Source organism: Burkholderia sp. 22313, from assembly GCF_052045245.1.
Lineage (GTDB): Bacteria > Pseudomonadota > Gammaproteobacteria > Burkholderiales > Burkholderiaceae > Burkholderia.
Window position 1 is genome coordinate 57,672 of record NZ_JBQEON010000018.1, and the last position, 57,125, is coordinate 114,796.

Annotated in this window: 53 protein-coding genes and 2 pseudogenes (2 of these 55 cut by a window edge); 26 read left to right on the forward strand and 29 right to left on the reverse strand. The window is 64.9% G+C overall.

Annotated features, from left to right (window positions below):
- From scpB to ACTJKF_RS16600, 3 genes and pseudogenes are all read right to left on the reverse strand, one after another.
- Positions 1–378: the 5' portion of an SMC-Scp complex subunit ScpB gene (scpB, locus tag ACTJKF_RS16590; protein WP_440624593.1), read on the reverse strand. 636 nt of this gene lie to the left of the window's left edge; only the first 378 of its 1,014 coding nucleotides appear in the window; the start codon lies at positions 376–378; the stop codon falls past the left edge of the window.
- Positions 379–650: 272 nt separating this feature from the next.
- Positions 651–1,171, reverse strand: a pseudogene (locus ACTJKF_RS16595) (hypothetical protein).
- Between the two features lie 64 nt (positions 1,172–1,235).
- Positions 1,236–2,138, reverse strand: a complete 903-nt coding sequence (locus tag ACTJKF_RS16600) for a LysR substrate-binding domain-containing protein (protein ID WP_440624594.1) — start codon at positions 2,136–2,138, stop codon at positions 1,236–1,238.
- A 430-nt stretch (positions 2,139–2,568) separates the two neighbouring features.
- Here ACTJKF_RS16600 and ACTJKF_RS16605 point away from each other — a divergent pair.
- A pseudogene (locus tag ACTJKF_RS16605) lies at positions 2,569–2,964 on the forward strand (transposase); the annotation flags it as partial.
- Between the two features lie 198 nt (positions 2,965–3,162).
- Positions 3,163–3,414, forward strand: coding sequence for a hypothetical protein (locus ACTJKF_RS16610; protein ID WP_440624595.1), 252 nt, complete (start codon positions 3,163–3,165; stop codon positions 3,412–3,414).
- A 190-nt stretch (positions 3,415–3,604) separates the two neighbouring features.
- Here ACTJKF_RS16610 and ACTJKF_RS16615 read toward each other — a convergent pair whose 3' ends face one another.
- Positions 3,605–3,922, reverse strand: a complete 318-nt coding sequence (locus tag ACTJKF_RS16615) for a hypothetical protein (RefSeq protein ID WP_059510817.1) — start codon at positions 3,920–3,922, stop codon at positions 3,605–3,607.
- Between the two features lie 157 nt (positions 3,923–4,079).
- Here ACTJKF_RS16615 and ACTJKF_RS16620 point away from each other — a divergent pair, with 157 nt between their 5' ends.
- The 3 genes from ACTJKF_RS16620 (at position 4,080) to ACTJKF_RS16630 (ending at position 5,692) form a co-directional block, all read left to right on the forward strand.
- A complete protein-coding gene (locus ACTJKF_RS16620) occupies positions 4,080–4,796 on the forward strand; it encodes a YdcF family protein (RefSeq protein WP_440624596.1) in 717 nt (238 codons plus the stop codon).
- A 217-nt stretch (positions 4,797–5,013) separates the two neighbouring features.
- Positions 5,014–5,298, forward strand: a complete 285-nt coding sequence (locus ACTJKF_RS16625) for a hypothetical protein (RefSeq protein ID WP_440624597.1) — start codon at positions 5,014–5,016, stop codon at positions 5,296–5,298.
- 136 nt (positions 5,299–5,434) lie between these two features.
- Complete coding sequence (locus tag ACTJKF_RS16630) at positions 5,435–5,692, forward strand: hypothetical protein (protein WP_011884572.1); 258 nt, start codon at positions 5,435–5,437, stop codon at positions 5,690–5,692.
- A gap of 602 nt (positions 5,693–6,294) precedes the next feature.
- Here the strand turns inward: ACTJKF_RS16630 and bamC are convergent.
- The 5 genes from bamC to ACTJKF_RS16655 form a co-directional block, all read right to left on the reverse strand.
- Entirely contained in the window at positions 6,295–7,503 is a 1,209-nt protein-coding gene (gene bamC / locus ACTJKF_RS16635; protein WP_440624598.1) for an outer membrane protein assembly factor BamC, read from the reverse strand.
- 513 nt (positions 7,504–8,016) lie between these two features.
- Entirely contained in the window at positions 8,017–9,723 is a 1,707-nt protein-coding gene (locus tag ACTJKF_RS16640) for a hypothetical protein (protein ID WP_440624599.1), read from the reverse strand.
- Between the two features lie 154 nt (positions 9,724–9,877).
- On the reverse strand, positions 9,878–10,795 hold the full coding sequence (locus ACTJKF_RS16645; protein ID WP_440624600.1) for a type III effector protein: 918 nt from the start codon (positions 10,793–10,795) through the stop codon (positions 9,878–9,880).
- A gap of 781 nt (positions 10,796–11,576) precedes the next feature.
- Positions 11,577–15,125, reverse strand: a complete 3,549-nt coding sequence (locus ACTJKF_RS16650) for a hypothetical protein (RefSeq protein ID WP_440624601.1) — start codon at positions 15,123–15,125, stop codon at positions 11,577–11,579.
- 231 nt (positions 15,126–15,356) lie between these two features.
- Positions 15,357–18,518 carry a hypothetical protein gene (locus ACTJKF_RS16655; RefSeq protein ID WP_440624602.1) on the reverse strand — a complete coding sequence of 1,054 codons (3,162 nt, stop codon included), beginning with the start codon at positions 18,516–18,518 and terminating at the stop codon, positions 15,357–15,359.
- On the opposite strand from ACTJKF_RS16655, the gene ACTJKF_RS16660 reads away from it, so the two are divergent.
- On the forward strand, positions 18,496–20,088 hold the full coding sequence (locus ACTJKF_RS16660; RefSeq protein WP_440624603.1) for a hypothetical protein: 1,593 nt from the start codon (positions 18,496–18,498) through the stop codon (positions 20,086–20,088). The two genes, ACTJKF_RS16655 and ACTJKF_RS16660, sit on opposite strands and share 23 nt — an antisense overlap.
- A gap of 68 nt (positions 20,089–20,156) precedes the next feature.
- Positions 20,157–21,254, forward strand: coding sequence for a hypothetical protein (locus tag ACTJKF_RS16665; RefSeq protein WP_440624604.1), 1,098 nt, complete (start codon positions 20,157–20,159; stop codon positions 21,252–21,254).
- A 160-nt stretch (positions 21,255–21,414) separates the two neighbouring features.
- On the opposite strand, the gene sctC is transcribed toward ACTJKF_RS16665, so the two are convergent.
- The 10 genes from sctC to ACTJKF_RS16715 all read right to left on the reverse strand — a co-directional run bounded on the left by sctC (position 21,415) and on the right by ACTJKF_RS16715 (position 31,080).
- Positions 21,415–23,514 (reverse strand): type III secretion system outer membrane ring subunit SctC, encoded by a 2,100-nt coding sequence (gene sctC / locus ACTJKF_RS16670; protein WP_440624605.1) that lies wholly within the window; start codon positions 23,512–23,514, stop codon positions 21,415–21,417.
- Positions 23,515–23,523: 9 nt separating this feature from the next.
- Positions 23,524–24,972, reverse strand: coding sequence for a helix-turn-helix transcriptional regulator (locus ACTJKF_RS16675; protein ID WP_440624606.1), 1,449 nt, complete (start codon positions 24,970–24,972; stop codon positions 23,524–23,526).
- A gap of 162 nt (positions 24,973–25,134) precedes the next feature.
- Positions 25,135–25,965: a type III secretion system export apparatus subunit SctT gene (gene sctT / locus ACTJKF_RS16680; RefSeq protein ID WP_440624607.1), complete on the reverse strand. Its 831-nt coding sequence runs from the start codon at positions 25,963–25,965 to the stop codon at positions 25,135–25,137.
- A gap of 15 nt (positions 25,966–25,980) precedes the next feature.
- On the reverse strand, positions 25,981–26,472 hold the full coding sequence (locus ACTJKF_RS16685; RefSeq protein ID WP_440624608.1) for a hypothetical protein: 492 nt from the start codon (positions 26,470–26,472) through the stop codon (positions 25,981–25,983).
- Complete coding sequence (gene sctN / locus ACTJKF_RS16690) at positions 26,469–27,800, reverse strand: type III secretion system ATPase SctN (protein WP_440624609.1); 1,332 nt, start codon at positions 27,798–27,800, stop codon at positions 26,469–26,471. The genes ACTJKF_RS16685 and sctN overlap by 4 nt, the downstream gene beginning before the upstream one ends.
- Entirely contained in the window at positions 27,797–28,555 is a 759-nt protein-coding gene (sctL, locus tag ACTJKF_RS16695; protein WP_440624610.1) for a type III secretion system stator protein SctL, read from the reverse strand. Before sctL ends, sctN begins: the two co-directional genes overlap by 4 nt.
- Positions 28,556–28,659: 104 nt before the next feature.
- Positions 28,660–29,454, reverse strand: coding sequence for a hypothetical protein (locus tag ACTJKF_RS16700; RefSeq protein ID WP_440624611.1), 795 nt, complete (start codon positions 29,452–29,454; stop codon positions 28,660–28,662).
- The gene (gene sctJ, locus ACTJKF_RS16705) at positions 29,373–30,143 is read right to left on the reverse strand and encodes a type III secretion system inner membrane ring lipoprotein SctJ (RefSeq protein ID WP_440624612.1); all 771 of its coding nucleotides are present in this window, start codon (positions 30,141–30,143) and stop codon (positions 29,373–29,375) included. Before sctJ ends, ACTJKF_RS16700 begins: the two co-directional genes overlap by 82 nt.
- 28 nt (positions 30,144–30,171) lie before the next feature.
- Positions 30,172–30,603, reverse strand: coding sequence for a hypothetical protein (locus ACTJKF_RS16710; RefSeq protein WP_440624613.1), 432 nt, complete (start codon positions 30,601–30,603; stop codon positions 30,172–30,174).
- Positions 30,604–30,618: 15 nt separating this feature from the next.
- On the reverse strand, positions 30,619–31,080 hold the full coding sequence (locus ACTJKF_RS16715) for an HrpB1 family type III secretion system apparatus protein (RefSeq protein WP_440624614.1): 462 nt from the start codon (positions 31,078–31,080) through the stop codon (positions 30,619–30,621).
- A gap of 321 nt (positions 31,081–31,401) precedes the next feature.
- Here ACTJKF_RS16715 and sctU point away from each other — a divergent pair, with 321 nt between their 5' ends.
- The 12 genes from sctU to ACTJKF_RS16775 all read left to right on the forward strand — a co-directional run bounded on the left by sctU (position 31,402) and on the right by ACTJKF_RS16775 (position 40,719).
- Entirely contained in the window at positions 31,402–32,469 is a 1,068-nt protein-coding gene (gene sctU / locus ACTJKF_RS16720) for a type III secretion system export apparatus subunit SctU (protein WP_440624615.1), read from the forward strand.
- A gap of 17 nt (positions 32,470–32,486) precedes the next feature.
- Positions 32,487–34,412, forward strand: a complete 1,926-nt coding sequence (locus ACTJKF_RS16725; RefSeq protein WP_440624616.1) for an FHIPEP family type III secretion protein — start codon at positions 32,487–32,489, stop codon at positions 34,410–34,412.
- A 37-nt stretch (positions 34,413–34,449) separates the two neighbouring features.
- The gene (sctP, locus tag ACTJKF_RS16730; RefSeq protein WP_440624617.1) at positions 34,450–35,256 is read left to right on the forward strand and encodes a type III secretion system protein SctP; all 807 of its coding nucleotides are present in this window, start codon (positions 34,450–34,452) and stop codon (positions 35,254–35,256) included.
- 91 nt (positions 35,257–35,347) lie between these two features.
- On the forward strand, positions 35,348–36,400 hold the full coding sequence (gene sctQ / locus ACTJKF_RS16735; protein WP_440624618.1) for a type III secretion system cytoplasmic ring protein SctQ: 1,053 nt from the start codon (positions 35,348–35,350) through the stop codon (positions 36,398–36,400).
- The gene (gene sctR, locus ACTJKF_RS16740; RefSeq protein ID WP_440624619.1) at positions 36,384–37,031 is read left to right on the forward strand and encodes a type III secretion system export apparatus subunit SctR; all 648 of its coding nucleotides are present in this window, start codon (positions 36,384–36,386) and stop codon (positions 37,029–37,031) included. The genes sctQ and sctR overlap by 17 nt, the downstream gene beginning before the upstream one ends.
- Positions 37,032–37,035: 4 nt before the next feature.
- Positions 37,036–37,296, forward strand: a complete 261-nt coding sequence (gene sctS / locus ACTJKF_RS16745) for a type III secretion system export apparatus subunit SctS (protein WP_440624620.1) — start codon at positions 37,036–37,038, stop codon at positions 37,294–37,296.
- Entirely contained in the window at positions 37,236–38,267 is a 1,032-nt protein-coding gene (locus tag ACTJKF_RS16750; protein ID WP_440624621.1) for a hypothetical protein, read from the forward strand. The genes sctS and ACTJKF_RS16750 overlap by 61 nt, the downstream gene beginning before the upstream one ends.
- Positions 38,268–38,312: 45 nt before the next feature.
- Complete coding sequence (gene hrpD5 / locus ACTJKF_RS16755; protein ID WP_440624622.1) at positions 38,313–39,317, forward strand: HrpD5 family protein; 1,005 nt, start codon at positions 38,313–38,315, stop codon at positions 39,315–39,317.
- A gap of 11 nt (positions 39,318–39,328) precedes the next feature.
- Positions 39,329–39,562, forward strand: a complete 234-nt coding sequence (locus ACTJKF_RS16760; RefSeq protein WP_440624623.1) for a hypothetical protein — start codon at positions 39,329–39,331, stop codon at positions 39,560–39,562.
- A 148-nt stretch (positions 39,563–39,710) separates the two neighbouring features.
- Complete coding sequence (locus tag ACTJKF_RS16765) at positions 39,711–39,872, forward strand: hypothetical protein (RefSeq protein ID WP_440624624.1); 162 nt, start codon at positions 39,711–39,713, stop codon at positions 39,870–39,872.
- A 139-nt stretch (positions 39,873–40,011) separates the two neighbouring features.
- Positions 40,012–40,467: a CesT family type III secretion system chaperone gene (locus ACTJKF_RS16770; protein WP_440624625.1), complete on the forward strand. Its 456-nt coding sequence runs from the start codon at positions 40,012–40,014 to the stop codon at positions 40,465–40,467.
- A gap of 21 nt (positions 40,468–40,488) precedes the next feature.
- Positions 40,489–40,719, forward strand: coding sequence for a hypothetical protein (locus tag ACTJKF_RS16775; protein WP_440624626.1), 231 nt, complete (start codon positions 40,489–40,491; stop codon positions 40,717–40,719).
- 157 nt (positions 40,720–40,876) lie between these two features.
- Here the strand turns inward: ACTJKF_RS16775 and ACTJKF_RS16780 are convergent, their stop codons facing one another.
- Together ACTJKF_RS16780 and ACTJKF_RS16785 are read right to left on the reverse strand one after the other, a co-directional pair.
- A complete protein-coding gene (locus ACTJKF_RS16780) occupies positions 40,877–41,716 on the reverse strand; it encodes a response regulator transcription factor (RefSeq protein ID WP_440624627.1) in 840 nt (279 codons plus the stop codon).
- Positions 41,717–42,192: 476 nt separating this feature from the next.
- Complete coding sequence (locus ACTJKF_RS16785; RefSeq protein WP_440624628.1) at positions 42,193–44,445, reverse strand: type III effector protein; 2,253 nt, start codon at positions 44,443–44,445, stop codon at positions 42,193–42,195.
- A gap of 27 nt (positions 44,446–44,472) precedes the next feature.
- On the opposite strand from ACTJKF_RS16785, the gene ACTJKF_RS16790 reads away from it, so the two are divergent.
- Positions 44,473–44,937: a lytic transglycosylase domain-containing protein gene (locus tag ACTJKF_RS16790; protein ID WP_440624662.1), complete on the forward strand. Its 465-nt coding sequence runs from the start codon at positions 44,473–44,475 to the stop codon at positions 44,935–44,937.
- A gap of 444 nt (positions 44,938–45,381) precedes the next feature.
- Positions 45,382–46,743 carry a sigma-70 family RNA polymerase sigma factor gene (locus ACTJKF_RS16795; protein WP_440624629.1) on the forward strand — a complete coding sequence of 454 codons (1,362 nt, stop codon included), beginning with the start codon at positions 45,382–45,384 and terminating at the stop codon, positions 46,741–46,743.
- 142 nt (positions 46,744–46,885) lie between these two features.
- Here the strand turns inward: ACTJKF_RS16795 and ACTJKF_RS16800 are convergent, their stop codons facing one another.
- From ACTJKF_RS16800 to ACTJKF_RS16810, 3 genes are all read right to left on the reverse strand, one after another.
- On the reverse strand, positions 46,886–48,019 hold the full coding sequence (locus ACTJKF_RS16800; RefSeq protein ID WP_440624630.1) for a hypothetical protein: 1,134 nt from the start codon (positions 48,017–48,019) through the stop codon (positions 46,886–46,888).
- Between the two features lie 178 nt (positions 48,020–48,197).
- Complete coding sequence (locus ACTJKF_RS16805; RefSeq protein WP_440624631.1) at positions 48,198–49,607, reverse strand: S8 family peptidase; 1,410 nt, start codon at positions 49,605–49,607, stop codon at positions 48,198–48,200.
- 66 nt (positions 49,608–49,673) lie between these two features.
- The gene (locus ACTJKF_RS16810; RefSeq protein ID WP_440624632.1) at positions 49,674–50,444 is read right to left on the reverse strand and encodes a TorF family putative porin; all 771 of its coding nucleotides are present in this window, start codon (positions 50,442–50,444) and stop codon (positions 49,674–49,676) included.
- A gap of 36 nt (positions 50,445–50,480) precedes the next feature.
- Between ACTJKF_RS16810 and ACTJKF_RS16815 the strand changes: the two genes are divergently transcribed.
- Positions 50,481–50,660, forward strand: a complete 180-nt coding sequence (locus ACTJKF_RS16815; RefSeq protein ID WP_440624633.1) for a hypothetical protein — start codon at positions 50,481–50,483, stop codon at positions 50,658–50,660.
- Positions 50,661–51,242: 582 nt separating this feature from the next.
- Here ACTJKF_RS16815 and ACTJKF_RS16820 read toward each other — a convergent pair.
- Entirely contained in the window at positions 51,243–51,836 is a 594-nt protein-coding gene (locus ACTJKF_RS16820; protein ID WP_440624634.1) for an RNA polymerase sigma factor, read from the reverse strand.
- Positions 51,837–51,922: 86 nt separating this feature from the next.
- Positions 51,923–52,705: a hypothetical protein gene (locus ACTJKF_RS16825; RefSeq protein WP_440624635.1), complete on the reverse strand. Its 783-nt coding sequence runs from the start codon at positions 52,703–52,705 to the stop codon at positions 51,923–51,925.
- A gap of 787 nt (positions 52,706–53,492) precedes the next feature.
- On the opposite strand from ACTJKF_RS16825, the gene ACTJKF_RS16830 reads away from it, so the two are divergent.
- From ACTJKF_RS16830 to ACTJKF_RS16845, 4 genes are all read left to right on the forward strand, one after another.
- On the forward strand, positions 53,493–54,011 hold the full coding sequence (locus ACTJKF_RS16830; RefSeq protein ID WP_440624636.1) for an RrF2 family transcriptional regulator: 519 nt from the start codon (positions 53,493–53,495) through the stop codon (positions 54,009–54,011).
- A 162-nt stretch (positions 54,012–54,173) separates the two neighbouring features.
- On the forward strand, positions 54,174–55,061 hold the full coding sequence (locus ACTJKF_RS16835; RefSeq protein WP_440624637.1) for a helix-turn-helix domain-containing protein: 888 nt from the start codon (positions 54,174–54,176) through the stop codon (positions 55,059–55,061).
- Positions 55,061–55,453 carry a hypothetical protein gene (locus ACTJKF_RS16840; RefSeq protein ID WP_440624638.1) on the forward strand — a complete coding sequence of 131 codons (393 nt, stop codon included), beginning with the start codon at positions 55,061–55,063 and terminating at the stop codon, positions 55,451–55,453. The genes ACTJKF_RS16835 and ACTJKF_RS16840 overlap by 1 nt, the downstream gene beginning before the upstream one ends.
- Before the next feature lie 8 nt (positions 55,454–55,461).
- Entirely contained in the window at positions 55,462–55,644 is a 183-nt protein-coding gene (locus ACTJKF_RS16845) for a hypothetical protein (RefSeq protein ID WP_440624639.1), read from the forward strand.
- Between the two features lie 63 nt (positions 55,645–55,707).
- Here ACTJKF_RS16845 and ACTJKF_RS16850 read toward each other — a convergent pair whose 3' ends face one another.
- The 3 genes from ACTJKF_RS16850 to ACTJKF_RS16860 all read right to left on the reverse strand — a co-directional run.
- A complete protein-coding gene (locus ACTJKF_RS16850; protein ID WP_440624640.1) occupies positions 55,708–56,283 on the reverse strand; it encodes a hemerythrin domain-containing protein in 576 nt (191 codons plus the stop codon).
- A complete protein-coding gene (locus ACTJKF_RS16855) occupies positions 56,267–56,605 on the reverse strand; it encodes a carboxymuconolactone decarboxylase family protein (protein WP_440624641.1) in 339 nt (112 codons plus the stop codon). Before ACTJKF_RS16855 ends, ACTJKF_RS16850 begins: the two co-directional genes overlap by 17 nt.
- A gap of 318 nt (positions 56,606–56,923) precedes the next feature.
- A protein-coding gene (locus ACTJKF_RS16860; protein WP_440624642.1) for a succinate dehydrogenase iron-sulfur subunit crosses the window boundary here: on the reverse strand, positions 56,924–57,125 show its 3' end. Its footprint extends 506 nt past the window's final position; only the last 202 of its 708 coding nucleotides appear in the window; its start codon lies off the right edge, out of view; its stop codon occupies positions 56,924–56,926.

The following is a 57,125-nucleotide window of genomic DNA, read 5'->3' on the forward strand; positions in this document are numbered from 1 at the left end:
CTCGAGCTGCTTGACCACCTGCGTATTGACCGTGACGCCGCGAATCTCTTCGATGTCGCCGCGCGTGACCGGTTGCCGATACGCAATGATCGCGAGCGTTTCGAGCACCGCGCGCGAATACTTCGGCGGCTTCTCGGGATGCAGACGATCCAGAAAATGGCGCATCGCCGGCTTGCTCTGAAAGCGCCACCCGGTTGCCAGCGCCACCAGTTCGACGCCGCGGCCGGACCAATCCTGTTTCAGATCTTCGAGCAACGTGCGGACCGTGTCAGCCGACACGCCGTCGGCAAAGAGCTTGCGCAAATCGCCGAGTTTCAGCGGTTCCTGCGCGCAGATCAAAGCAGTCTCGAGGACGATCTTCGCCTCTTGGGTATTCATGCAGCTAGGCCAGACCCTGTGGTCAAACGAACCGGATCAACAAACAGACGAAAGGAACGGAAGACGCGCTCGCCCGATTCTGATCGGTCATATTGATGGGAGCACGAACCGGGGGCGGCGAACCAACTTCAAGCCAGGCCCAAACCGGACGGAACAGCACGGCTCAACGACGGAACCGCGTGACTGAGCGCCATATTACGCAAAATTGCCCGGTGCGTAAAGATGAGCCGAACGGCCCGCCGCGCACACGCCGCGACCGTTCCGCCCCCGCTTCAGCCCCGTGCCGCACCGCGCGCAAGGAACGCCGGCAAGCGCTCGACACCCGCATCAAGCCGCGCCGGATCGCATGCGTAGCACCAGCGCACGAACCCTTCCCCCTCCGGGCCGAACGCGCGCCCCGGCGCCAGTCCGAGCCCCGCCCCGCGCACCAGCGTCTTGCAGAACGCGAGACTGTCGCCCGCACCCGACAAGGTTCGCAACGCGGCGATCAGATCGTCTCGGCCACCGTCGCGCCGTGACGTGCACTCACGTAGGACGCGAGCGCGTCGCGCAGCGGTACCGTGCCGCGGTTGTGCGTATAGAAGGTTGCGCCGTCGTGCAGCGCTGCCGCGGCCGCGTCGCGAATGAACGCCGGTGTCACGCGGTCCGAGTCGCCGAACCAGAACGGCAGCACGTCGGGCACGCCGAAGCCGGCGTTCGCCACTTCCCGGATCAGCGACGGGCGCAGCGCATGCACCGCGCCGCGTGCCGCCGGCTCGCCCGTCGACGGGCCGGCATCTGCGGAATGCACCATCGAGAACCACCGCCGAGGAACACGATCCGCGTAGTGTACCGGCGTGCGGGCCGGATCCGTACCCTCAATCGAGGTCCTCCGCCCTCGCCGGCATCTGGCGCGCGAGCGCCCAGATCGCCTGCGCGGCGGGCGACAGCGACCGGTCGCGGCGGCGCACCAGTTCGACGGTACGCTCGGTGCGCGGCGTCAACGGCCGCGCGACCAGTGTCGATCCGGCCGGCAGCGGCAGCGACAGCCACGGCTGCACGCTCACGCCGACGCCGGCCTCGACGAGCCCGAATACCGTCGCCGAATGCCCGAGTTCCTGCATGACCGTCGCGCGGACCTCGTGAGCGGCCAGCGCGGCGTCGATCAGCGGCCGGCTTCCGGACGCATGATCGAGCAGCACGAGGCGCTCGCCGTCGAGTGCCGTCCACGGCACCTCGGCCCGCGCCGCGAGCGGATGATCGGCACGCGCGACCAGGCAGAACGAATCGGTCATCAACGGCTCGCACACCAGATCGGCGACGGCGAGCGGCCCGATGACAACACCGAAATCGACCTCGCTCGACCTCACCTTGCGCAGCACGTCGCTCTGCACGTCGTCGCGCAAGCCAAGCGTGACGAACGGGAACTGACGCTCGCAGGACGCAACGACGCGCGGCATCAGCCGGCACGCGATCGTCGGGCTCGCGGCGACGATCACGCGCCCGCGCCGCTGCTCGCCGATCTCGCGAATCTCGCGCAGCGTGTCGTCGAGATCGTCGATCAGGCGAGACACGCTCGCGATCAGGTTCGAGCCGACGTCGGTCAGTTGCACGTCGCGCGTCGTCCGGTCGATCAGCTTCAGCCCGAGTTCGGCTTCGAGCTCGCGCACGCAGCGGCTGACCGCGGACTGCGTGAGCCCGATCTCGTCGCCCGCGCGACTGAAGCTCCTGAGCCGCGCAACCTCGATGAATACGCGAAGCTGGCGCAGCGTAACGTTCATCCCTTCACCTCATCAATCGCCGATATCGATGCGCGATTTTAATGCCCGAACCGGCCGCGATGTGCGAGTCAGGTACCCGCCGGGCATGTTTCGCTGCGGTGCAATATCCGCGCAAACGCACGCGGCACGGGCCAATTGCACAAGATTGGTGATTGTCCTGATTTGCTGGCGGGTTATTTTGGCGTCTTATACGCCCCTAGCTGACTTAGCCGTTAGCCCGCTGCCAAGCGGCTCTCGAGGGAATCGCATCCGACGTGGCACGCTTCGTGCGTGACCTGGCGCACAGGGCGCAGGTTTCGTCGGACGGAAGGCAGAAACGCCGCTGCCGGCCAACCGGACGCCCCCACCCGGCACTCGAACGCTCGAGTGCTTGAAGAGTGCGCGGCGCAAGGCAGCGCACCGGAGTTAGCTTCGCTGAGGTGAGGACATGATGCTGTTCGACGATTTGAGAGATAACGAGTGGGCGCTGGTCGAGGGTCTGTTTTGCTCGGAGCCGGCCCGGAGCGAACGGCGCGGCCGTCCGCGCGTGGAGGCCCGTTCGGTGGTGAACGCCGTGCTGTGGGTCCTGTCGACGGGCGAAGGCTGGTCGAAGCTGCCGGGCCGCTATCCGTCGCCGCCGACCTGCCGCCGCCGCTTCGACGAATGGCAGGCTGACGGCACGCTCGCCGAAATCGTCAAGCGACTCGGCACGAGCGGTCGCCAGATCTCGCTGCGCGGACGCATCGGTGCGAGCGCGGCGAAACCGCCGGCACCGCCGAGCCGCGACCGGCTGCGCGGCGCCTTCTGGACCAATCCGGAATCCTGGCGCGCCCCTGTGAAGATGGCGTAACGCATGCTCGATCGGGCGGCTTCGGCCGCCCGGTTTGTTTCCGCGCCACGCCATTGCGCGGCGCCCGCCGCCATCGATGACCGCTGTCGCGCAGCGATACATCTATTTACTATTATTTACAGCAAGCCTGCACTCCCGCGCTTACCTTAGCGACATATCAACAAGCCGCGCCGGCGACTTGAAGGGAGCCCCGCCATGAAACCAATGTCACTGCTCGTCGCATGCGGCATTGTCATTTCGCTGGCGCTGACCGCCCCCGCTCACGCAGACGATCGCGCTAAGCCGCCTCATCGCCAGCAGGATCACCGGAACACCCTCCGCCAGCAATCGCCGGCCGCACAGGCCAACCGGCAGACGGTTCCGCGCGGCGATTTGCGCGGCGACATCGCAAGCAATGCACGCGCGCGTATCGGCTCGCAGCCGTCTGACTTGCCGCGTCATCCGTAGCCGACAATCACCAGGATTTCGCCAAAGAAAATTCCCCGATTCGGGAACTGCCCGGCATGGGACGAGTCACATCGTTGCCATGAGCACAGAGCGTGGCAACAGCAAAAGTATCCGGTATGCCCGTATCCTCGTGATACGGGCTTTTTTTTGGCGCCGCCGGCGGCGACGCGCGAGGACGGAAGTACGGCCGCTACAGGCGGCTTTCAAGAATCGCCACGGCGCTCGCTTCGCTCAATGCGTAGTCGTCCATACGGCGATCAGTCCAGGAAAGCAATTTCTCGTCGCGCTCGAGGCGCGCGCATTCGGCTCGACCGCTATCGGTCAGCACCGCGATGTCGACCGGTGCATGGAACCCCGGTGCGGGAGCAACGGTTTTCTGCCGGACCGTGTCCATCAGCCCAAGCGACCGAAGATACTCGAACACGCCCGGGCGGCGCGCCCACGGTACCTGGCGGTACTGCACTCGTCTCAATGCGTCGAGCACCGCTTCGTTGGAATACGTGGCCATCTCGATTCTTTCTTAAAGTGCAGCGACAATGCGAAGCGGCGCGCCGGGCAGGATCTCCACCCGCCGATACCGCCACCGATTCTGGGGGCCGACATTCGGCATCGCGTCAGGGCCGGATCGTCAGCCGTCCATAAAAAGACACCATACCCCAATCAAATTGATTCTGTTCGATTCATTTGTACTTCTCTTCATCTGTTTCATGCTCTGCCGCAAGCGGCGGCGACTCGTCGCAATTGCCGGCGCGGCGCTGTTCTGGCTGCTCGCGACAGGCTGGCTCGCCGCACCGCTCCTCGCATGGACCGAGGCCGGCGTCACACCGATCGAGCGCCCCGACATGCACGGGCAGACCACGCTGATCATCATCGGCGCCGGCACGCGACGCACCGACACCGGCCTGCAGCCACCGCTCGACGGGGAGGCACGCATCCGCAAGACCGCAGCGCTCTATCGCACGTGCCGCCAACGGGCCAGCCGCTGCACCGTGGTGATGTCGGGTGGCGACCCGCAACATCACGGCGATACCGAGGCGGCCGTCTACGGGCGCCGGCTGGTTGCGGAAGGTGTCGCTCCCGGCGACCTCATTCTCGAGCCGAACAGCCGCACAACCTACGAAAATGCGAAATTCACTGCGTCTATACTACGCCCACAACATGACGACTCGCGCATTCTCGTCACGTCGTCGTACCAGATGCGGCGCGCACTACTCGATTTCCGCCACTTCGGCGTCGATCCGCAGCCCGTATACGCGAATCGCCGGCGTGCGCAAACGGGCTGGCTGCCTCGCTGGCGCAACCTGGCGGATGCCAACCAGGCGCTGCACGAGCTGATCGGCATCGCGCAGTTCCATGTCTATCGGTGGCTCGGCTGGTTTTGATCGTGTCAGGCCGCAAGCGGAAACGGCAGATTCGCCCGGATGGCATGCGCGTGACGGAATGCGCGAAGTGTTGCGCGACTTCAACGGGGCCTTGCGCCGCGCCGCGATCCATTGCACATTGATCCGTCACTTTTGTTACACTCGACACGCACTCGATTGCAGTCGCCAGACAAAACGGCAACATTCGGGTTCATCACCACTTAGCGGAGGTAAAGCAATGAAGAAGACGTCCCTGGCTATTCTGGTCGCGATGTCGGCGCTGACTGGCGCAGCGTATGCGCAAGAGAGCACGCAAATCAAGACCATCACCGACCCGGCAAAGATCGCCGAGATCGAGCAACGCGCACAGGCGCTGCAACAGCAGCAAGCAGCCGAGGCTGCACAGCCGGCGATGCAGGAAGAGCACCATCACGCCAAGAAGGCTGCTCACCACAAGGCAGCAGCGAAGAAGGCCGGCAAGAAGGCCGCCAAGGCCGCTCCGGCAGAAGCTGCCAGCCAGTAAGTTCGGCGGCACCGCACAAGCGAAAAGCCGAATCCGGGCAACCGGGTTCGGCTTTTTTGGTTGCGGCGCCTGCGCGCTGTGCTAAAGTCGCGCACCGAAATTTTCCACCCGTGCGCACCCCGGTGCGGAGGACAGCATGAGCAATATTCAACTCGACATCGAGTGGACCGAAGCGGCCACTCGCCAGATCAAGCAACTGATGCCGCGCGGCTCGGCCGACGCCTTTCTCGCGCTGCCGCCGATCGAGTGCCTGCCGATGGAGGGCGACGTGCTTTTCCTCGGCCCGCAAGGCAAGCAGCAGCCGTTCATCGTCGCCGAACGCCAGTATCACCACGACGGCGACGCCGACTGGACCATCATCCTGATTCTCGACGTTCCCAGCGCGTCGCACTGACGCGCCGCCGCGGCCGGCCACGCGCCCGGCCGCACGACCCCGCTCACGCCCGCGTCGACAGCACGCGGATCCCGGCACGATCGCCCCGGTCCGCGGCCGCGTCGCGGCAAGCCAGCAGGTGCGCGGAACGCGCGGCCGCACCGGCACACCCTCGTCTCGCGGCTCCAAAAAAATTGCCCGCGCTTCAGAAGAAGCGCGGGCGAAACCGTCGCCCTACGAGGATAGGCGACGGGGCCATCGAGATCCGCGCACCGCGCGGATCATCATCGGTTGTGCCGGCGCTCGCCGCGCCGACATCTGAAGACGTCGATTCCGTTGGTCAGGCGCTTGCGACGCACGCCCGTATCTGACGCCATCCTTCCCGTCCCAACGATTCCATCTTATTAAGCAGTTTGCGTGCCAGGCACGATTTCCCAAACACGCCATTGATCTATAAGGACATTTCCCCCGGTCATGACGATGTAACACCCGCGCTGCTGCCGTAACGCGCGGATGTTACGTAACGTCGCGGGACGACGGAACCTCGCGCACGCGCTGGCGCGCGAACATGAAAAAAGCCCGCCAGATGGCGGGCTTTTTCGAGAACCGGAAGCAGGCTGCGATCAGCGCAGCTGATTCACCAGCAACCCCATGATCTGCCGTGCCGGCGACGACGTATCGATCGCACCGGAATCGTCGACGACCGCCACGCGGGTCTGGTCGGGGGTCAGCGCCTTCACGTTGACACGATACTGCTTCGCCTGCTTTTCCTTCTTGCCATGGAACAACTGGCTCCAGAAGCCCTGCTCGGCCGAGCTCAGATCCTTCGGATCGACGTAACGCACGAAATACACGCCCTTCGTGCGATCGCGATCGTCGACCGTGAAGTTCGCGCGATCGAGCGCGAGGCCGACATGCAGCCAGGATCGGTCGTACGGCTCGCCAAGCGTGACTTCCGACGGCACCGCGGCCGAATCGACGTCATTCGCTTGCGACGACGTACGCGCGACGTTCTGGGCCGCGATCGCCGCGGCGGCAGCCTTCGACGCGTCCGTATCCGCCTTCTTGTCCTTCGGCACCGCGTTGTCCTTGATGTTCGCGATCGGCGGTTCCCCGTTCTTCGCGCGCTGCTCGTTCTGCGCGAGCACCGCCATCAGCCGCTTCAGATATTCCGTCTCGAGCGCCGGATCGTTCGGCTTCGCTTCCCACTTGCTCGAATCGTTGTTCGCGCCGGTGAGCGCCTCACGCATGCCCTTCTGGCTGATGAACACGTAGGTGCCGCCATTCGGCGCCGAATCGAGACGCGTGCGGTACTTGTTGCGCTCGGCCGTCACGTACGAATTGCCCATCGCCTTCGAGATCACGCTACGGATCAGGCCGTCGTTGATCTGCGGGTGGGTTTCGTTCCAGTCGGTTTCCATCACGCCCTTGTCGCGCTGGTCGACGACGAGCAGGAAGCCCTGCTCCTGCCAGAAACGGCGCACCTGCGGCCAGATGTCGGCCGGCTTCCTGCCGTCGATCACGAGCCAGCTCTCGGTGCCGTCACGCTGGATATGCATGCCGGCCACGGCGGGCGCGACGGTGTCCGCCGGAGGCGCCGCATGCTGGACCTGCTGAAGCGCGGACAATGAAGTCGCGCCGCCCTGCGGCGGCAGCGAACGCTGATCGGCCGTCTCGTCGAGCATGTTGGGCGGCACTGCGAGCGACGCTTCCTTCGATTTCGAATCGCTCTTGTAGTCCACTTTCGTGGGCGACGACGTACCGCAACCGGCGACGAGCGCGCCGGTGGCGAGCACTGCAGCGAACCGCATGGTAAGACGAAGATCAGTCATGTTCGGGGAATCCTCTTCCGCTAAATCACGGCGCTTTCCGTGGATCAACCTTGCATTTTACCGGGGCCGCGCCGCGATGTGCAAAAAAGCGACGCTCCCGGACCGGTGGGGGCAAATGTGGGGGCAATTTTCCCCGGAGGTTGCAATGAGCACGCTCACCACGAGGGAATTACAAGGGCTAATTCCGGCTGACAATGGCCGTCGCCTGTCCGATGAGCACGGTGTCTTGGTGTGGTCCGTGCCGGGGTGAAGGGCATATCGGTTCAATTTTCATGCGCTATCGAGCAGGCGGCGGGGTACGGGAGATCCGTCTCGGTACGTTTCCGAAGGCAAGCCTGCGCCCAATCAGAGATGCCCGCGAGACGGGCGTGTGCGCAACACGGCGGGCAGTGCATCACGCGACTTAAAAACCAGCCTGCCAGGGAGGAGCGCTTCGTCCGTCCCCAATACAAGCGCCGTCGGACCGCAACGGCAAACTTGTACGGCCGATTTTGTTCCACGGGAATCGGGGGTTCACTTGCGGCTGGCACCAGACTTCCACAGCACGTCTTCATACCGCGCAAGCGCGAGCTTGAACGGCTCGAGCTTTGCAACGAGATCCTGCAGTTTCCCGTCGTTGCCCGTTTGAAGAACGTCATGAGCTGCTTTTTGGAGTTCGTCCATCGTTTGGCTCAGGCGCGGCGCCCAGGATGACTGGCTACGCGCGGAAATCGCCGTGCGCGCCTTTGTGAGCTTGGCCAACTGGGTCTCAAAGTACCGCCCCAAGTACCTCCAGCCAGCCGCATCCAGCGTCTCAGCCCGCGCTTCAATCGTTTGTGCGGCATTGCGGAGGCCAGCATAGGCCTCTTCGGCCCCACGCAATGCGTCGTACTTGGCGCTCGAGACGGGCCCTCGCTTCGCGGTCTTCAATGCGGGGTTGTGCCTTCCCGCACGTCCAAGTTCGTTGTCAGCGGCACGCGCCAGTTGCCCGTTCATCGTCACGTGCTGGGGCCGATACGGCGCGCCGCGAATTTCGAACAGGATGAGACCGTTACGCTCGTCGACCCCCATCGCGCCCATCCCGTAGTCGGTAGACAGGTCTCCACTATGCAACGGATACCCGACCGGCGGCGACAGCAAGTCCTTCTGCCAGGGTCCCTCCTGCCGCCCCTCTACGATCGACGTCAACCACGCCTTGATGGTCGGACCAGCTTGCCGGTGGTTAGGGTTTCGGTCGGCCAGGTTATAGGGCTTTGCGAACACCAGCTGATCCGGGTCGCTCATGTGCAGCGCTTCCATCATCATCGGAACTCGCGTGGACGCGTCCTTCGATGGCACAAGGAGGGTGCGCAAGGCCCCCTGCTCGTGAGGCGATAGCAGTTTGGAGAACGCGGCACAAAAGTCGCTGCGCGCCATCATGCGAAAGAAGATATGTACCGTGCCGTCCGCAGGGAGCTTCGCTTGCGCGCGCGCGAGGTACATGCTGATGAGCCGGATGAAGGAGCACGCTTTGGGCGGCAAGGGCTCACCGGTGCGGGCCGCGTAAAAGTCGGCAACCGCCCTCGTGTTCTCATGGATCCCCTCTGCCTGTTTCCTCGGTAGCAATTCATCGATGAGCATTCCGACATGATCCAGGCCGACGCCATACGTAGCCTGCAAGCGTCCAGGCATGTGCGGATCATTCAACTGCAAGACGGCGTCGACCTTGGCGTCGCTCACGATGTCTTTCAGCCGAACGGTCATATCGCCAGCGAGCGCCCGCGAGCGAATCGCTGCCGTTAGCGCAGTGATCTCTCGTACCGCCGCACGCACGTCGTCTTCGCTCGCAAGCGGATTCGTTACGAATTCCAGATCGTGCTTGCCGCCGCCGTTGTCATCGCACTCCAGTTTCCAATGAGGACGGTCCAGAAGAATGACGCCGCGGCGAAGCACGTCACCGCCTGCTGACACGTCGACGCTCGGAATCTCGATTTCCAGGCCGAATTTCGCTTCGAGCGACGGACTGAGTTGGGCGGGCGGCTCGCTCCGCCGCGCGCTTACTCCGGGCAACTGCACGCGCGGGCGATTGGCCTCCCCGTGCACGGTCTCCAGCTTGGGAGCACCGGCGCTCTCGAGCATCTGCAGGCTTCCCGACGCCAGCCGTCGCCGCTTCGGCGATGGAGGCGAAGCGCTACGCTGGCGGTGTGGCGGAGGCGAATCGTCGCCGGCCGGTTCGGTATAGCTGGGAATGGTCAGTTTCATCGCAGTGGTGGTTCGCGCCGGAGCGCGCCGTTCGTCGGAAAACATTCTTCAAGTGCGTCACGTGCAATGGAATCCTGCACGGCGAGCCCGTTCTCAAGCGCAACCACATGCTCGCCATCCCCACTGCTATAGCCCGGCGTGCTACCTCGGGCAATCAGCCCGCGTGCAGATCCGTCCGACGATAAGCCTCTCCGAAAACATGTCGAACGAGTTCCGGCGAATAGCGGTAATTCCACCGCAACTCCGTGCCCCCTTCGATCTCTTCGGTCGCAAAGAATGCGCGGATGGAAAAGCGCCGGCCGCAGCGAGACCTCGCATCGAACGATGCGGCCTCGAGGTTGTAGCCGTGCTCCGCCTGCGCGACGGGAATGCCGTCTGCATCGTAGGCGAGCGACGTGTTTGCCATCGCCAGCACGTTCTCTCCGTCGACAAAAGCAACCGAGTTGCCCGAGTTCGCGCAGATCACGAACGACTCATCCACGCATGTGAAGAACATCGCGGCGCTCATGAGCCGTCCGCCATACACGCCGACGCACTCGCCGCGATGGATGCGCCGCGCCGCAAATGCGCCGCGCTCGCCCACCAGCACGTGCTCGCGTGGATCGCGCAGGTCGTCGGGCTCGATCGTTCGGCACTGGATGATGTTTCGATACGCGTCGCCACGGCTCTGATCGCTCAACGCCGCATCGACGTAAGGCATCACGGCCTCGATGCGTGATGCTGCCCGCTCATCGGACGCCTGTGTCGGATCGCGCAGCTCGACGATAAGGACCGGTTTCAACGTCTCGTCTCGATACGGATAACGCGCATCGAGCCGCGGCGAATAAGGCAGACGCGCAATCGCGTGGGCCCGCTTGAACGCTTCGAACGCTTCGCGCAGGCACGCGGTGGCTTCCTGGGCGTCGGGGGCCCCGTCCGCGAACGCCCCGTCGATCCGTGCCTTCAGCGCGGGCACCACGTCGAAGATCGCCTCGTGCCGCGCGGCGAGTCCCGGCACGCGGGCGGCATCGGCCACGCGTTGCCTGATTGTGTCGAGAAGCGCCTGTGCGCTCGGTTCGTTCGCTAATGTCATCGGAACTCGCTTTACCGTGTCCGGCTGCAACCGGATCGCTGTGTCGATGACGCGACGTTATCCATTCGCGTCCTTGTCCGCGCGCGCACGCCGCGAAGCCGCGGCGACCGCAGCGAAGTCATCGCGAAGTTTCGTTACAGGCGTCCGGCAGGCAGCCCAGTCTTCTCGCCTCAGGGCTATGCAGCCTATACGCAGCCGGGACCCTGGCAACCGCCTTTGCCGGATTGGCTGACGCCTTCCTATCAAAGCCGGGTTGTCGGCGCGAACAGCCGGATCGGCTTTACGTACGGTTTCGGCGACGGCCCAACCGGCAAGCAGATGCACGTTGGTTTCCATTTCAACGGACGCTTTCACACGCTGCGCTTCGGTCTCTATCCGAGCGCGACGCGACCATTCTTTGTCCAGTCTCACCGCGGCTACATGCAGGCGGCGCCGGCATGGCCGCCCGCCGAGCCGTGGCACGGAAGCACGCACGCGTTCAATCTTTGGCGCGCCTTTCATGGCGACGTACGACGAGACATTCATGCGGGAAGAGGTGACGCATTCCATTTTCGACCGTCAGCAGCAATGTCTGCGGGCTCGACGAATCGCTCAGGTGCGATCGCCTCACCATCGGGTCGAGACGATCGCATGCCGCACCCGATAGCGTCGCGAAGTTCGGCACGAGCGCGGTATACGTCGACGTGCGTGTCCACATCAGATCCACGCGCTTCGCGATTTCCGCTGCGACGATGAATGCCGGCCACGTCCGTCATCCGATCGACACCAGATGCCCCGGCGCTCATGCTTTCGAGCGCATCAGCTCGCGCTGCGAGAGCACGCTTTCCGATGCGACACCGCCGATCGGCAAGCGCAAGCCCGGCGTGCTGCGCACACGCCCCGTCACTTCGCTCACGGCAATCCGTTCCGGCAACCACGACGCGCGCTCGCGCAACATCGCGTCGAGCGGACGCGACCAGTCTTCGCCCTTGCCGGGCGCGGCGTGGGCGGCGGCGTCATGCATGCGTTCGAGCGCGCGATAGACGTCGCCGCGCCGCGCCTGCGCCGGCTTCAGCCGGCGGCGCACGAGGAAGGTGTGATTGACGCGTTGATGGGTCTTCATCATCGTGAGGTCATGTTTGAGCTTCGCAGCCGCCTCGGGATAGTCGCAGCCGTGCGTGTGACAGTACATCTCGATCCATTCCTCGCGCGAACTCTCGACGGCCGCCGCAAACGCGTTGAACGACGCGAACTGCTGGTCCGCATAGCAGCCGCGATTCAGAATCCGCCCTTCGCGCTCCGGCAGCATCACGCGCGCGGCCACGAGCCGCTCGGGCCGTGCGCCGCCGACACCCAGCGGCGACGCACCCGGCAGGCCGCCCGTCAGTTCGCCCTTGTGCCAGCCCGGACTCGCGCCCGCCGTGCCCTGCACGGAGACGCGCATGCTCTGCGTCACGGCGCGACGGTCGTAGCGGATCGAACCGGTGTCTTCGTTGACGGCCGTTTCGTTGCGGCTGTTCAGATCCACCGTCACATTGCCGTCGAGGCCATAGGAGCCACGGACCGACGAACTCGGTGCGGTCACCGACGCGCCCGCCGACGCATGAATGCCCTGGCGCGTTGCCTTCGTCCGGCCGTCCTGCCAGCCGATCGAGATATCCGTGCGCTCGCCGATGCGTGCGGCAAGGCGCTCGAACAGGGGCGCTTCGCCCTCCTTGTCACGCACCGGCTGGCTCGCTTCCTCGAACAGGAAGTCGACCATGTCGAGTACGGTTTCGGTGGTGCGCGCATCGTCGTACTTCATCGCGACCCAGTCGAGACTCTCGTCGGTGAGACGCTCGCGGGCGACGCGGATCAGCACGCCGCGCGGCTCGCGCTGCTCGCGATCGAACGGTGTGAGGCGCAGCGAACCGCCCAGCCGCAAGCCGCCAAGCCAGCTCATGTGCTTGCTGTAGCCGATGCGCGCGCCAAGCCTCCCCACCGAGCGCTTGCCATGTTCGGTGCCGATGAAGATATCGAAGCCCACGTTGTTGCGCTGCAGGGTCACGACGGCCCTGCGAGTGCGGTAATGCGACAGCGTGAGTTCGCCCCCGACGGGCAGGTGCTGATGCGGCCCACGGTTGACCGACAGCGAAAGACCCCGCGTGCTGAAGCCGAAACGCCCGCCATCCGCGAAAGCCACCTGCGTCGACTGCTGCAGATCGGTGATCACCTGGCGCATCACACTTCTGATTTCCTCGCGGCCCAGGCGCTCGGGCTTGAGCGCCTTCGACTCGCCGACCTTGTCGACGTGTTCGAGCGCGGCCTTTACCGCTTCCCATCGATGCACATGAAAGCGCTTCGCACATTCGCGCAATGCACCGGCATCGAGCAGTGCCGGCGCGTCGTCGCGTTGCTCGACGCTCATCTTCGGCTCGCGATTTTCCAGCGCTGCCATCGTTGCTTCGTCCAGTTCGAGGTCGCCAATATGCGTCGCCGGCCGGGCGGCAATCGCCTCCAGTGCAGCGGCCGCGGCTTCGCGCGCGCGCGTCTCTTCTCCATCTGGCGCGCCTGTCGCGAGACGCGGGCTGCGCAGCGATGCCGCCAAGGTCGCGCTGGCCGTCTTGAGCGCATCCGCGTAACGGGCCGCCTCCTTCGTGTAGGACGCGAGCGCAGCGCCCGACGAACCGAGCATCAAGCCGCGCAACGCCGACTTCTTCTTGCCGAACATGCGCTGAAAGAACCAGTTGCCCTTGTCGAGCCGCAACATCCCGCGTGTCACGAAACGATGCAGCCGCGTTTGCGTCTGCTTCAACGGACTACCCGGCGCGTCGCTTCGAAAACCCTGGCGCCACGCGAACAGCGCAGCCGTGTCGCGCGGCTGCGCAGAGCCCGACACGGCGCGCAGCACGCGCGGAGCGAGATCGCCTTTGTCGTCGGTGGTGGCGTGCGCGGCGGCAAGCGCCGCATCGAGATCGGCGTGCCCCTCCGGCAACGCGCTCCACGCTTGCAGCACCGCGAGTGCGGTCGCACTGTCGGCCGTCGACGCAGCGCTGCCCGTGAGTTTCTTCAGCAGGTCGAAGCCCAGGTGCGTGTTCGCGAGCGCACGAGCAATGCGCCATGCATCCGCGTGCGCCTGGTTGACGGGAACGGAAGACGACGGGCGGCTGAGCTGGCCTGTCGCGCGAACGTTGCCGTCGAGCTCCGCCGTGATTTCAGCGACCGGCGATTCACTCCCGTTGCCTCCCTGAACGGGATCGCCATTCCGTTGCGGCTGCTCCGCGGTCGTTGTGACGGACGGACGCGCGGCATTCGGGTCGAACGTCGCGGCCCGCTGCACGATCCCTTCGATGTTCACGATCTCCGGCAACGCCTGCAATGCCGCTGCCGCGCGCGCCGGTTCGTGCGCGCCGAGCGCGGAGAGCACGGCATAGCCGAGCATCAGCGATGGCGCGAAGCGGTGCGTGCTGTCCACATCGGATGGATCAACCTGGGCAGAGGAGGATTCGCCCGCGACTCCGCGCACGGCATCCGTCGCCTGCGCCGCTTGCGCGAGCAGCGCGGATAGCACGACGACTTGATCCGCTGGCGACGTATGCCGGTTGGAGGTGAGCGCTGGATTTGCGTCGTTGTCGGTGCTTTCCGGCTCGCCGACAGGGCTTCCGCCGTCGCCTTCATTCACGTGCCCTGCCGCACTGGCGTCGTTGGCGTCGTTGGCCTCGCTTGCACCGCCCGCCCCGCTTCCGCCGTCCGCACTGAAATACTCCCGCACCCAGCTATCCAGCCCTTCGCGATGGCCCAGCCAATGCTCGAGTTCGGCCGCATCGCGCGGCCGTCTCGTTGTGCGCGTCGAGGCCGCATCCGACGATTCGCCCTTGCGCTTCGCCGTGAACTTGCCGACCGCTTTCGCCAGCATCCGGTGCGCCTTCGCCGCGCGATTCTGGGCCGACGCGCTCGAACCTGGCGCTGGACCGGTCTTGCCCGCCTCGCTCCAGTCACCGGGCGGATCGACAGGACGAGCCGGTGTCTGCGCGGCAATGCGCACGTCGCGCGCCGGAAACGGTCGGCCGAACTTGTTCGCGCGCGCAAACGGCAGGCGCCATTCGGTTTCCACCAGCGCCCGGCGATCGGCCGGCGCATCGCGCGTCGCATACGGCGGCCGGCTGAACCCGAGCATGCTTTTGAAACGCTCGCGCGTCGCCGCGAAGCCGGCCTTTGCGCCCGCGCGCGCGCCTGGAGACGATCGTTGCGATGGCTGCACGCCCGCTCCCGTCGATGCAGCGGGACTGGCCGCCGGCGCCACTGTCGTCGACGCGCGCGACGTGCCGCGCAACATCGATGCCGTATTCCTGATCATGTTGGTGAGCCGCATGTATCCTCCTCCGATGCCGTCGATTATCGGGACTGCGTATGACGTGACCAGCCAGTCGGCGAAACCGTGTCGACCACAGCGAAACTTCCGCACCTGCGCGGAATCATCCGCAGCCGCGATGAGTCCGCCGGCGCGCAGCGTGTTTCTCTGCGACGACAACGCAGCGGACGGACGACCTCGTGTCGTTCGACACCTGCGGATGCGCCGCGGGCGGACGCATCCGGATGCGTGTCAAGTGCGGTTGGCTTGCGGCTCTTTGGCAGCGGAAAGCGCTGCCATTTCGCGTACGCCGGCCACGCTCTGCGCGCTTTGCGCGTTGAGCAGGAACGACAGCCCGACTGTGCGTTGGGTACCGAGTGCTTCGAGAACGTACAGCGACTGCCTGCGCCAGCTATTCTCGTTGCCGAGCACTTTTCGAATGTCGGCGTCGATCCTCGCCAGCTCGCGCGCCTGAGCCGGCGTCGGCTTCGTCAGGCGTTCCAGGCGTTGCTTGCGATGCGTGAGGAAGTCGAGATTCCGTGCGGCCCCCTCGTGCATATCCATGCGCTCGCCCATGACGAGGTTGCCGGCCGTTGCACCTTCCTTGACTTGCGCCATCCACTTGTCGAGCTTCTCGCTTGCCTCGGCGTCGCCGCCGAGCGAGGTCATCCATTCGGCGCGGTGCGTGTCGACGTATTGCTTCAACTCGTCGAAGGTCCCGAACTCCGTATCCTTGTACGTGTGCTTGCCAACGGTACGGTCGCCTTCGCGGCCGATTCGAAGGGCCGCATTCGTATTGGTGGTGAGGAGCGTCGTTCCAACCCCGACGTAGGGCTGCGACGGGAACGATAGCGTGGCCAGGTGCCCGCTGTGATGCGGCATCGGCGCACCGGGAAGCCCTTCGACGAGCGCGGCCGAGACCGACACAGCCCGGCCACTGTTGTTCGTCGCGACGTTGACCGCATGAGTGCCCGCGATGTCCTTCGTCCTGCTGAGCGCCTTCGAGACCTTTCTCAGGCTCGCGCCGAGCGACGGCCCCCAACTCGTCGAAGGTGTGCCCGACGTGCCGATACGCGCAGCGACACCAGCGGTTGCCGTGGTCGCGTGCGTCTTGTTTCGGCTGTCGGTCCAGTTGATCGACACGGCAGGATCCTTCCAGAAGCGCTGGGTCAGCCCGCCCCACATTTCCTCGGCATTGCGCGGCGCTTCGTCGTTGGGCCCGGCGTGTCGCACCGTATTCAGCACATCGTGCATCGTGCTGCGCCATGCATCGGGGTGGCCCGCTTGTTCGTTATCCGAACGGCGCGTCCGAATCGTCACGCCGCGAGCGTCGCCCGTGTCGTAGCTACGCCGAAGGCCGAGCGAACCTCCGACGCTGAAGACGGGTTTGTGCTTTTTGCCGAACGACCATCCGGCGAAGCCTCCCACGCCGCCATACAGTGAATTGCGCGAGTCAGATCCGATGAAAACGTGGCCGAAGTGCGAATTCGAGCCGACATCGATGACCGCGTGGCGCCCACGGATGTAGCCCACGTCGGGCAGCACCGACGCGTGCGGCACGCCGAGATGGTGCGAAAACGCAGCCAGGGATTCCGACGGTATGCTCGCCAGACCATACATCCCGCCACTACTGAAACGGATGTCATAAGCGTCCGGCATTTGCCGGACGAGATCGTTGATGGCGTCGAGCTGGGTATTGGCTTCCCCCCGCTGCGGGCGAATGTCGCCACCTGCAACACGCGTCCGGAATACGTCGATTTTCTCCGTGACGGACGCCGGCACCTGCTCGGCGGCACCCCATGATTCCGCCGCCCAGGTCTCCAGTTGCGCAGGCGACATCTTGTCCAGCGCTTTCACTTCGGCACTGATCGCCGCGACGTTGCGATCACGATTGTGATTGAAGTCGAGCATGTGGCCCTCCAGGTTCGGCTGGGGCACGTCGTTTTCGCGATCTCGCGCGGGCTGACTGGGTAATGCAGCGCGGGCCCGCACCTCGATGGCCTTGCGATCGGACGACGAAAACTTGAACTTGCCGCGCAGCCCTTTCGTCGCCATGCGCTGTTCCCACTGATCGAGCGCGGCGAGCCGGACGGCGGAGCGGATTTTCGACTCATGCGACGCAGCCGGGCTTTTCAGTTGCTCGACCAGTCGTTCCTTGACGGGCGCGAGCGCGCCGGTAAAGTGGGCGAACTCCTGCTCCGGGTGGCCGAGCAGCATCCCCGCCGTGCCGAAGTTCTGCAGGGCTGACAGCGGGGACTTCTGCTTGCCCAGAAAGCCCGACACGGCGCGCTGCGCTACTCCGGTCCTGGCGGCCCGTTTCGCATACGTGAAAAGCTTGAAGAAACGTTGCTGCGTGTTGGCGAGATCCGTGCCCGGACCTTCCCGGTCGAATCCATTGCGCCATGCCATGTATGCGGCTGCCTGATGCGGCGGGCAGTTCGCGGCCGGGTCGGCTCGCAGCACGTTCGCCGCCTGCAACGCCTTGATCGCCAACGTATTGGCCGGGTTGGCGAGCCACGCGGGCGTGACCTCGGACGCCGCCGGCTCCGCCGCAATATGGCTCGTGCTGCCCGTTCGCACGCGCTCGGCGGCCGGTAGCACCTTGTCCGCCAGCGCCGCTAGTTCTTCGAGACTTGCCGGACCCGGCTCATCCACCGGTTTTTCTCGCAGCAATTGATCGGCGGCACGCAACCCGTGCCGGAATGCCTCACGGAGAATTTCCGACGCGTTCGCATCACCCGCTGCACCGTGATCGGGCAGGACATGCGGCGCAATGGCGAGCAATGTCTCCATGCCGATGCCCGTGGCACCGAGCGCGATTTGCAGCGCCAACACGTCAGCGCGTACGCGGGGGCTCTCGTGCTGCGTGTTGTCGAGTAGTGCCTCCAGGGCAGCATGCGCGCGGACCGGATCCCCGCCGGTAGCTTGCGCAAGCGCGTCCGAAACCAGGATCGCATGCGAGGCAGCCTGCTGGCCGCCATCGGCCGCGGCTCCGGCCGGCGTCTCGAGCTGACGGGCGCTTTGCGTGGCGACCACGTTGTCGATGGAAAGCAGACGCTCACTGATCATGCTGGCCAACCGGTCGATATCGGCCGCCGTGAATTGCCCATCGGTTTCGACCTGCCGCCATTGGGTGCCGATGTAACGCTTGGCACCTTCCGGCGTTCGCATGTCTTCGGGCAGACCAAACCGGACCTCCGCGCGTGCCGAGATCGACTTTGCCTGCGGCACGATCGCGTCGATATTGCGCTCGTGCTTGTGGCCGAGCGACGGCGGCGGGCCCATACGGCGCGGGCGCGGTGCCTCGGCCCGAACGACCTTGGACTCAGGTTTGGCTCGCGTCGGTGCCGTGGAAGTTTTCGTGTAGAACGGAAAGGCGACCGTCTTCGACGTGGCCCTCAGTGCTCGGTTCAAACCGCTCAACACGCCGCCGCTACCGCGACTGCGACTGCGTGTCGCGCTCGAGCCGGGCGCGCCCGTCGATGGCGGGGTGGCGTGCTCGGACTCGCTGCCGGGCGAAGCGGCGCTGCTCGATGCTACGGGGGACGACGTGATTTTGCCTGGCATTTTTTTCGCTCCGTGCTTTCAACGAAGAAAAGGCAGCCCAATCGACTTGACTGGGCTCGCGGGCAATCCGGACCGCCGTGGAAATGTGCAACAACGCGTCGCGACAACGCATTGCTTCGACGAAACAATGCGCTCCGCCCTTCTCAATCGTTTTCTTTTGTCTGGATTGCGATTTGCATTACCGAACGGCTTTCACAACAAAACGTTGCCTGCGTTCCGGGTGAATGTGCATGTCATTCTCGTGAATTCTTCAGCCGTGAAAGATGAATCCGGCGAAAGTGCGGCGACGAGAGCGAAAGGCGCCGCGTCGGAAGAAAACACCAGGCGGGCGCCATCGACGGACGAACCCGCGGCCGGACCGCGGCCCAATGACTTTCCGTGTCGATCGGGATCGGCTTTCGTTTCGTTCCATGAGCCGGCAAACTTCCGGAGTGCGAACTGGTTGCAGGCCTCGACGACGGATCACCGGCGCCCGGTCGAGCGCGCCACGCCGTCCGCTCATTCGCCGTTACACCAGCTGTTTCGTTTCCGGAGACAGGGCGGCCCGTCGGCTCTCTTACGCTTGATTCCGGGACGGTCGTCGCCAGGCGGCCGTCGCGCGGCCAACAGGATGGACATCGACACGCAGCGAGCCCGACGCCGCTGCGCATATCTCATCGCGTACGTTAAGAGGCTATTCATGAGCAAGATCAGCAACGACATCGGCAACACCGGCATCCAGGCCGAGATCCAGCAACTGGAATCGGATCTGAAGCACGGCGGCAAACTCGGCAACAACGACATCGAAAAACTGCTCGAAATGATTTTCGCGATCATCGAACAGAAGCTCGGCGGCAGTTCGCAGGGCGGCGGCGCGTTCGGCAACGGCGGCGGCGGCGGCTCGACACAAGCGCCGGGTTCCACGCAGGGCCCGGATTCGACCCAGGAGCCGTCGACGGACAACACCACCGACCCATCCGGCAATTCGAACGATCTGCAGAGCCAGATCGTGTCCCTGCTCCAACAGATTCTGAACACGCTGCAACAATCGTCACAAAGCGGCCAGGGTCTTGACAAGCAGACGGGGCAACTCATCGACGATCTGCTCAAGCTGCTCCAGCAGTTGGAAGGCGCGCAAGGCGGCAATCAGGCCGGCGGCGGTCAGGCGTCGCAGATCCAGGCACTGCTGTCCGACATCATCCAGCTTCTGCAGCAGCTTCGAGGCTCGCAGACCGACGGTTCGAACGATACGGGCAACGATCCGAGCAACAACCCCGGCAACACGGACGGCACGGATGGTTCGAAAAGCACCAACGGATCGAATAACGCGAACGGCTCGACCGATCCGAATACGCTCACGAACGACGTGCTGAAACTGCTTTCGCAATTGCTGACCATGTTCAACAAGCCGTCGAGCGAGCACACGACGAAAGCCTGAAGCACGCCATCAACATCGCCGCACACCCGGCCTCGCGACCGTCGAAATGGCGCGGCGCGTGGCGGATCGTGCGCACCGAGGAGCACATCATGAGTATATTTTCGAAGATCAAGCATGCGTTCCAGAGTATCGGTCACGACCTCGAGAAAGCCGCCAAAGCCGTCGTGCACGGCGTCGAGCACGTCGCCCATACGCTGGAAAAAGACCTGAAGAAGGTGCTGCAGGACGCACTGACCATGACCGAGGCACTGATGCAGGGCAATATGAAGCTGGCCATGCAGGACCTGCTGAAGACGGCCGACGATGTTGGCAAGACTGCGACGGATGCGGCCACCGCGAGCGCGAATGCCGCGCTCGAAGGCTTGCAGAACATGCATCTCGGCAAGGGTTTCGACAAGGTGTTGAACAAGGTCGAAAAGGGAATCGAGACCGTCAAGAACGACGTCAACAAGGGCGTCGATGCGGCCGCCCAGGACCTCGTGTCGTCGGTCGAAGGCGTGGTCTCGGGCTCGGTCAATGCCATCAAGGATCTTGCCCACGGCAACTTCAAGGGAATGGTGAACGACCTGGCGACGGTCGGGGAGGACGCGCTCGAAGTCGCCGCCGATCTCACGCCGGAAGGCCTCACCGCGACCGTGGCGGCATCGACGCTCGCGGCCGCGCATATCGGCAGCGAGGCGCTGGACAACACGATCGCCGCCGCAATGCATGGTGGCATCGGCAAGGTCGTCAAGTCGGTCGCGGAGATGGAAGCCGGCCAGGGCGCGCAGAAGTTGGCCGGCAAGGTCCTTGGCGGCGCTGGCGCCGGGGGCGGTGCCGACACGGTGACGACGGCAGGCGGCGACGCACTGATGCTGGCATCGCTTGCACCTGCCGGCACGGGACGCCGTAGCGGCCGCCATGGCGGCGAAGGGCTGCATGAAACGCGTTCGATGGAAACCGTCACGACGAAGAACGCGGGCCCCGACGGATACAGGCACGGCGCCGGGAAGACCGACGGGGATGGCAGCAAGGCGGACGGCTCGAAAGAGAAGGAGGCCAAGTCGAAAGACAAGCAAGACGAGAACGGCCAGGACGGAAAGACCCGCCAGCCGGGGCCGCCGCCCAGCGTGCTCGATACGCTGCTTCTCAGCTACCTCGCCGACAATCACCGGCGCGTTGCCTGAGGCGCCGGCGCAAGCAGCCCATCGCCGTCGCGTCACCTTTGGCTTCGCTTGCGCCTTCGGCTTTCGTTTGGCTCATGAACATACGGCCCGCACATCGTGCGGGCCGTATTTCGTCGTGCAGGCAGTGGCATGCGGGCGCAGGCTATGCGCCTGCATGATTTCAGGGTTTGTCGTCGATCGCCGAGGCCATCGGTTGCCGTGGCGGGCGCGGCGGCATCGGCAAGGTCGCGATCTGCGCGACACGCGTCATCGTGGGCACGCCCGGCAGGTTCATTGCGTCGGGCGGCAGCGCCGCGGGGCCCGTGCCATCGCCCATGCCGGTACCCGGAACGGCCCTTGTCCCGTTCATGCCGCGACTGGCACCACCGCCGATATCGCCATTCGCCTCCCCCGTCGCCCCGCCACCCGCAGCCGCCGACAGCACACGCGGCGTGAGCAGGAACAGACGCTGAAACCGCTGCCCCTGATGCTTGCGATACTTGAACAGCCCGCCGATCAGCGGAATCTTCGACAACAGAGGCACCGCGGTCTGCGTATGGTCATCCTGATCGACCGAATAGCCCGCGATCAGCAGACTGTCGCCCTCATTGATCAGCGCCTGCGTGTCAATCGTGCTGTTGCTGACCACGGGCAACTGCCCGACCTGCTGGTCGGTCAACTTGCCGTCCTCGATATGCACGTCCATGCGGATCTGGTCGCCGCCGGGCGAGCTCACGATGGACGGCAGCACCCGCAGCGACACGCCCGCCGACACGCTGTAAAGATCCGCCGACTGATAACCCGCCACCTGCACGTAGAACGTCTGCTTGTTGTCCATCAGCGCTTCAACGTTATCCAGCGTCTCGACCTTCGGGCTCGCCGTGATGCGTGCCTGATCGGTCTGCTGCATCGCGCTGATACGCGTGAGCAGATAGCGCCCCGCTCCGCCGATCACCGCCGTCAGCACGCCGCCCGCCGGTGTGGCGAGCACGCCCGCGCTGGCGGCGTCGAATGGATTGCCGAAGCCTTGCGGATTGAGCGAGCCCGGATTGCTCGTCTGAGACTGCTGGCCATTGCCCGTCTGGACATCGACGTGGCCCGAATGCAGCCGCCAGTCGACGCCGAGTTCCTGCAATGCGTTATCGGTGATCTCGATGATGCTGGCGTCGATCTCGAGAATGCCTGGACGCGTGTCCAGCGATTCGATCAGGGAGCCGAACGCGGCCATGTTCTCCGCGCGGTCCCGCACGAGGATCGAATTGCTGCGCGAATCGGCTTCGATCGTCGGCGCCCCCGGTGCCGCATGCTGTCTCGCGTGTCCCGCCGCAGGCGCAGCGCCGCCGTCACGGGCCGGATTCGCATCCATGCTTGCGTTCATCATGCCGCCCGACGGCGGCGGCGCCATGCCGTCGTCGCCAGCGCCGTACGACGAGCCGGCGCCGAAGCCCGGCAGCGTCGGCAACGGCGGCGGATGGCCGCCGGCGGAGCGGGTGGCGCCCGTCGTCATGCCGTCTTCCTGCATCTCGCGCACGCTCGGCACGCGGTAGGCATCGCGGCGTGCCGGCGGCGCATCGCCCGCTGCATCGCCGCCGGCGGCCGGCACGCCCTGGCCATACAGTGAACGCAACAGCGACGCGACACCGCGCACGTTGATGCTGCGGCCATTGATCGCGATGCTGCGGTCGGTCGCCCATGCGTAGTGCAACGGAAAACGTTGCACGACCACCTTCGCACCGGGAACCGATTCGTGATCGATCAGATGCGCGACGTCCGTCACGAGATCGACGAAGCGCGGCGGACCGGAGACGACCGCCGTGCGCGATACGCTGTCGTAGCGCACCGGGAAACGCGGGTCGTCGATCTGGAGGCGACCGAGCGCGCGCCGCAGGTCGTCGGTGCTCGCATGGGTCAGGCCGAGTGTCGCGCCGCGGGCTTCGTTCGCCCCATAGATGCGCAGCACCGACCCGTCGAAATACCACAGCACGCCGAACGATCCCGCCATCTGGTCGAGAAAGCGCTGCGGCGCGGCGTCGAAGCGCCCCGTCACCGTGCCCTCGACATGCGGCGAGATCCACGTCATGACATGCTGGCTGGCGCCGAAATCGCGCAGCACGTCCTTCAGGTCCTTATGATCCGCGACGTATTCGAAGCGGGTGCCCTGCCATGTGACGGCTTCGGCATGGGCCGGCGCTGCGGCGAACGCGCCGGCTGCGACGAGAGCCGCGCACAGCGTGCGCGCCCGGAAAGCCGCGCCACGGCGGCCGCAAACGATTGCATTCATGGCAAGCCCTTAGCGTTGGATCGTCTCGGACGGCGACTCATTGAACTCGCGTCGATAGCCCTTGGCCAGCGCGGAGCGGCTCTTCAGGCCCCAGCGGCTCGCGGTATCGAAAATCGAGCCTTGCATGCGGTCGTCGTTGAGCAGGTCGTTGCGGATGCTTTCGAGCCGCAGCTTGCGGATCAGCGCATGCGGCGACATGCCGATCGAACGCTTGAACGCCAGTTGCAGCGCGCGCTCCGTCACGTCGATCTGCGACGCGATTTCGCGCGTATTCAGATCGGCGCGCTCGAGATTCTCGACAATGTAGCGATACGCGCGGCGATACTTCACCGTGAGGCGTGACGAAATGTCGTCGGCCGGCAGCGCGCGGCTCGCGGCGGATTGCGTCGCCCCGAGCCCATGCGTCTCGCAGCGCAGGCAACGCAGCGCCTCGGACGCGTAGTTCGCATAGAGCCTGAGCGCCTCGGCCGGATTGCCCCGCCGCACCGCGAGCTTCGATACGCAGTACAGGTAGTCGAAATTGCAGCGGCGCGTGCCCGTATCGGCTTCCGCGCGGCTGACTTTTTCGAGCACCGTGTCGGCAACGTCGTCGAGTCCGCCTGCCAGGCTCGCCAGCACGATGTCGATTTTGGCGAGAAACGCCTGGCCCGCGCCGCGAAAGTGCTTTGGATGACTGATCAGCTCGACGAGCGGCGCCACGGCAATGCGTTCGCCGCGCGCGAGCATCGCAAGGCGCTCCAGATACTCGTGCCGCTGCGCGAGAAGCGCCGGCATCGGCGACATCCACACCTTCGTTTCGGTGAGCTTGCGCGTCACATCGGCGCGATCGCCTGCGCTCTGCGCGCGCGCCAGATGCGCGGAACTCCAGAAAGCATGGTCGCTCAGCGTGGTCGCCGTGCGGATGCCCAACTGCACGTCGAACTCGCGGGCGAGCAGCGCGATCACGAGGCGCCAGCCTGGTTCTTCTTGCGTGTCGGCGAGTTCAGCCGCGCGAAGCAGCGCGTCGTCGGCATCGCGCTGACGTCCCACCTGATGATGCACGAGCGCCGCAGCGATCAACGCTTCGACGACTTCGACCGGCGACGCGGCGGCGTCGTCGACGATGCGCGCAAAACATTTGGCGGTCGCGCCGTAGCGGTCACGCATCATCAGCTGCCAGCCCGCGTTGCGGCACGACAGCACGCGCAGGCGATTGTCGTCGCCGACGTTCATCTTCTGCGCGCGGCGGTACATGTCTTCCGCGTCCTGCTCGTAGCCGAGCAGAAGCGATGCGTCGGCGACCGCAACCAGCCGCGCGTCGTCCGCTTCGACCAGCTTGTGCGCCGGCCGTTCGAGCACATCGTCGACCAGGCAGTAAGCGCGTTCGGATGCGCCGTCGAGCATCGACGTCGCGTACGCGGGCAAGCGGCTCTTCTGGGCAAGACCTGAAAGCAAAGCAAAATAGATCGTCGAGAACATGATGGTTCCACCTCAGGATGTGTCCGATGCGGCGAACCGTGCGATTCGCCCTGCGAGACCTGCGTTCCCGACGGATTGCCGGGCACGGAAACCATGGTAGAGACATCACGCTCATGAAAACTCAACAATCGGCACGACACTTCACAACAATATTCAGCGTCTTCAATGTGCTGGATTGGACAGCATTCCTTTCGCCAATGCAGCAGACAGATCGCCGAGCCGCACGTCGGAGACGACCTGTGAAGCGAATACCGCGACGAGTGCGATCAGCATCAGCACGCCGATCACACCGCGCAGCGGCTGGCTGAGCGAAGTCGGTTCGAGCCGGTCCGCGGCGCGCGCGACGATGCCAAGGCCGAGATCGACCAGCACGAGCACCAGCATCACGGGCGTGCCGAGTTTCGCGAGCGCGGTCCAGACCGAGTCGGTACGCTGGATCAGAAATGTCAGCGCGGTGTCGGAAAGCGACGGATGGAGCACATACGGCGGCCACCATTTGAACGACTCGAACAGCGCGCCGAGCACGAACAGCATGCCTCCGCCGACATAGAACAGCGTCACGACGAGTTGCAGCAGCAGCGTCGACACCGGCGTGCTCTGATCGCCGCGCAGCGGATTGGTCATCTGCACGTTGTTGAACCCCGCGAGGTCGTCGACCAGCGTGCCGAGCGACTGCGCAATCCAGAACACCGTCGCCGCGCTATAACCGAATGCCAGGCCGAGAAATGCCTCCTTGCAGGCGAGCACCAGCAGCATCGCACTGCTGAGCGACCCGAACGCCTGTGGGGCCTGCCCCGCGGCGACGAACAGGGTCAGCACGTAGACGACGCCGTTGCGTGCGGTGCCAGGCAACACGGTGTCGCTCGTCGCGGGCAGCAGGAGGAACGTCACCATGATGCGAATGCCCGTGAGCACCATGATGACGATGAAGTCGTGATATGCCTCGAACCAGCCGAGCAATGCCTCGGCCCACGTGTGAAAGTCATGCGTCATGGCGATCTCTCATGGCTACCGCGCATGGCGGCGGGCCAGCAGGTTTTCGGCGGCTTCCTCGTCGGCAGCGAGTTCGGCGGCCACGGCCGCCGCCCGCAGCAACGTGCCGAGCTTGCGGCGGCATTCATCGAGCGAGCCTTCGGCCCTGGACAATGCGGCCTGCCGTTCGGCCACCTGCGCCTGCTGACGCTCGAGCGCGGTGCGCTTCTTGCGCTCGGCCGTGCGCGCCTCGTCGAGCGCGTCCTTCAGCGGCCCGCGCCACGCGTCGTGGAGCAGATAGTGGGACGTGGGCAGACGCGTTGCGCCATCGAGCAGGGACACGATCCGGGCCTCGTGCTCCGCCTGATCGTTCCGTGCCGCGGTGCGTGCCTGCACGGCTTCATCGAGCAACGTCTGACACTCCGCGAGCGCTTGCCGCTCACGCGCGAGATCGGCCTCGAGGCGCTCGCATCGCCGTGCCTTCGCGGCGACGATGGTGCGCCACTTGCGAATCACGGGCGCCGTCATGCGTCGCCCGAGCGGGCGAATTCGGCAACGAACGCGTGCGTCGCGTCGCCGTCGGCCCATTCGTCGGTACGTTGGCCGAGGAACGCATCGATCGCCTCGTGCTGCGCCACGGCGTCGTCGGCAAGCGGGTCCGCGCCCTGCTGATATTCGCCCATCTGCAGCAGCAGCTCGACATCGTCATACTTCGCGATCAGCTTGCGCATGCGCGCCGCACCGTCGCAATGCCCAGGGCTCGCGACGAGCGTCATCACGCGGCTCAGGCTATGCAACACGTCGATCGCCGGATAACGGTTACGCGCCGCGATCGAACGCGACAGCACGAGGTGTCCGTCGAGAATCCCGCGTACTTCCTCGCTGACCGGATCGTTGCCCTCCTCGTCTTCGGCGAGCACGGTGTAGAACGCGGTGATGGAACCTTGCTCGCCCATCCCGGCGCGCTCGAGCAGGCGCGGCAGCTCGGCGAAAATCGAGGGCGGAAAGCCGCGCCGCGTGGGCGGCTCGCCAGCGGACAAACCGATTTCGCGCTGCGCGCGCGCGAAACGCGTCAACGAGTCCATCATCAGCAGCACGCGCAGGCCGCAATCGCGGAAATACTCGGCAATCGCGGTGCCGACATAAGCCGCCTTCGCGCGTTCGATCGACGATCGGTCGGACGTCGCGCACACCACCACGCTGCGCGCCATGCCGTCTTCGCCGAGTATCAACTCGATGAACTCGCGCACCTCGCGGCCGCGCTCGCCGATGAGCACGATCACGTTGACGTCGCACTGCGCACCACGCGCAAGCATGCCGAGCAAGGTGCTCTTGCCGACGCCCGCGGGCGCGAAGATGCCAACGCGCTGGCCTTCACCCACCGTCATGAGGCCGTCGATCACGCGAACGCCGGTGTGCAGCGGCGTATCGACCATGCGCCGCGTCAGCGGATCCGGCGCCGCGGACATCACGGGACGCGCCGCGTCGCAATGGAGGGGACCGGCGCCGTCGATCGGCTCGCCGAGGCCGTCGAGCACGCGTCCGAGCAGCGCTTCGCCGACCGGCACCGACAGCGGACGTCCGAGTCCCGTCACGCGGGTAGTGCGCGACAGGCCCGCCACGCTGCCGAACGGCGCAAGCAACGCGAACTGGCGCGTGAAACCCACCACTTCCGCGCGTTGCAGCAGCATGCCTTGCGCGTCGCGCAGTTCGCACTGCTCGCCCAGCGTCGCGTCGAGTCCGCCGACCTTCAGCAGAGTGCCGACAGCCTCGATGACCTTGCCCTGCCGCGTGGTACCGTCGGCAGCCAGAAGCGCCTCGCTCAGCGCATCGATGAAAGCGGTAACGTCGGTCATCGCGGGGCGCCTGCGGGACGGGACGGGTCGTCGTGCAGCTCGGTTGGCCAGTCGGGTTCGGCATCCGGCCGCATGTCGTCCGGTGGGTCGCACGGGAAGTCGGCAAGCACATCGCCGCTCGCGTCGGGCATCGCGGATTCCGCAAACGACGGCGCATCCACCATGCCCCGGTTACCCTCGACGTCCGTGCCCTCGACGTCCGTGCGCGCGACGCGCCGGATCGCACCGGCAAGCGCGCGCAGTTGCGAAGGCAAGCCGGCTTCGATCAGGCCATGGTCCCACTCGCACACGCAGCTGCCGGGTTCCACGGCGCCGTCGCTCACTACGTCCGGATTGACCGGCCAGCGGTGTTCCTCGGTCGCGCGTCGAAATGCGCGCGTCGCGTGCTCGACATCGCATGCGGCGACGCGCACCGTCAGAAACGACGTATCGTCAAGGCTGCGCGAGATACCCGCGGCAATCTGAGCGAACAGCGCGTCGCGGTCCGCTTCGCCGAGCACGCGCGTGATCGTGCGCATCACGACATCGGCGATGCGCTCACGCAAGGCCATCAGAAGATCGCGCTCGGCGGCCGCGCCGCGCAACATCGCCTCGTGTGCTTCGCGCAACGCGCGGCGGCGCCCCGCCTCGTAACCGAGCCGCGCAGCGTTATCGTATTTCGTCTGCGCCGCTTGCAACATGCGCTCGCCCTCGTCGGCCGCCGCCTGCCGGATCGCGTCGGCATCGCGTTGCGCGTTCGCGAGCAGTTCATCCACGCGGCGCTCGAAATGCGCGGATGCGCGATCGAGTTCGACCAGTTGCGCGAGTTCCGGCGCGCGCAGCACATCGCGGTCGATGCCAATGCCGCCTTGCGGCCCTCTCAGCCAAATAACCATGTCAACTCCGGGAACAGCGCGTTACACGCGAGCAGAAAGTCCGCCGACTCGTCAGGATCGATCGATGCGTCTGCGGATGCGCGTTCGTCGCCGGCGGCGTGGCCCAGCGCGACGCCGATCAATGTCCGCGCGGGCGCAAGCGTCAACGCGCCGTCGCGTTCAAGGAGCGCGTGACCGGCGCGCGCGAGTGCATCGACCGCGAGATCGGCGGGAAGCGCGGCACCGGCCGAAGGGAAGTTCAGGCCCAGTTGCATGAGCACGGCCAACGCGTGTTCGCCCAATGCGTCGCACAGCGCGCGGCGTCTCGCGCCCGAGACGATCCGGCGCAACAGCCCACGTGCCGGCCAGATCGCCCGTCCGGCGAGCACCCGGTGCGACCACGCGCCGTCGAGCAATGCAAGCCGGTTCGCACGCGCCGCGAACGCACTGACGGGCACGGCCGGTCCGAGCCAAATGTCCCGCGCGACATACCATGCGCGGCTCGCATCGTCCGTAAACGGTACGTTCAGGCGCCTGCGCTGCTCTTCGCCGGAACGCGACGCGGCTTCCGCGACGCGCGCTTCGTAAGCAGCGAGCCATTGAAGCAGGCGCGATGCGTCGGGTATCGCGGCATCCGCGAACGCGCGTTCTTCTGCTTCCGCCCGGGCCGGCATATGCTCATCGGCCCCGAACGCATCGGCTCCCGCTGTCGCGTCGCTCATGGAGCGGCCCCGTCGGCCGACCGGCGAAAGCGCGTGCCCACGCGCATCAATCCCGAACCGAACCGGCGCACGAGCCACACAAGCAGGGCGGCGAGCAGGCCCGCTGCGACGATTGCGCCCGCCCACAGCCACTCCGGCGGCACGCGCGGCGCAACGGGAGCCGGCGCCTCGGGCGCGGCCGATCCCGGCACCATCGTCACGCTGACGTTGTCGTAAGTGAGGCCCTCGACCGCGTGCACGACGAGGTTCTTCAGATTCGGCGTGAGCGTCGAGACGTCCGTGCCCGGCAAATACTTGATGAACACCGCGGCCGATGACGGCTTGACCGTCGCGGCGAGCGGATCGTTGTTCGGCAGCACGATCTGAACGTTCGCATAGGCCACTCCATCGATTCGCGACAGCACTTCGGACAGTTGCTGCGAAACGCCGTAGATGAAGCGCACACGCTCCTCGGTCGGCGTGGAGATCAGCCCGTCCTTCTTGAACATGTCGCCCAGATTCTGGAAGCGCTGATGCGGCAACCCATGCGCGCGCAGCACGTCCATCGCGCGGGCGAACTGCTCGCTCTGCACCGCCACGCTCCAGGTCTTGCCGCCGTCGTCCGTTTGCTTGCTCGCATCCACGCGCGCGTCGAGCAGCACCGCCAGCATGTCGTTCGCGTCGCTCTCGGACAGTTGCGCAAAGAGCTGCTTGCTGCAACCGGTCATCAGCACCGCGACGAAACACAGCAGCACGGCCCTGCGTGCCAGCTTGAGGTAGGAAGCCATCTTGGTCCGTCCTGTCGTTCGGATTCGGCTACTGGTTCTTCATCAACGTCTGCACGGACCCCTTGGTACCCTGCGCGACGGCTTCGCCGACGTAGAGCTTGCCGACCATCTCCGACACCTGCATCTGCACCTTGATGGACTGCGCCACGGCCTCCTGCGGCGTCATCGACAGAGCCTCGCCGGCAAAACGGTCGACGTCGCCGCGCAGGCTCGCGACTGCGTGGTCCTGCTCGGTAACGACTTCCGTCAGCGCCGAAGGACCCTGCGCGCGCGAAGCGCTCGGCGGCGCGAGGCGCGCGGCATCGAGCTTGCTGCGAAACAGATCGACGAGTGCCGGCCCGGGCTCGGACAACGCGTTTGCACCCGCGGCGGCGCCTGCCGCGGGCCGGCTCACGGCTTCCTCGCGCGTGACGGCGGACGTGGCCTCGAGCGGCGGCAACGGTGGAATCATGGGGTTCATCGCGATTCTCCAGGCCTATGCGCGCAGATGGCGGCGCTGCATCAACTGCTGCAACGCGCCGCGATCGATCTGCACCTCGGCCGCCGGCGCGGCCTTGTACTTGCCCATCAGCGTCATCACCAGCTCGACGGAATCCGGATCTTCATTCTTGTCCGCCACTTCGTTCGCATAGATGCGCCACGCCGGGTCGTCGAGTCCGCACAGCGACACCGCCAGCAGCGCCCCCACGTAAGGGCCGAAGGAGCCGCGCAGCGGGCGCTGCTCGAGCGTGCGCAACAGGCGCACGGCTTCCGCGAAGTCGCGCCTGCGAATCATCAGCCATGCGTCGTACGCGTACAGCTCGACGAACTCGGGACGCAAGACGTGCAGCGCGGCCAGCAGCCGCTCGGACTGTTCGATATGGCCGTGCTTCGCACCAAACATCAGCGCCTCGATCAATGCCGACACGAGCCGGTTGTTGCATTTCGTCAGGGACATGGAGCACTCCTTGTGAGATCAAACGCCTGTGCCTGCGTGCCTGCCGACGTGGCAAACGGCTGCGCGGTGGCCGGCGCTGGGATGAACCTTAGCGGACACATTCCGCGGCGGCGGCCCGTTGCGACGAAGCGCGGGCGCGCTGAACGAAAGCCCGGGTTCGTCAGCGCCTGGCGTCGGTCCGCGCCGAACGGGCGCCCGCCCGGGCTCGCCGGAGTTCGTGGTCGGCTTCGGTGCCGGACTCAACGATTCGCCGTGCACGCGAGTCGCGGCCGCCCAGGCCGCCGACAATCGGCTGCAATTCCCCACCCCGTAGGCTTCGCGATGGCTGACGAGAAAACTGAAGAGCCAACCGACAAGAAGCTGCGCGATGCGCGCCGTGACGGCGAGACCGTGAAGAGCACGGACCTGCCGTTCGCCGCGATCCTGCTCGTGGCGTCGGTCGGCTTTACCGTTGCCGGACCGCACATGGCCGAACAGTTGCACGTGCTGATGCGCCGCAGCCTCGACGTCGGCAGAATGGAGGCGCCCGGCGTGAAGTTGCACGACCTGCTCGTCGAGGCCGGCACGTGCGCGTTGATGCTGGTGCTCCCTGTCGCGCTCGCCACGTCGATCACGGGCATGGCCGCGCTCGCGGCGCAGGTAGGCCTGCAGATCTCGACCAAGCCACTCGAGCCGAAGTTCGATGCGATCAACCCCGCGTCGGGTCTCAAGCGCATCTTCTCGCTGCGCTCGCTGATCGACCTTGCGAAGACCGTGATCAAGGCGGTCGTGATTTCCGCGGTTCTGTGGAAGGCGATCGTCCTCCTGATGCCGCTGATGATCGGTGTCGTATACGAGCCGCTCGACAGCATCGACGGCATCGCGTGGGGCACGCTGTGCAAGCTGCTCGGCATTGCAGGCGCGCTCTATCTGGTGATCGGTGCCGCCGACTACGGTGTGCAGCGTTGGCTCTTCATTCGCGATCACCGGATGAGCAAGGACGAAGTGAAGCGCGAGAACAAGAATTCGGAAGGCGATCCACATATCAAGAGCGAACGCCGCAAGCTCGCGCGGGAATCCGCGTCGTCGGCGCCGCAACAACCCGTGAAGCACGCCAACGTGGTGGTCGTGAATCCGACCCACTACGCGGTCGCGCTGCGCTACGTCCCCGCCGAATGCGGACTGCCGCGTGTGATCGCGAAGGGCGTCGACGCGGAGGCACGCGTGATCCGCGAAGAGGCGGCACGGCGCGGCATTCCGGTCATCGGCAATCCCCCGCTCGCGCGGGCGCTCTATCGCGTCACGCTGGACGACCCCATTCCCGAACCGCTGTTCGATGCGGTCGCCGCCGTGCTCGCGTGGGTCGAAAACATCGGCGGACGGCGCAGCGACGCCGGGGCCACTACCTGACACTCCCGGAGAAGCTCATGTTCAAGACAGTCCGCCTCAACGAGTTCGGCGGCGAAGTCGCGATCGCGTCGCTGATCGTCGCGGTGATCTCGCTGATGATCCTGCCGCTGCCGCCATTTCTGATCGATGCGCTGCTCGGCCTGAACATCACGATCAGCGTGCTGCTGCTGATGGTCACGATGTACATACCGAACGCGAGCTCGCTGTATTCGTTTCCGTCGCTGCTGCTTTTCACGACGCTGTTCCGTCTGTCGTTGAACATCGCGTCCACCAAGTCGATCCTGCTGCACGCGGAGGCGGGCCACATCATCGAGAGCTTCGGCGAACTGGTGGTAGGCGGCAACCTCGTGGTCGGGCTCGTCGTGTTCCTGATCATCGCGACCGTGCAGTTCATCGTGATTGCGAAGGGATCCGAACGGGTCGCCGAAGTCGGCGCGCGCTTCACACTCGACGCGATGCCCGGCAAGCAGATGAGTATCGACGCCGACGTACGCGCCGGCAACATCACGGCCGAAGACGCACAGCGCCGCCGCGGCATGCTGGCAATCGAAAGCCAGCTGCACGGCGGCATGGACGGCGCGATGAAGTTCGTCAAGGGCGACGCCATCGCAGGTCTGGTGATCACGCTCGTGAACATTCTCGCAGGCATCGTGATCGGCGTGAGCTACCACGGGATGACGGCGGGCGAAGCCGCGAACCGTTTTTCCGTACTGTCGATCGGCGACGCAATGGTCTCGCAGATTCCGTCACTGCTGATCTCGGTCGCGGCGGGCATCCTCATCACGCGCGTCGCCGACGAACACAGCAAACCCAGTTCGCTCGGCACCGAGATCGTGCGTCAGCTCTCGACCAGTTCGCGCGCGCTCTATGGCGCCGCCGTGCTGCTGGGCGGCTTCGCACTCGTGCCGGGCTTTCCGTCGGCGCTTTTCGTGCTGCTGGCCGCCGCGCTGTTCGGCGGCGGCCATGTGCTGCGCAAGCAGACGAAAAGCAAGGAGCCGAATGCGGGCCCGGAACTGTCGTCGCTGCGCACCGACGGCTACAAGGGCCAGCCGCCGACCATCGCCGCGCATCCGCCCGCCTTCGCCGCCCCGCTCTCGGTATGTCTCGCGCCGCAGCTTGCGGCGCAATTCGACACGGCCGCGTTGAATCGCGCATTCGACACGACGCGCAGGGCGCTCGTCAACGATCTCGGATTGCCGTTTCCGCGCACCGCCGTGTGGACCAGCGCCGCCGTTCCGAACCCGTCGTATCAGATCCTGTTGCACGACGTGCCGCACCCCCCCGTCGAACTGCCTGCGGCGAAGGCTGGCCGTGAACAGGCGCTTGCCGATGCGGTCGGCGACGTCGTGCGCCAGCACGCGCATCTCTTTCTCGGCCTGCAGGAAACGCAATGGATACTGGAACGCGTCGGCGTCGAGTATCCCGGGCTCGTCGCCGAAGTGCAGAAGGTCGTGCCCGTGCTGCGTATCGCCGAAGTGCTCAAACGGCTGCTCGAGGAACACGTGCCGATCCGCAACCTGCGCGCAATCTTCGAGAGCCTCGTGAACTGGGGCGCGAAGGAGAAAGATCTGCTGCTGCTTACCGAATACGTGCGCGGCGATCTCGGCCGCTACATCGCGCACCGGGCGACGGGCGGCACCAGGCGGTTGGCCGCGATCGTACTCGACATCGAGGTCGAACAGACCATCCGCCAGTCGATCAAGCAGACGCCGGCCGGGAACTTCCTGACGCTGGAACCGCAGCAGGTCGAGCAGTTGCTCGAAGCCGTCGAAGAGCTCGTGGGCCCGCAGCCCCCGGAGGGGCTCGCGGTCGTCACGTCGATGGACATCCGCCGCTACTTCCGGCGCATGATCGAGCAACGGCTGAAGGGGCTGGAAGTGTATTCGTTCCAGGAGCTGGGCGAAGACGTCGACCTGCAGCCGGTCGGCCGTGTCGCGTTCTGAACGGCGCCCTGCCGGCGATTTGACGGAATAGCACGCAATGACACGCATTCGATCCACCCGAGAGATACGCATCACGCCGCCCGTGCCACCCCACACCGACACCGCACCACATATGGCGGACAGGTCCGTCCGGTCATCCGTCTCAAGCGCAGCCGATTCCGACGTTCAACGCTTCGGTCTACTTTACGACGCCGCACGTCAACGAAGCGGCAACGGCGAGGACACCCAGACGTCGGATCAGCGTTCGCCGGACGACAACGCGCGTGACGAAGGTTTCCGTCAAGACGCTCCGGCCGACACATCATCGCCGAATCTCTCGGCGGCGCTGGATACGCCACCCTCGCCTCTCCCCGCGATGCCGCCGCTGCCGCCGTTGCACCCGCTTTCGGGCGCACTCACGGCGGTGCGCAAAGGCCGCCGCGCATCGGCGGCGGATTCAGGCGACAGCGCGAACGCATCCGGCCGCCGGAAGACGAAGGAATCCCCACGCGATTCACACGACGCGGGCCCCGACGAACTATTCGGCATGCAGATGGTTCGCCGCTGCGCCCAGGCGGCCGAAGGCGATCTGCTCGCCCAGCATCTCGCGGAACAGGTAGCCGGACTTTGCACGAGCCCCGCCGTCAGGCGCACGGGACAGTGGGAGATCGCCGTCGAACTGGATCCCGCCATTCTCCCGCGCACGCGACTGCATCTGAGCCTTTCGGGCTCGGCTCTAACGCTTCGTTTCGATAGCCGCGACCCGCGCGCCCGGCAACTAATCTGTGACAACGGAAGCGAGTTGAAAACCCGCCTCCAGGCCCGTCTCGACAGCCAGATCACAGTGGACGTCACGGTACTCTAAGGGAATCCGAATCATGTCATCGCCCCAGGGCTGCACCCCCATCGCGACCCGGCTGCGCCACTACACGCCGGCGCTCGCCGGTGTGTCGCGCATGCTGTTCGATGCGCGCAGCCGGTTTGCCGGCCTTGCCTTCCGGTCAGCGGCGGAATCTGCCGTGGGCGCGCAGACGCGCAGTGCTGCGGGTGCCGCTCATGCCGTGCGTCTGCGCATCGGCAGCCCCCAAGGCGAGCTATGCGTGCGCGTCGACGTGAGCCGGCATGCGGCGCTGCAAGCGATCGTGCTGGAACCGGATGCCGAGCGCCGCACCGCGCTTGCCAACCTCTGGCTCGCCGGGTCGCTCGGCATGCTGGCCACGCACGGTGTCGCACTGCCGTCCGTGCAGGACGTTTCATTTGATGTCGAACCGCACGGCAACGCGCGCGGCGGCGGCGCACTGCCTATCGCGTATGAGCATGCGGGCGTCGCCCACACGGTCACCCTGCTCGAAGCACCCGTCGCGCTCGCTGCGGCACTGGAGCGCCAACTGACGTCCAACGCACCGACTCGAACACCCGACATCGCGCTACCCGATGCGCTCGCCGGCCTCGCGGTGCCGACCCGCGTCCGGCTGCGCAGTCGCCGTTGCGGCGCGGCGCTGCTGGCGTCGCTGCGCATCGGCGACGTGCTGCTCGGCTGGCCGCGTGCGCGCGATTATGCGCATGGCGCGCCACTCGAGCACGCGATCCTGCTATGGGGCGCGGCGACTGGCCGCGCCGCGTGTGCGCGCGCCCGCATCGACGGACGCAACCTCATTCTTGACACGATTCCACAGATGATGAGCCACGACCACGACCTTTCCCTCGAACGTTTGTCCGCCTCCTCTTCCGAGCCTTCCGGCGACACCGCGACCGGCGGCGACCCCGTCGATCTGAGCGATGTCGAGCTGCCGGTTCATATCGAGGTGGTGACCGTCAATCTCACGTTCGCACAGATCGCCGCCTTGCAACCGGGTTACATCCTGACCTTGCCGCTTGCGCTTGCCGACGCGGAGATCCGTCTCGTCGCGCATGGGCAGACGCTCGCGCTCGGTGAACTCGTCGCGGTCGGGGACAACCTCGGCATCCAGATCCAGCACATTGCGAACTCCGATGAACGGCACACCTGAAATCGCGTCCCTGCTCGTCGCCGCGCTCGCGCTCGCCGTCCTGCCGTTCGCCGCGATGGTCGTCACGTCCTACACGAAGATCGTGGTCGTGCTCGGGCTGCTGCGCAACGCGCTCGGTCTGCAACAGGTGCCACCTACCTCGGTCCTGAACGGCGTGGCGATCATGGTGTCGTGCTTCATCATGGCGCCCGTCGGCATGGAGGCGATGCACCGCGCCCAGCTTTCCAGCGAGGCGGGATCCGGCATGCAGGTGATGCCGCTCCTCGACGCCGCGCGCGAACCGTTTCGTGTGTTCCTGAAGCGACATGCGTCCGAGCGGGAAAAGGCCTTCTTTCTGCGGTCGGCCCGCGAGATATGGCCGCCCGAGCGCGCCGCCGAACTCAAGCCCGACGACCTTGTCGTGCTTGCGCCCGCCTTCACGCTGAGCGAGCTGACTGCGGCGTTCAAGATGGGCTTCCTGCTGTACCTCGCCTTCATCGTGATCGACCTCGTGATCGCCAACGTGCTGATGGCGCTCGGACTCTCGCAGGTCAATCCGACCAACGTCGCGATTCCGTTCAAGCTGCTGCTGTTCGTTTCACTGGACGGCTGGTCGACGCTGATCCACGGACTCATCTCCACTTACAGGTGACGCCTTGGAATACGACGCGATAACCCATCTCACCACGCAGGCGCTCACGCTGTGCCTGATGGTGTCGTTGCCGCCGGTGGCGGTGGCCGCGGCGACCGGCCTGTTGATTGCCTTTTTTCAGGCGGTTACGTCGCTGCAGGACTCCAGCATTTCGCAGAGCGTGAAGCTCGTCGTCGTCACGGTCGTCATCGTGATTGCCGCGCCGTGGGGCGCGGCCGCGATCCAGAACTTCGCTCGAACACTCATGCAGGTGATGTTTCCATGAGCATCCCACGTATCGGCACCGGCTACACGCCGCCCGACCTCTTCACCGAAGCCGAGGCAGACGCGGCGCAACAGCAGGCCGTGCCGGCCACGCAGCCGCATCGCCGCCATGCGCTCTCACGCGCGAAACGGCAATCGCTGAAGAAGCGGCGCAGCGCCGAGAGCCCTGACGCGAACGATCCTGCCGCCGAAAGCGAAGAACTGCTGATGATGCTCGATCAGCATCTGCGAAAGGATCAAACCGGTGTGTTCAAGGTCGACGCGCGCGATTCGCGCGGCAGCCAGCACGGCTTCGATCATGACGATCATCGCGCCAGCCCGGAGACGGCAGGCCAGCGCTCGACTCACGACGACCGTCGGAACCTGCCCGCGCGCGAGTTGCCGATGCGTCTCGTGATGCGCGATGCACGCGATGAATCGGTCCTGTCGAAGCACTGGCGCACAAACGCGAACGATGGCGGCAACGGCTCGGCGTTCACGTCGGGCGCACGCGCCGAAGCGGCGCTGCTCCGCATGCGTGCGGCGCGGACCGGGCGAACCGGAAGGATGACAGCCAGGCCGGCAGCGACCGCGAACGTGTCCCCGCTGCGAACCGCATCGACGCAAAGGACGCCGGCGCATGCGAATGCGCCGGATCATGCCGATCCGGAAACCATGCGTGACAGTTCGACCTATCAGGTGCTCGCGATCGTCCGGGAGTTTATGCGGATGCCCGACGACTCACGAACGTCGCGGGCGACGCTGGCCCAGGTGCGCGAGCGCCTCGTCGCCGCAGCCACGCGAAGCGGGCGCGACACGCAGGCGACGAATGTCCTCGGCGCGGCGCGGCGACCGCTTTCGCCGGCGGAGGAGTCGATGAACCTGCTGTTGCCTATCGCGCTGCTCAACCTCGGTCGCAGCCGCACGCGCGCCGGCCGCGCGATGGGCATGTCCGCGCTTGCTGCCCTGATCCGCCGCGGCCGCGGATGGTGACGGCGGGCGCCATCCCGTCAATCTCACAGACAAGGGGTTTCGTTCATGTCCAAAGAAATTCGCGTACTCACCGGCTTCCATGCCGGTGCCCAGATAGAGTTGAGTACAACAACGATGTCGATCGGAGCACAGGCCGATGCGGATATCGTGATCAACGACTGGAGCGAAGGCACCATGCAACTGGCAACCGATGCTAAGGATAACATGACGATCGGCATACCCGGCGATCCGTCGTCCGCAACCGCGATGGAAGACTTCGTGGCGCGGCGTTTCGGCGATGTGGTGCTGTGCGCGGGTCCGCTCGACGCGCCCTGGCCGTCCGACCTGCAATTGATGGAGCGGATGCTCACCCCGCATCACGAAGGCCGCAAGTACGACGGCGAGCAGAGCGATGGCGTGTTTCCCGCCGCCCCGCCCTCGCCCGTCGTGATGATGCGCCGGCGCCGCGCGCCGTGGGTCCGTGCGAGTGTCGCCGCCCTGCTGGTCGGCTCGATGGGCGCGGCGGCCGTGGTCCTGCCCGCCGGCAGGACCTCACAGGCAGCGGGCCGGTCTCAAGCGAGGGCTACGCTCGCCGACGTTCAGCAGGCGCTCGCGCAGTTGCATCAGCCGGACCTGACGGTGGCGCAGCAGGCCGACGGCTTCGTCGTGACGGGCATCGCATCGAATGCGGCGGACGCTCGCACCGCCCTTCAGGCACTTGCGGGCAAGCGCGTCAGCTGGAACGTGAAGCCCGGCGACGAGATTGCGGGTGCACTCGCGGAATCGCTGCACGAGCCGAACGTGCAGGTACGCTACGTCGGCGCGCGGCACTTCGAGGTCAGCGGCACGGCACGCCGGCCCGCCACGGTGCGCGACGTGGTCGAGCGCTTTCGCGCCGACATCGGTCCGCTAGTCGCGGGCATCGACGTGAACGTGACGCGCACCGACGATCTGGGCGTGGCAGGCGACGTGGACTCGGCGCTCTCGGCGGACGGCGTGAAATACGTTGAATCCAGCGACGGTACGAAGAACTTCGTTGCCGACATGCCCGGCAACGCCACCATTCATTGAGGATGACGAACATGTACGATGCGATGACCGACAAACTGATCGACGTGCTGGCTGACCTGCCGCAAGCAGCGACGCAGCGCCATCGCCACGGCGAAGTGCGCGAGGTGGCGGAGGCGCTGGACACAGTGGCCGGCACCGTGGCCTCGCAATCGACCGACACGGCAAGCGCCGAAGCACAGGCAGGACGTGTCGCTGCCGACGGATTTCGCGCTGCGGCTGAACTGTGCCGCATCGCAACGGAGTAGTACCACCTGCGTCGCTGCTCACGCAGCCGGTGTGCATCGACGCAGGCGAACCGTGCGCAACCCGAAAAGGACCGCACACTTTCCAGTGGTCCGCATGACGCGGAACACGTCCACGCAGCACCACGTTCTATCTTTCAGGAGATTCAACATGCCCGGTAAAATCACCCCGCCGACCGATGCAGCCGCAACTGGCAACTCGATCTCGGAGATCTATAAGGCAATGGCCGAAGAAAATGCGATCAACAAGGCCAACACGACCGCGAAGCTGGCGACGATGGGCCTGAAGGCCGCGAAGGATATCGTCGGCTAAGCGCTCCGGCGCGCCATCCGGCCGCGCATGGTGCGCCGGTTGGAAGCCGTTCGCGGTTTCCAACCGGTTTCTTTTTTTAACGCCTGCGTGGGCCACCCGTGTGGCGGACAGACGCTCGTGAAACGATCCGGCCATAGCAATGAGCATCGAACGACGTGATGAACTGATCCGTGAAATCTGCGCGCTTCGCGACGTGCCCGCTCCGGACGCCGTTCTCGAACGCGGCGTACTGGAGATCGACGGCTTCGACGCCGCGATCGATCACTTCGAGGAAGACCAGGACGCACTGTATGTCACGTTCCAGTTTGGCATCGTCACGGCGGGGCGCACGTTGCGCGTGTTTCGCCTGCTGCTCGAGGCGAACCTCGCTGTCTATGCGCAGGACCAGGCGCAACTCGGCCTGGAGACCGACACCGGTGGCATCGTGCTGATCGCGCGCGTGGCGTTGAACGACGAGATCACGGGCCAATGGATGCTGGAGCTGATCGAGCACTATGTCGAGCACGGCCGCTACTGGCGCGACAACATCTTCGTGGCACGCGACGATCTTTTCGAGAACCTCGCGCGCGGCGACTATGTGTGGATTCGCGCCTGAACCCCTTATTTGGAGAATCAGATGACATCACGCGTCGGCAATCACGGCAGTACGACGGATCATCCGTCGACTCACGAGGCAGGAACCACCAGCAAGGACAAGAGCAAGGGCACGAACGGGGACCCGGGCGGGAGTCAGGCCGATCTGGATGCGGCGATCCAGGCGTTCGGCAGCCAGGTCATGATGCAAATCTTTCAGGACCAGCAGGAACGTCGCGCGGAAGAACGAGAGGAAGATCCGGACAGCGCGTGAGCGACGCGAACGCGATCGGCTGGCCGCATGCGTCGGCCACGCAGCCGATGCATGCGGCTCGCCGGGCGAACGTTGTCCCGGCGAGCCGCAGTTGTCATGCTCCGTCCGACGCGCTGTTTCATGCCGCTGACCTACCCCGCTCTATCAGGCCGCTCCGTTACGCCATCGTGGGTGCGAGCGTCATCCGCGTGGCGCCGCGCGGATAGTCCGCTTCACGCCTGCCGCTCCGGTCGGGCGAGTCCGGCAGCGTGGCGAAGCTCGGCCCGGCGCCAGCATCGAATTCCGCTTGCGCCGCCTGAGCGACATCGAGCTTGTAGCCGAGCGCATACACGGTTTTCAGACTCAGCTCCGAGGTGCGCGACAGGTCCAGCTTCTTGCGCAACTTGTAGATGTGCTGCTCGAGCGTGCGCGCGGCAATCTGCTCGGTGGCGCCCCAGATGCTCGCCGCAATCTGCGCGCGACTGAAGAATTTGCCGGGATTCGAGAAGAATAGCCAGGCGATCGCGAACTCGCGCGCGGTCAGCGCGATTTCGACACCGTCGATCGTCGCGCGGCCGGTGTCCTTTTGCAGCAGATAGCGCCCAATCTGGATCTCATGTGTCGTGGTGTTGCAGATGCTCCGTTGCAACGCAAGGTGCGTGCGAAAACGGATCTGCTCCATGTCGTAGCGATTGGCGACGTCGGTCGCGCCGGTGTCGATCCAGCGCAACAGGCTCGTCCAGCTCGACTGGTTCGTCAGCACGATGAGCGGCGTGCAGATGTCGGCATTGCAACTGCGCCACGACAGCAAGGCGCTCGTCGCTGTCGGCTCGGTCTTCGAATCGATCAACACCAGGTCGTAGCGATTCGCGCGCATCGCGCGCAACAGGTCGAGCTCACATGAGAACGACTCGACAACGATGCCATCTCCGGCGAATGATTCTTCAAGATTGTGTCGAAGCACCCGATCGTCGGTCGCGATTGCAAAGAGCAGGTCATTATTCACGGCGGTTCGCATCCAGATAAGTGATAATCCTTTCCATTACTGGCCGGCCCCCCTCCTGCGAAGCCGGCGACTATCCCCGATACAGCTTGTTGTCCTCTCACTCGCGATATGTTGTCCGTCGTGCTGCGGCGGATCGCGGCAGCAGCGCACCGAAAGGCGCGCTTCGTTGCGCGATCGTCGTTGACGTTATCGAATGAGATCTCTCTGTCCGTTAGTGCATCGGGAGGGCACGATGGATGCGCGTCGCATATTTATTTTGTTGCGCAGTGCACAATCGATGTTGCGCGAGGCAGCGCTTCTTCTTTCAATTTTCAGCTATCGAATGCCATCGGGCGACAAACGTCGATGAACCACGCGACGTGGCAGCGTGCACGTGGCAAACTGCCCTGCGCGGCATGTGAAGGATTCGTGTCGGACTTTTGACGATCAGCTTACGGATGCGGGCGCGTGAGCCCACGCATGCATGACGCGTCGTGGGCGCGATCGCATTAACGCATGTCGACGCGACGGGTGAAGCGGTTGATCGCCGCGAGATACAGATCCGGGTCGGCGTGATAACCCATGCCGGGCGGGCCGCTCGGCTGCGGAGGCGCCGTTTCGATGTCGCCGGCCGCCGAGCGCCTCGTGCCGTCGTAGTCGCTCAACGCGAGCTTGAGTCGCACGAGGCCCGGCGACTTGAAACCGATCCCCTTCATGCGCCCCATCAGCCCCTTGCGCGGATTCGCCGGATAGTCGAGCGTAACGGCGACGCCTCGCAACTTCGCGTAGTCGTATTCGAGCGTGCCGCCCTTGACTGCATGCCGCAACTGCGCGGTGTTGGGCAATTTCGGATCGAGCAACACGAGCGGCGGCTGCTTCTGCAACCTCACGCGGCTTTGTAGCGCCGCGGCGAAGAGTTGTGCAGTCGCGCCCCCCATTGACGCACCCGCAATGTGTTCGAACTCGACCCGATAACCTTCGCGTTGGGCGTGATCGATCTTTTGCGCGATGATCTCCGCCGCGTCGCGCGCTGCGCCGAACACCTTGCCGACGCCGCCTGTCCCGGTGACAAGCGCCTGCCTCACGTCGCGCCAGTTCTCCACGCCGCCGAAAAACACGCGCAGCTTCACGCAGCGCGTGCCGTCCGCCGCAGTGAAGCGCCGTTCCTCGAACTGGAGATGCGTGACGTTCGCCGCATCCACGAGTTTCTCCTTCTGCTCGGCCGTGAGTGCCGTGAACAGCCACGCGTTGCGGATGTTGGTCTCATTGAAGTGCGCGGAGACCAGTTCGATGCGCGGCGGACTCACCTGCGTGTGCTTTGCGAAGTGCTCGGCGAATACCTGTGAACTGCCGCCCTCCGTCATCCTTGCCGCGACGGATTCGATTGAAAAGCGCTGTCCGTCCTCACGATGCCCGGGCGCCGTGAGTTCGGCCATCAGTTCGGCGAGCGCTTCCACGGCCTTGTAATTGGCCGAATCCGGCTGCGACGCAAGGGGCTCGGCGCCATAGTCCACGGAGGGCTTGAAGTGCAACTGCAACAGGTTCTGCGTCTCGCCGTTCCTGCCTCGCTGCCGACGCTCGGTCATGAAGCAGCCGGCCCGATTGGCGGCGGCGACAAGTTGCGCCCGACGTCCGGGCGGCAAGCCGCTGCCGAACTGCAGCTGTCCGATCGAAGCGGCGTCGGGCATGGGTGGTCCCTGATAGACCGCGCCGCGCAGAATGCGCGCAACGGCGCCCCGTTGCATATTGCGCATATATTCGTCCGAATGCGCGGGCCCGAGGCCGAGTGCTTCGGTGATGGACGAGAGCTGCTCGTCGCCGAGGTTGTAGGTCGACATCAGCACGTTGTCCATACCATCGATCTTCGGCCCCGACGGCAACGCGCGAACGGATCCCGGCTTCGCTGCACGCACCTGGGCGGTGGCGGATTCGCTCGTGGATCGCGGCGTCTCGTCGGCGGCGGCGCCGGGCGATGCCGCGCGCGTCGATGCTGGCGCCCGCGTTTGCGGCTGCGAGGACAGATCCGCATCGACGCCACCTTGCGTTCGCATCGACGGCGATCCGCGCGATGGCGAGCGCCTGTCGATCGTGCTGCCGCTACTGCTCAACGAACGTTCGTGCGGCGCGCGATCCGATTGCAGGCGCGCCATGTGTGCGGTCGTTTCGGTCGTGGGGCGTTCGCGGTGCATCAGCTCGCCGAGCGTCGTGCGCGGCGTCACTTCCTCGATTTCGCCGCCAGCGCTCCAGCGTTGCAATCGCTCGACCGGTGCGCGCAACGCACGTCGGTCACCGGCCGCGGCCGGTTCACGCGATGGCGAGGGTGATGAAGAGCGCGCGCCGAACGTGATCAACGCGGAGTCGGTTGAACGAACGCGCGCGCGACGACCTGCGTTGTCGCGATGTGTCGCTGTCTCGGGCGTCGAGCCAGGACCGGATATCGAGCGTGCGTCGATCGTTGAACGGGTTTTCATGGCGCCTCCTCTGCGCGACAGACGGTCAAGCGAACGGTCGCGGTCGCGCGGCACGATGCGCCCCGCATCGCTTGAGCACGTATTGAACATTGCTCTCGGGCACGTCCGCCGAGGCCCGGCGAAAACTTGGGCGCCTGCGCGAACCATGCAAGGTGCCGCGTACCGCCGTGCGACACGATTCGTTCGCGCCTTCATTTTTTCGGGCCGGCCACGCACGGTCATGCGCGCGACGAGCACAATCGCGCCGTCCAGCAGGATTCGCAGGAGTTCGTCATGCAGCACGGCATTCATCGTTCACCGTTCGCCATCGCCGTCAGCATGGCCATCGGGCTCGTGATGCAATCCGCGCGCGCCGATTGCTTCGACGACGCCGCAGCCTATCAGCACGTCAATCCACTGATTCTGCGGGCCATCGCGTGGCAGGAGTCGCGCAACCGCCCCAATGCGACACACCTCAATGCAAACGGCTCGCTCGATTACGGCCTCATGCAGATCAACTCGATTCATCTGCGGGAGCTTGCGCACTATCACATCGACCGCAATGCGCTGATGCACCCGTGCAAGAACGTGTATATCGCTGCGTGGCATCTGCGCGGGAAGATGGAAAGGTACGGCAATACATGGGCTGCGGTCGGCGCTTATCACTCGGAGACACCGGCCGAGCGTGATCTTTACGCGCGGCATATTGCGGCCATCGTGAGGCAATGGCGCGATATGCCGACCCCGTTGCCGAATGCAGCGCCGACTTCATCACCGGATCCGGCACGGATCGTCAAAAAATGAATGCGTCGTGAAATGCTCGACCGGGGCCACGCGGCGCCCGTCGACCGGGATGTTCCATGGCTGATGGGCTCGCTCTCCCGCCGGATGTTTTGCCGCAACCGTCCTATCGCGCACACCTATTGCCCGCAATATCGACACGACGCAACATGCCCGGTGTGCTCAATACCGTCTACCCGCCAATTAAGCGAATCATTCATCACTGAGTCACATCGTTCCCGATAAATGGGACAAGACGCCGCCGCTCCCAATCGTCGCGCGATTCAATAATTTTTGCGCTGCCAGACAGGTATGCTTGTAGCCGGGCAACGGTTTGAGGCACGGCCCACGCATCCCTCGTCGGCCGCCTGGCTTGGCCGATCCGCGCCTCGCTTGCCCGTGTGACCTGACGTGCCGCCGGCCTCGAGTTCGGTGTGCGAGTAATGAGGAAGACCGTAAGGGAAGCAAATGGTGGCAAATCCTGCCGACGAGACGCGCATTTTCTGGTCGAGTTCAGCCGACCGTCCCGCGCCCGCAGTCATCAAGCGCCATGGAGCACAGGCGCTGCAACAACCGCATCGGATCGAGGACACGTCGCCGGCAGTCGTGTTCATCGATTGCATGGGCACCGACGCGTGCGCCGAGATCGAGAAACTAAGGATCGAGAACGGCGATGAACACTATCTGATTCCCATGCTGCGCGAGTTCTCCGCCGAGCGTGTCGTCTCGCTCATCGCACGCGGCGCCAATGACGCCGTGCATGACGAAGCACTGCTCGACGCCGAACCGGTCATCGCGCGTGCCCGCGCGCAGACGAGGCTGCTGTCGTTCGCACGCGGCGGCGTCGCCGAGTTCTCCGCGTTGCAGAGTCATTCGGACGGCATGGTGTCGCCCGTTTTCTTCAAGGACGCGAACGGCCTCTACACCGGATGCAATCGGGTCTTCGAGCACTTTCTGGGCATCGAGCGGGCCAGCATTCTCGGCAAAACCGTCTACGACGTCGCGCCTTCCGACCTCGCACTCACCTATCACAAGGCAGACCTGGATCTGGTGTTCGACGGCGGCGTCCAGACCTACACGGCCGGCGTGCGCAACGGGGCCGACGTCGTGCGCATGGTCCGCTTTTACAAAGGCGTCGTCTACGACCCATTCGGCCGCATCACCGGCATCGTCGGTGCGATGCACGACATCGGCGACCTGCGCGGCCACGAGACCGCACGTCATGAAATCGACGAGGTCACGCGCCACGTCTCCGCCAACCCTGGCACGCGCGAGGACTTCGCGTCGTCTGTCGATCACGACAGGCCATTGCTCGATCGCGTGGCGGTCGGCGACGCCTCCGCCCTCGCCGCCCTGTACCGGCTCTACCATCGGCGTCTCGCGCGCTTCCTGGCCCGGCTTACGTGGAAAAACGAGGTGATCGAAGAAATCATCAACGACACCTTCATGGTGATCTGGCGGCGGGCCGGCGACTTCCGCGGCGAGGCCCGCGTCTCGACGTGGATCCTCGGCATTGCGTATCGCACGGCGCTGCGCGCGTTGCGCGATCTGCGCCGCTCGGAATGCGAGCCGCTCGATGTCGACCATATCGATAAGATGGCCCAGTACTGGCATGATCATGAGCTGTCCGATCTGTTGTCGAAGGCGCTCGATCTGCTGCCGGTCGAGCAGCGTCTGGTGATGACGCTGGCCTATGTGCTCGGACACTCCGCCGGAGAAATCGCGGAGATCACCGGGTGCCCGGTGACCACGGTCAAGGCGCGCATGCACCGGGCACGCGGCAAGCTGCGCGAGACGCTGGCCGTGCTCGAACAGGCGAAGTGCGTTTGAAAGTGCTTCCAAGCGTTCTGAGGTACGCGTCAGGCACACCTGCGTGCGTTGCGCCGTAGCGTTCGGGGCGGCTCGTGGCGCCGACATGGCGCGCATGAAGTGCGCCGCCCCCGCCCGCGATGTTGCCGCCAGATTCCGCCGCTCAACGCCACAGTTTTCGCGGCAGCTGGACGATACGGCCGAGCATCCTCGTGATACCGCCGCGGCGGGCTCGGTGAGCCGGCGCCGCTGTTGCTGCCGTCGCGGCAGAAGACGGGGACGATGCGCTTTCGCCCGGCTGCTCGCGGTGTGCCGCCGGCCGATCGGGCGTCGGCGCACCGGCCACGCGTTGATTGACCTGCTTGCCCTCATCGTCGTCCCGGTCGACAGGCAACCTGCCGAATTCCTGAAGCACCTGGTTTTCTCTGATCTTCGCCAGGATCTCGAACAGCTCCGGGTCTGTCGTGCGGTGCCGTGGGCCGCCCTTTTCCTGTGCCGATGCGAATGTCGTGTCACGGACATCCGGGTGCCAGCTCACGCTGCGCCCACTGTCGCGTCGGGCCGCGTCCGGCTTGCGCACGGTACTTTTCAGCATGGCTGGAGCCGCTGGGCCGGACGACCCCGCTGCGCTGGCGCCGACATCGATGCGGCCGCTACGCAGATCCACTTCGATCAGATCGTCGTCATCCACGCGAGCCGCCGCGATGTCTTGAGCTTGCATCCCGGCGGGTAAGTCCGAAGCGTGCTGAAAGGCGCGCTCTTCATCAAACAACTGAAGCAGCGTCTTTCGCGGCGCGCGCCCTGCGACCGCCAGCGGCAGTTCGAACAGATCGTCGTGGGCGTCGATCACCGGATGATCCGCAGCGTGCTCAGTCGCGTTCGTTTGCACTTGCGCAGCACCGCCACTCGCGTCCAACGGCGGCGCAGGCGGGGCCCGCCCCGTCAAGACCACGGCCGTTGTTGCAGTCCGGGCGCGAGTCGGCTTTGCCACGCCGACGGGTGGTTCATCGACTTGCCGACGCCGATGATTGATCCACCGGACCGCGTCCGCGACAGGATCCTCCTTCGCCACGACCGTCGCTGGCGCGGGCAAACGGTTCGCAACCGGCGCTGACGCGCCCCGGCGCGTCGGAGGACGCGAGCCGCCGATCGACTTCAACTGCGACAGCATCGCGTTCGCCGACCCGGAAAAGCGCGACTTGGTCCGTGACCGACCGACATTGCCGGTCGCCGGCCCGGACGCGTGACGATCGGCAAGCTCGGTCGCGAGCGTGCCGGCTGTGCGTTGTGCGCGCATGACGTGGGGCTCCATTGGAACGTCGGGAACGTCGGCGAGCCATCGCGTGTCGTTCGCTGGAATCGAACACGAGGCTTTCGGCTTGACTGGAGACAGCATGCGCCGACACCGGCGCGGGGTCTGGCCGACCATGCGAACCCGATCGTCCCGCAGCGAAAGCGGCAACGGCACTCGCCTGTCAGAACGCCCGGTCGGCGCACGGATGATGAAGCGCGGTGATCGCACGGCATGCATTGATCACGCGCGCATGCTGCCGGCTCGGGCCGCTCGTCTGGTCGAGCAGCGTCTGGATGGAATGCGCGTCGAGGTTCGGCTGCAAGCCGAGAAGCAACGCGATCGTGCCGGTCACATTCGCCGTCGCGAACGACGAGCCCGAAACGAAATCGTAGTGGCCACCCGGCGTGAGCGTGAGAATGTCGCGGCCAGGCGCATAAACCACGTTAGAACCCGCCACGGATGGCGCGCTGCCTGCCGCGCGCGCCGAATCGACCGCAATCACGCCCGGCACGCCGACCGGAAATGCCTTCAGATCGCCATCCGGCAGTACTGCTCCGACCACGATCACCCCTTTTTTCACGGACAGCTCGATCAGTTCTTTCAACAACGGATCGGCGGGGCCGCCCAAACTCAGGTTGATGATCTGCGCATGCGCTTCGAGCGCCGCCTGCACCGCCTCGGCCAGCGTGAACGAGTTGCAGACCGAGTGTCCGGTGTGATTGTCCCGCTGCCAGCATGCCTTGACCGCAATCAGCTTCGCATGCGGCGCGACGCCTTCGATGCCGCCTGGCTTGTCGTCCGCCGTGGCCGCGCGATCGGCTGCAATGACGCCGGCCACCGCCGTGCCGTGCAGATCGCGATTGAATTGCCTCCAGTCCTGGTCGACGAAATTGCGCGTCGCGACAATGCGGCCGTGCAAATCGGGATGGGTCGTATCAACGCCCGTGTCGATCACCGCCACGCGCACCGAATCGCCACGCGCGACTTTTTGCGCGGCGTCCGCGCCGATTTCGCGAAAGCCCTGCTGCAGGTCGGCGTAACCGCTGTCGCGCGGTGCGTCGCCGAGCAGATCGAAAGTCTGCAACGGTTGCGCGAGCCGTACGCGCGGATCGACGGCGAGCCGCGCGAGCACCTCGCTGCGGCGCGCGCCGTCGGCGATTTCGAGCATCGCGCAATGCACTTTCAGCGACGGGATCGGCCATGCCGATACCTCTCTCAATCCATATTGCTTCGCGATCGCGGCAACCTGAGCCCGGGCGCTGCCGCCCGCCGAATAGCCGCCCGGCGCGCCATAGCCGCCCGCCGTCGTGCCCGCGCGCAGCATCAGCGTTTCCGGCGGATTCCTGACCGCCAGCACGATCATCCGCTCGGGGCGCGCTTTCATCTGCTGGGTGGCGGCAACCGGGTCCGGCGTGGCGGGCACGAGCGCGCATCCGGACATGACCAGGGCCGCGCCCAACAGCAGCCGATGCGCGAGCCAGCGCACCAGTCGGCCCGCTCCGACCGCGCGTGCCTTGCCGCGGTCGTTGCCATGCCGCGCCGGAGCGGAACTGGCGAGCTCATTGAAATGCCGGCGCTGCGTGGGCTTCATGACAATCCGACTCAACATTGGGACAGCCGTAGGTGCGCGTGCGCGCAAGAAAAGTTGCCGCGCAACTCAGAAATGCCAGATCGCATCGGCAATCCACCGATTCGACGCGCCCGGGCCAAGCGTCGTCTTCGCCTCGCTGTTCGTCGCGATATACGACAGATCGAACTGCCACGCATTGAACTGCCAGGTCAACCCGACGTTGCCGTATACATAACCGATGCCGATCACTGAATGCAGATCGTAGTAGCCGATCCCCGCCGTCGCGGTCCAGCCGTGGACGAGCGGCAGGCGGCCCACCAGATCGTAGGAAATCGCGCGCGCGCTCGGCGACGGGCCAAACCCGGTATTCGGCGACAGCGCAACTGACGCGAACACCGAATCGCGCCAGCCCGCCGTCAGCACCAGTTCGTCGTAATTGAAACGGACTGCCGACGGCACGCGGGTGAATTGATAGTGCGACAGCATGGCTTGCGCGGTCCAGTCGCCCGACACGCGCCAGCCGTAGCCGGCGTTGGCGACGAATTCCACGCCCGTGGTCGGCGACGCGCCCCATCTGATCGTGGATGCCGACGCGCCCGCAAAGAGACCGTTGCCGGGATACCAGTTCCCCGCGAAACTCGCGGACGGCTGGTGATAGCTGATGTCCATGCCACGCGTGACCTTGTCGGAAGCGATACCCGCCTCGAATTGCCAGTCTTCGCTCGCCGCCAGCGCGAGCCGCGGCGCAGCCATGGACCACGAGGCAAGTAGTGCGAACGACGCATACCATCGGATGCGGCGCGCTGACGGGCGCGCCGCGCCGGCGCAAAGCGCGATTGAACCAAACCTCGACGCCATCTTGTCGTGCAGGAATCCGGGTGGGATGGAAAAGCAATGGCATTATTCAAGCCATCCGGCGAGCCCGAGGCGCGCGAGCGCGACGACGGGGCTGCGCCGATCTTAACCGATAAACCCGAACGCAAAAAAATCGACAAGGAATTGTCAGGGACCGCTGGCGCCCTCCCCGACCGGCTCCGCGAAGCGCACGCCGGATGCGGCACGCAATACGCGTAGCTGCTTTGCGACGTCGCCCGCAGCAACCTGCGTGAGCGGCGCCAGCGAGTAGACGCCGTTTTCGCTCGGGCCGCCGACGATCTGCAGGTGTAGCTGCACCAGTAGCGCCTGCAGTCGGCCGACGGGCATGGCGGGATCGGCGACGAGCCGGATCGTCGCGGGAGCGGCGCCCGCATCGGCCTCGGACAGGGTGCGGTAGTTTGCCGGCGCGNCTGAAGCCCAGCGTCGCCAGCGCGCCCGTCTCCAGCAGCGCGACGGCCGCGAGACCGCACGCGATCGCCGTCATGCGGCCGCGCCAGGGTGCTTTCGACGAGGTGCCGGTGCGAAGGGCCGGCTGCGCCGCTTCGTCAAAACGCTCCCACAAATGATCGAGACCGCGTTCGACGTCGGGGCCGGCCGCCTCGCGCGACGCCATCGCCGCGCACAGCTTGCGCTGCGACGCGAGTTCGGCCTGGCATTGCTCGCAATCGCGCACGTGCGCGTCGACCAGCTTGCGTTCGGCATCGGACGCCCGGCCGTTGACGATCCACGGCAACAGTTCCCAGACATGCAGATGAACGAGTTCGCTCTCGGGTGGATTGCTCATCGAGCGCTCCCATCAACGCCGGCAAGCGCCGGCAGCAGATTGCGCAGCTTGACCCGCGCATGAAACATTCTGGCCTTCACGGTACTGACAGGGCTTTCGGTTATCTCCGCAATCTCTTCGAGCGAGTGGCCCATCACATAGGCCAGCTCCATCACGATGCGTTGCTCCGGGGACAGCCTGGTCAGCCCCTTGGTCACCCAGTCGATCGTTTCGTGTTCGGCGAACGGCTCGACGCATGGCCCGTCGTAGTCGTGCTGCTGTTCCGCCGGCAAGCCACCCTGGCGTAGCGCTTTCAACGTGACGCGGTACGCAATGCCCATGAGCCACGTCGACACGCGTGATTGGCCGCGAAACTCGCCCGCTTTTTGCCAGACGACCATGAAAGTGTCGTTGATGACCTCTTCGATCACGTCGTCGCGCCGGGTGAAGCGACCGAGAAAACGGACCAGCCGCCGGTGATACGCGCGATAGAGCGCGGCCAGCGCAGACTTGTCTGCCGCCGAGATGCGCTGCAGCAATGCGGCATCCTCCGCGTCGACGCTGCGCGCGGCATGACAGACGTTGCCTGAAAGTATCGGTTCTGGTGACATATCGCCGGAATCGCAATCCGCCAGATTGTGTGGATGACCGTAAGTGTCGCCACCGGCAAGAGAAGTTGCGAACGACGCAAAAAATTCTAGGCGCGCCGCGGACGCTCGAGGCTTCCGCGTTCGGCGGCTTCGTCTCGTGGCGACCCGACATTACGATATGCTTTCGCACGCACCCCGCAAGGCGATGCAAAAGCCGCGCCGTCACGCCCGCACATTTCGAAGTACGGCATGCCGGGCGGATGGGTGTCGACGATCTGGAACGCACCGGTACTATTGAAAACGATCTCGTGTGCGATAAGACTGACCTGCACCGAGCCGTCCGTGTAATGGATGGCGGATTCGCCGGTGAGTCCAGGCACGCGCCACGCGGCGAGATTCGCGCGCGCCATCGCCTTGATGATTTCGGCCCGCGCCTGTTCGATAGTCGACGGCGACGGGCTGATCTTGCCCAGTTCGTGGCGCAGGCGATGCAGCCGCTCGCGCGTAAGCGGTGTGCGCATCATCTTCGGGCGATCCATCGCAGGTTGCTTGCCCTGCGCGCCCGTTGACTTCAATTCCTCGAAGCCATGACCTGACTTCGTCCGGGGACGCGCCGGCATTCTCATGATCTTTGCAGCGCCGGTTGTCGACAATGCGAGATCAGGAAGCGTCTGGACGCCGCTTTCCGCCGATATTTTCGACATGGTGACTTGTTCGGTTTCGACAGGAGGCGCATACCGTACGCGAAGAGTCGAGCCGCACGGCGTCGGATAACGAAGCTCCGACTCCGAAACCGAAGGGTCGGCGCCAAGCCGCCGACGATCCTCGTTTGCGCGGCGAGGTCGCGGAATCGCGATAAAGCGCGAAATCCCGATGGCTGCCGTCGACACGACGACATCCCGCCTATCGGACATCGCGCTACACAGGCAACGCTGCGAATGCACTTGCAGGCGGATCGCGCATGCGACGCCACCCGAACACGCGCCCGGTATCGCAAGCTCCACGTGACGCGGGATCGAGAACCACCGAAATCCGCGTCCCGTCATCGCACCGGCCCCTATTCAACCGCGGTCGCCCAGCTCATCACGGAAAAGGAGTGACGATCAGCACGTCGTAATGCGCGGCCCCGTCACGAAGCGCATTAACGACGAGACGTATGGTTATCCAATAAATTTTCCGAAAGACCTGGTACATGTCGGCATTGCTCATGCATAGGTGACACTGAGAAGTCCTACCGAGGACCTATCCGAGATTTCGTGTGCCAGGCTTACGATGAGCGTTAAAGTCCGTCGATATGCCGATGAAGAAGAGCAAACGATCACGTCCCAAGCTCGTCCCGAGTCATTTCGCCGCACGGTGGTGAACGAGTCCGTCGATAGCGCCGAATTTCGTCACCCATAGACGCGCGATCTCCCGTTACCGATTCACCACGACAATGCCTGCGAGGCTGATGGATCAAGCATCACAGGGCTGAATGCCGCCCAGCAATCGCCAAAATGAGCAGCGCAACCGAAGCCACACGAGACGCACCACCCCGGACGCGAGCCAGATCAGCTTCGTTGAGGACAGGGATTTAATAATGTACTGTGAATGCATGTTATTTGTTCCCAGGTAAGGACCACTGGCCCGCGCGAGCGAATCTTGGCCGCCCGGGCTGCCTGGGGGGATGGAACGGCCATGCACCTGACTGTCTACACCGACTACTCGCTTCGGGTAATGATGTATCTCGCTTTGAGGTATCCGGACGGTAGCGTTGCAACCATCGACGAAATTGCGAAAGCCTACCGGATCTCGCGCAATCATCTTACGAAGATCGTCCACGAGTTGAGCCTGTCCGGGCTTATCGAGACGACACGTGGCCGGGCCGGTGGCGCTCGCCTGGTGCGCGCACCCGAGCACATCTCGCTCGGCGAGATCGTGCGTTTTGCCGAGAAGGATTTCACTGTCGTTCGATGCCATGACATAACCGCCCCGCATGACTGCGCGATCTTCCCAGCGTGCAATCTCCGGCACCGGTTGTATCGGGCAATGAATGCCTTTCTTCGTGAACTCGACACGATGACATTGCAGGAGGCCATAGCAGCGCCCACCGCAACGGGATCTGCACTGGATTTGGCTACCCATCACGAGCGGGTGCCTGTGGCCGTGTCGCGGCCGACTGGCCGTACAAGTCACCGTTCAGGAATCCGAAAGTGAAAATGCATCTGCCGCACCTGTCGTCGTCCGAGTCTCCGGCGTCGGAACTGCCCGTCCTGAGACTCGGCGTCCGGCCGTTCTACCTGGGAGGCGCGCTGTTCGGCGTGCTTGCCATGGTCACCCGACGCTCCCTTACGCCCCAGTGATCAGGAGAAAACGATCATGCGAAATCCAGAGGACGTCCTTCCCGATCGCTCCCGGCAATATATCTTCGACGTGTTCGGCACTGCAGAGCGCTTCAGCGGCCACGAAAGGCAATCGACAGACGCCGCCTGCAAGCACTGTGCGATGGCAGGACTGTGCACCGTCAGTGCGATCGACACCTCAGCCCTGGAGCAACTCGACAATGCGGTGCGGTGTATCCGCGCCGTGCGTCGTGGGCATGCTCTGTATCGTCCAGGTGACAGCTTCAGGAGCATCTATGCGGTCCGCGCCGGTTCGTTCAAGACCGTCGTCATGCATCGCGACGGGCGCGAACAAGTCACAGGCTTTGGCATCGTGGGCGACACGCTTGGCATCGACGGCATTGCCCGTGGAAGTCACAGCTGCGAGGCGATCGCGTTGGAAGACAGCTCGGTGTGCGTCATGCCATTCGATCTGCTCGAGATGCTGTGCCGGGAAGTAACCGCGATCCAGCGTCACGTACACCAGATGCTGGGCGCCGAAATCGTGCGCGAATCCGCCCTCATGATGCTGCTTGGCACCACGACGGCCGAAGAGCGCGTGGCCACTTTTCTCGCCGACCTGTCGCGGCGCTGGCAGACGCGCGGGTACTCCGCAGCAGCATTCACGCTGAAGATGACGCGCGAGGAAATTGGCAGCTACCTAGGGTTGAAGCTCGAGACGGTCAGCCGGATGTTGTCGAAATTGCAGCGGCGCCGGCTGATCGACGTGCATGGCAAGGATCTCCGCATTCTCGATATTGACGGGTTGCAGCGTCTGGCGACCGACGTTGGCTTTTCTCCATTCGAGATTCGACGGGACACTGATAGCCACGCAATGGTCGCGCTCGAGACTCGCTTTTCAGAAAGTCGGCCTGGAGGACATTGATGGAAACCCCCTTTGACGTCGAAGGTGCCGTGTCCCGGCGACTTGACCGCGTTGACGACCATTCGGCTCCGGGAGCACAACCTTCAACCCGCACTGCACCGGGAAGTGGTGCGTCATTCCCTTGCATCGCGAATATTCCGGCGTTGACGCCGCATGAGATCGCCACGCTCATGCTCGTCGCTCATCGCTCCGAGCAGGTCAGCACCGAATGGCGCGACCTGCTGTCATTGTTGAACCACCATCTGGTATGGATCGACAAGTGTCTCAAGTGCCAGGGCAAACCTCGCGTGACACCATTGGGCGAGAATCTCGTTGGCCGACTTCGTCAGACGACGAGCCGGGCACCGAAAGATGCTTCGTCAAACCTCGATCCCAATCGCGACCATCATTGAGGCCTATCATGCAAATTTCTTATGAAGCAGAGCGCGCGGCCGGTCAGCGCGCCGATCACCTCGAGGCGCTGATCGACGAGGCTGGGGCGGAAAGCTTTCCGGCAAGCGATCCTCCTGCCGTCCACCCGGAACCCCGGCCAGTCACGACGACTGTGACGACCGTTATCGACTCGGCAGAAGATCCGTCATAGATCGCTTGTTGAAGGCGGGATCAGTCCAGTTGGCGACTGACCTGCCTTCACATCTCGGGCTCTCTACAGGTCGTCTTCCCGGCATCCGCAATTGGCTTCGTTGGCAATCACGCGGTGCAATTGTACGAAGCGTTCATGTACCGGCGTTTGAAAAAGCGGGTCTGCCGACCGATGTGGGCTTGCCTGCAGAATTGAGGACCAGTCGTCGGAATCCAGATCACGCGTCGCGACGGGAAACATCGTGAGTTCCTCGAGCGCCATGTTATGCCGCAGCCGCTCCGCATACAGCCGGATACGAAATTCCAGCAGCTCTCCGGACATATTTTCATCGCGTATCATCGATTCGAGATCCTGAATCAACTCGTGGCCCTGACGGGCCAGCGTTGCGTGCTGCGCCGACAGTTCACTTCCCAATTCGTGGGGCAACACCTTCTTCTCGAGCAGCTTGCCGACAATGCGGTCCTTCAGCGCATGGTGGTTCACGTCGGGAAACCGCGTCAGGTAATAGAGCGCATCCACAAGCAGTGCGGCGTTCGCTGCCGCCGGTGCATTGCGCAGCATCGATTGGCGTTCGAGCAGTCGCACGAGTCGGTCCAAGCGTCGGTGTTCGGCGCTCAGGTTGTCAATGATGCTCGCCATGCTGCGCCTCGTCCTTCATCACGTCGAGCGCCAGGGCCGAATGCGCATAGGCTGCACCCGCGCGCATCTCGGCCGCGACCCAGATCGCTTCCATGATCTCGTTCTCCGATGCCCCGGCCTTCAAGGCCTCCTTTGTGTGACCGCGTATGCAATACGGACACTGCGTCACGTGCGCGACGGCCACGGCGATCAATTGCTTCGTCTTCACCGGCAGTGCGCCGTCCGCGAAAACGCTGTTGCTGAAAGCCCTGAATGCCGCGAGCGATTCGGGGGCAAGTTCCCTGCGTCGTCTGGCGAGTTCCGCGCCAGGCTGCGGATACATTGAGTTTTCCATCATTCACCCTCTGCAAAAACACAGACGTTCGGGGCGACATCGACGTCCTCAATCAGGGCCAACGTGTCGCTGCTCACGCCGCCAGAAATGCGTTCCAAGGACAGCCCGCGCTCACGCCTGCCGGGTTGTGGAACCTGTTCGCAACCATCTCTTGAATTCCAGATACGCAACGATGAAGCGGTGCCGGTACGGATGCGAGCGCGCGTAATGCCCCCTTGGCGAGAACCGCACGACGGACGTCGATCAATTCCCCCTGTGTTGCCCGTGGCATTGCCATCGCGGCCTCCTTACGTCGACTTGCGGCACTCAGATCGTCCGGCGCGCAAGCATGGTCCGAATCTCGGAGATTGCCTTGGCCGGATTCAGCCCTTTGGGGCAGACGTCCGTGCAGTTCAATATCGTCCGACACCGGAAAAGACGGTACGGGTCATCAAGATTGTCAAGCCGCTCTCCCGTGCCCTCGTCGCGGGAATCGACCAGAAAGCGATAGGCTTGCAGAAGCCCGGCA

Excerpts from the sequence above, each read along its gene's own strand:
- ACTJKF_RS16820 (WP_440624634.1), bottom strand. The coding sequence starts at position 51,836 with ATGTCACCAGAACCGATACTTTCAGGCAACGTCTGTCATGCCGCGCGC.
- ACTJKF_RS16685 (WP_440624608.1), bottom strand. The coding sequence starts at position 26,472 with ATGACGGCGCCCGTGATTCGCAAGTGGCGCACCATCGTCGCCGCGAAG.
- bamC (WP_440624598.1), bottom strand. The coding sequence starts at position 7,503 with ATGACTGATCTTCGTCTTACCATGCGGTTCGCTGCAGTGCTCGCCACC.
- ACTJKF_RS16760 (WP_440624623.1), top strand. The coding sequence starts at position 39,329 with ATGTACGATGCGATGACCGACAAACTGATCGACGTGCTGGCTGACCTG.
- ACTJKF_RS16840 (WP_440624638.1), top strand. The coding sequence starts at position 55,061 with ATGGAAACCCCCTTTGACGTCGAAGGTGCCGTGTCCCGGCGACTTGAC.
- ACTJKF_RS16770 (WP_440624625.1), top strand. The coding sequence starts at position 40,012 with ATGAGCATCGAACGACGTGATGAACTGATCCGTGAAATCTGCGCGCTT.
- ACTJKF_RS16780 (WP_440624627.1), bottom strand. The coding sequence starts at position 41,716 with ATGCGAACCGCCGTGAATAATGACCTGCTCTTTGCAATCGCGACCGAC.
- ACTJKF_RS16795 (WP_440624629.1), top strand. The coding sequence starts at position 45,382 with ATGGTGGCAAATCCTGCCGACGAGACGCGCATTTTCTGGTCGAGTTCA.
- ACTJKF_RS16800 (WP_440624630.1), bottom strand. The coding sequence starts at position 48,019 with ATGCGCGCACAACGCACAGCCGGCACGCTCGCGACCGAGCTTGCCGAT.
- sctT (WP_440624607.1), bottom strand. The coding sequence starts at position 25,965 with ATGACGCATGACTTTCACACGTGGGCCGAGGCATTGCTCGGCTGGTTC.
- ACTJKF_RS16790 (WP_440624662.1), top strand. The coding sequence starts at position 44,473 with ATGGCCATCGGGCTCGTGATGCAATCCGCGCGCGCCGATTGCTTCGAC.
- sctP (WP_440624617.1), top strand. The coding sequence starts at position 34,450 with ATGACACGCATTCGATCCACCCGAGAGATACGCATCACGCCGCCCGTG.
- ACTJKF_RS16785 (WP_440624628.1), bottom strand. The coding sequence starts at position 44,445 with ATGAATGCCGTGCTGCATGACGAACTCCTGCGAATCCTGCTGGACGGC.
- ACTJKF_RS16855 (WP_440624641.1), bottom strand. The coding sequence starts at position 56,605 with ATGTATCCGCAGCCTGGCGCGGAACTCGCCAGACGACGCAGGGAACTT.
- ACTJKF_RS16610 (WP_440624595.1), top strand. The coding sequence starts at position 3,163 with ATGAAACCAATGTCACTGCTCGTCGCATGCGGCATTGTCATTTCGCTG.
- ACTJKF_RS16775 (WP_440624626.1), top strand. The coding sequence starts at position 40,489 with ATGACATCACGCGTCGGCAATCACGGCAGTACGACGGATCATCCGTCG.
- ACTJKF_RS16640 (WP_440624599.1), bottom strand. The coding sequence starts at position 9,723 with ATGAAACTGACCATTCCCAGCTATACCGAACCGGCCGGCGACGATTCG.
- sctU (WP_440624615.1), top strand. The coding sequence starts at position 31,402 with ATGGCTGACGAGAAAACTGAAGAGCCAACCGACAAGAAGCTGCGCGAT.
- ACTJKF_RS16675 (WP_440624606.1), bottom strand. The coding sequence starts at position 24,972 with ATGTTCTCGACGATCTATTTTGCTTTGCTTTCAGGTCTTGCCCAGAAG.
- ACTJKF_RS16835 (WP_440624637.1), top strand. The coding sequence starts at position 54,174 with ATGCGAAATCCAGAGGACGTCCTTCCCGATCGCTCCCGGCAATATATC.
- ACTJKF_RS16600 (WP_440624594.1), bottom strand. The coding sequence starts at position 2,138 with ATGAACGTTACGCTGCGCCAGCTTCGCGTATTCATCGAGGTTGCGCGG.
- sctJ (WP_440624612.1), bottom strand. The coding sequence starts at position 30,143 with ATGGCTTCCTACCTCAAGCTGGCACGCAGGGCCGTGCTGCTGTGTTTC.
- hrpD5 (WP_440624622.1), top strand. The coding sequence starts at position 38,313 with ATGTCCAAAGAAATTCGCGTACTCACCGGCTTCCATGCCGGTGCCCAG.
- ACTJKF_RS16715 (WP_440624614.1), bottom strand. The coding sequence starts at position 31,080 with ATGTCCCTGACGAAATGCAACAACCGGCTCGTGTCGGCATTGATCGAG.
- sctC (WP_440624605.1), bottom strand. The coding sequence starts at position 23,514 with ATGAATGCAATCGTTTGCGGCCGCCGTGGCGCGGCTTTCCGGGCGCGC.
- ACTJKF_RS16805 (WP_440624631.1), bottom strand. The coding sequence starts at position 49,607 with ATGAAGCCCACGCAGCGCCGGCATTTCAATGAGCTCGCCAGTTCCGCT.
- sctQ (WP_440624618.1), top strand. The coding sequence starts at position 35,348 with ATGCTGTTCGATGCGCGCAGCCGGTTTGCCGGCCTTGCCTTCCGGTCA.
- ACTJKF_RS16630 (WP_011884572.1), top strand. The coding sequence starts at position 5,435 with ATGAGCAATATTCAACTCGACATCGAGTGGACCGAAGCGGCCACTCGC.
- ACTJKF_RS16830 (WP_440624636.1), top strand. The coding sequence starts at position 53,493 with ATGCACCTGACTGTCTACACCGACTACTCGCTTCGGGTAATGATGTAT.
- ACTJKF_RS16645 (WP_440624600.1), bottom strand. The coding sequence starts at position 10,795 with ATGACATTAGCGAACGAACCGAGCGCACAGGCGCTTCTCGACACAATC.
- sctR (WP_440624619.1), top strand. The coding sequence starts at position 36,384 with ATGAACGGCACACCTGAAATCGCGTCCCTGCTCGTCGCCGCGCTCGCG.
- ACTJKF_RS16850 (WP_440624640.1), bottom strand. The coding sequence starts at position 56,283 with ATGGCGAGCATCATTGACAACCTGAGCGCCGAACACCGACGCTTGGAC.
- ACTJKF_RS16765 (WP_440624624.1), top strand. The coding sequence starts at position 39,711 with ATGCCCGGTAAAATCACCCCGCCGACCGATGCAGCCGCAACTGGCAAC.
- sctN (WP_440624609.1), bottom strand. The coding sequence starts at position 27,800 with ATGACCGACGTTACCGCTTTCATCGATGCGCTGAGCGAGGCGCTTCTG.
- ACTJKF_RS16810 (WP_440624632.1), bottom strand. The coding sequence starts at position 50,444 with ATGGCGTCGAGGTTTGGTTCAATCGCGCTTTGCGCCGGCGCGGCGCGC.
- ACTJKF_RS16815 (WP_440624633.1), top strand. The coding sequence starts at position 50,481 with ATGGCATTATTCAAGCCATCCGGCGAGCCCGAGGCGCGCGAGCGCGAC.
- ACTJKF_RS16625 (WP_440624597.1), top strand. The coding sequence starts at position 5,014 with ATGAAGAAGACGTCCCTGGCTATTCTGGTCGCGATGTCGGCGCTGACT.
- ACTJKF_RS16845 (WP_440624639.1), top strand. The coding sequence starts at position 55,462 with ATGCAAATTTCTTATGAAGCAGAGCGCGCGGCCGGTCAGCGCGCCGAT.
- ACTJKF_RS16615 (WP_059510817.1), bottom strand. The coding sequence starts at position 3,922 with ATGGCCACGTATTCCAACGAAGCGGTGCTCGACGCATTGAGACGAGTG.
- ACTJKF_RS16710 (WP_440624613.1), bottom strand. The coding sequence starts at position 30,603 with ATGAACCCCATGATTCCACCGTTGCCGCCGCTCGAGGCCACGTCCGCC.
- ACTJKF_RS16650 (WP_440624601.1), bottom strand. The coding sequence starts at position 15,125 with ATGCGGCTCACCAACATGATCAGGAATACGGCATCGATGTTGCGCGGC.
- ACTJKF_RS16725 (WP_440624616.1), top strand. The coding sequence starts at position 32,487 with ATGTTCAAGACAGTCCGCCTCAACGAGTTCGGCGGCGAAGTCGCGATC.